At 65.3% G+C, this 57,671-nt stretch carries 40 protein-coding genes (2 of these 40 cut by a window edge); 21 read left to right on the top strand and 19 right to left on the bottom strand.

The annotated features are described in order from the left end of the window. The 3 genes from BUA26_RS02270 to BUA26_RS02280 all read right to left on the bottom strand — a co-directional run. A protein-coding gene (locus BUA26_RS02270; RefSeq protein ID WP_072757527.1) for a methylmalonyl-CoA mutase family protein crosses the window boundary here: on the bottom strand, positions 1-2,583 show its 5' portion. 987 nt of this gene lie to the left of the window's left edge; 2,583 of the gene's 3,570 nt are visible here — the first part of the coding sequence; its start codon is at positions 2,581-2,583; its stop codon lies off the left edge, out of view. A 260-nt stretch (positions 2,584-2,843) separates the two neighbouring features. Beyond that, positions 2,844-3,782: an alpha/beta hydrolase gene (locus BUA26_RS02275; RefSeq protein WP_083572942.1), complete on the bottom strand. Its 939-nt coding sequence runs from the start codon at positions 3,780-3,782 to the stop codon at positions 2,844-2,846. Between the two features lie 11 nt (positions 3,783-3,793). Then, positions 3,794-4,408: a TetR/AcrR family transcriptional regulator gene (locus tag BUA26_RS02280; protein ID WP_072757529.1), complete on the bottom strand. Its 615-nt coding sequence runs from the start codon at positions 4,406-4,408 to the stop codon at positions 3,794-3,796. A gap of 104 nt (positions 4,409-4,512) precedes the next feature. On the opposite strand from BUA26_RS02280, the gene BUA26_RS02285 reads away from it, so the two are divergent. The 3 genes from BUA26_RS02285 to BUA26_RS02295 all read left to right on the top strand — a co-directional run bounded on the left by BUA26_RS02285 (position 4,513) and on the right by BUA26_RS02295 (position 6,207). Continuing rightward, on the top strand, positions 4,513-5,310 hold the full coding sequence (locus tag BUA26_RS02285; RefSeq protein WP_072757530.1) for a M48 family metallopeptidase: 798 nt from the start codon (positions 4,513-4,515) through the stop codon (positions 5,308-5,310). 99 nt (positions 5,311-5,409) lie between these two features. Beyond that, a complete protein-coding gene (locus tag BUA26_RS02290) occupies positions 5,410-5,748 on the top strand; it encodes a YXWGXW repeat-containing protein (protein ID WP_072757531.1) in 339 nt (112 codons plus the stop codon). A gap of 99 nt (positions 5,749-5,847) precedes the next feature. Continuing rightward, positions 5,848-6,207 (top strand): YXWGXW repeat-containing protein, encoded by a 360-nt coding sequence (locus BUA26_RS02295; protein WP_072757532.1) that lies wholly within the window; start codon positions 5,848-5,850, stop codon positions 6,205-6,207. A 72-nt stretch (positions 6,208-6,279) separates the two neighbouring features. Here BUA26_RS02295 and BUA26_RS02300 read toward each other — a convergent pair whose 3' ends face one another. Further along, the gene (locus tag BUA26_RS02300) at positions 6,280-7,020 is read right to left on the bottom strand and encodes an AraC family transcriptional regulator (protein ID WP_072757533.1); all 741 of its coding nucleotides are present in this window, start codon (positions 7,018-7,020) and stop codon (positions 6,280-6,282) included. A 148-nt stretch (positions 7,021-7,168) separates the two neighbouring features. On the opposite strand from BUA26_RS02300, the gene BUA26_RS02305 reads away from it, so the two are divergent. From BUA26_RS02305 to BUA26_RS02365, 13 genes are all read left to right on the top strand, one after another. Next, a complete protein-coding gene (locus tag BUA26_RS02305; protein ID WP_072757534.1) occupies positions 7,169-8,110 on the top strand; it encodes a proline racemase family protein in 942 nt (313 codons plus the stop codon). A gap of 19 nt (positions 8,111-8,129) precedes the next feature. Continuing rightward, positions 8,130-9,236, top strand: a complete 1,107-nt coding sequence (locus BUA26_RS02310; RefSeq protein WP_072757535.1) for an NAD(P)/FAD-dependent oxidoreductase — start codon at positions 8,130-8,132, stop codon at positions 9,234-9,236. Beyond that, positions 9,233-9,478, top strand: coding sequence for a (2Fe-2S)-binding protein (locus tag BUA26_RS02315; protein WP_072757537.1), 246 nt, complete (start codon positions 9,233-9,235; stop codon positions 9,476-9,478). The genes BUA26_RS02310 and BUA26_RS02315 overlap by 4 nt, the downstream gene beginning before the upstream one ends. A 4-nt stretch (positions 9,479-9,482) precedes the next feature. Next, positions 9,483-10,778: an FAD-dependent oxidoreductase gene (locus BUA26_RS02320; RefSeq protein ID WP_072757539.1), complete on the top strand. Its 1,296-nt coding sequence runs from the start codon at positions 9,483-9,485 to the stop codon at positions 10,776-10,778. Further along, a complete protein-coding gene (locus BUA26_RS02325) occupies positions 10,775-11,680 on the top strand; it encodes a dihydrodipicolinate synthase family protein (RefSeq protein WP_072757541.1) in 906 nt (301 codons plus the stop codon). The genes BUA26_RS02320 and BUA26_RS02325 overlap by 4 nt, the downstream gene beginning before the upstream one ends. A gap of 3 nt (positions 11,681-11,683) precedes the next feature. Further along, positions 11,684-13,279, top strand: a complete 1,596-nt coding sequence (locus tag BUA26_RS02330) for an aldehyde dehydrogenase family protein (protein WP_072757544.1) — start codon at positions 11,684-11,686, stop codon at positions 13,277-13,279. Between the two features lie 11 nt (positions 13,280-13,290). Next, the gene (locus tag BUA26_RS02335; protein WP_072759946.1) at positions 13,291-14,511 is read left to right on the top strand and encodes a M24 family metallopeptidase; all 1,221 of its coding nucleotides are present in this window, start codon (positions 13,291-13,293) and stop codon (positions 14,509-14,511) included. Between the two features lie 71 nt (positions 14,512-14,582). After that, positions 14,583-16,307, top strand: a complete 1,725-nt coding sequence (locus BUA26_RS02340) for a DUF885 domain-containing protein (protein WP_255368230.1) — start codon at positions 14,583-14,585, stop codon at positions 16,305-16,307. Between the two features lie 300 nt (positions 16,308-16,607). Continuing rightward, entirely contained in the window at positions 16,608-18,179 is a 1,572-nt protein-coding gene (locus BUA26_RS02345; protein WP_072757547.1) for an APC family permease, read from the top strand. A gap of 265 nt (positions 18,180-18,444) precedes the next feature. Next, a complete protein-coding gene (locus tag BUA26_RS02350; protein WP_072757548.1) occupies positions 18,445-20,817 on the top strand; it encodes a twin-arginine translocation signal domain-containing protein in 2,373 nt (790 codons plus the stop codon). Between the two features lie 280 nt (positions 20,818-21,097). Next, positions 21,098-23,059 carry a glycoside hydrolase family 127 protein gene (locus BUA26_RS02355; protein WP_072757549.1) on the top strand — a complete coding sequence of 654 codons (1,962 nt, stop codon included), beginning with the start codon at positions 21,098-21,100 and terminating at the stop codon, positions 23,057-23,059. 355 nt (positions 23,060-23,414) lie between these two features. Beyond that, positions 23,415-26,237, top strand: a complete 2,823-nt coding sequence (locus BUA26_RS02360; RefSeq protein WP_072759947.1) for a TonB-dependent receptor domain-containing protein — start codon at positions 23,415-23,417, stop codon at positions 26,235-26,237. 320 nt (positions 26,238-26,557) lie between these two features. Beyond that, complete coding sequence (locus BUA26_RS02365) at positions 26,558-27,661, top strand: Glu/Leu/Phe/Val dehydrogenase dimerization domain-containing protein (RefSeq protein ID WP_072757550.1); 1,104 nt, start codon at positions 26,558-26,560, stop codon at positions 27,659-27,661. A gap of 325 nt (positions 27,662-27,986) precedes the next feature. Here BUA26_RS02365 and BUA26_RS02370 read toward each other — a convergent pair whose 3' ends face one another. From BUA26_RS02370 to BUA26_RS02395, 6 genes are all read right to left on the bottom strand, one after another. After that, positions 27,987-28,328 carry a hypothetical protein gene (locus tag BUA26_RS02370; protein ID WP_072757551.1) on the bottom strand — a complete coding sequence of 114 codons (342 nt, stop codon included), beginning with the start codon at positions 28,326-28,328 and terminating at the stop codon, positions 27,987-27,989. Between the two features lie 124 nt (positions 28,329-28,452). Then, positions 28,453-28,797, bottom strand: coding sequence for a copper-binding protein (locus tag BUA26_RS20825; RefSeq protein ID WP_072757552.1), 345 nt, complete (start codon positions 28,795-28,797; stop codon positions 28,453-28,455). A 3-nt stretch (positions 28,798-28,800) separates the two neighbouring features. Continuing rightward, on the bottom strand, positions 28,801-31,977 hold the full coding sequence (locus BUA26_RS02380) for an efflux RND transporter permease subunit (protein WP_072757553.1): 3,177 nt from the start codon (positions 31,975-31,977) through the stop codon (positions 28,801-28,803). Beyond that, a complete protein-coding gene (locus BUA26_RS02385) occupies positions 31,974-33,296 on the bottom strand; it encodes an efflux RND transporter periplasmic adaptor subunit (RefSeq protein ID WP_072757554.1) in 1,323 nt (440 codons plus the stop codon). The genes BUA26_RS02380 and BUA26_RS02385 overlap by 4 nt, the downstream gene beginning before the upstream one ends. Beyond that, positions 33,293-34,585: a TolC family protein gene (locus BUA26_RS02390; RefSeq protein WP_083572943.1), complete on the bottom strand. Its 1,293-nt coding sequence runs from the start codon at positions 34,583-34,585 to the stop codon at positions 33,293-33,295. The genes BUA26_RS02385 and BUA26_RS02390 overlap by 4 nt, the downstream gene beginning before the upstream one ends. 67 nt (positions 34,586-34,652) lie before the next feature. After that, the gene (locus BUA26_RS02395; RefSeq protein WP_143154152.1) at positions 34,653-35,069 is read right to left on the bottom strand and encodes a hypothetical protein; all 417 of its coding nucleotides are present in this window, start codon (positions 35,067-35,069) and stop codon (positions 34,653-34,655) included. Positions 35,070-35,390: 321 nt separating this feature from the next. Here BUA26_RS02395 and BUA26_RS02400 point away from each other — a divergent pair, with 321 nt between their 5' ends. Next, positions 35,391-36,332 (top strand): hypothetical protein, encoded by a 942-nt coding sequence (locus BUA26_RS02400; protein ID WP_143154153.1) that lies wholly within the window; start codon positions 35,391-35,393, stop codon positions 36,330-36,332. A gap of 222 nt (positions 36,333-36,554) precedes the next feature. Continuing rightward, on the top strand, positions 36,555-37,712 hold the full coding sequence (locus BUA26_RS02405; RefSeq protein WP_072757557.1) for an isovaleryl-CoA dehydrogenase: 1,158 nt from the start codon (positions 36,555-36,557) through the stop codon (positions 37,710-37,712). 5 nt (positions 37,713-37,717) lie between these two features. On the opposite strand, the gene BUA26_RS02410 is transcribed toward BUA26_RS02405, so the two are convergent. From BUA26_RS02410 to BUA26_RS02450, 9 genes are all read right to left on the bottom strand, one after another. Beyond that, positions 37,718-39,586, bottom strand: coding sequence for a beta-galactosidase (locus BUA26_RS02410; RefSeq protein ID WP_072757559.1), 1,869 nt, complete (start codon positions 39,584-39,586; stop codon positions 37,718-37,720). Positions 39,587-39,649: 63 nt separating this feature from the next. Then, positions 39,650-41,821, bottom strand: a complete 2,172-nt coding sequence (locus tag BUA26_RS02415; RefSeq protein WP_072759949.1) for an alpha-N-acetylglucosaminidase — start codon at positions 41,819-41,821, stop codon at positions 39,650-39,652. A 251-nt stretch (positions 41,822-42,072) separates the two neighbouring features. Beyond that, positions 42,073-43,764: an RICIN domain-containing protein gene (locus BUA26_RS02420; protein WP_083572848.1), complete on the bottom strand. Its 1,692-nt coding sequence runs from the start codon at positions 43,762-43,764 to the stop codon at positions 42,073-42,075. Positions 43,765-44,265: 501 nt separating this feature from the next. Beyond that, on the bottom strand, positions 44,266-45,999 hold the full coding sequence (locus tag BUA26_RS02425; protein ID WP_083572849.1) for an alpha-L-fucosidase: 1,734 nt from the start codon (positions 45,997-45,999) through the stop codon (positions 44,266-44,268). Between the two features lie 195 nt (positions 46,000-46,194). Continuing rightward, on the bottom strand, positions 46,195-48,258 hold the full coding sequence (locus BUA26_RS02430; RefSeq protein ID WP_178368525.1) for an alpha-galactosidase: 2,064 nt from the start codon (positions 48,256-48,258) through the stop codon (positions 46,195-46,197). A gap of 136 nt (positions 48,259-48,394) precedes the next feature. Next, a complete protein-coding gene (locus BUA26_RS02435; protein WP_178368526.1) occupies positions 48,395-51,451 on the bottom strand; it encodes a TonB-dependent receptor in 3,057 nt (1,018 codons plus the stop codon). A 188-nt stretch (positions 51,452-51,639) separates the two neighbouring features. Further along, positions 51,640-52,569: a 1-phosphofructokinase family hexose kinase gene (locus BUA26_RS02440; protein ID WP_072757563.1), complete on the bottom strand. Its 930-nt coding sequence runs from the start codon at positions 52,567-52,569 to the stop codon at positions 51,640-51,642. Further along, positions 52,566-53,489, bottom strand: coding sequence for a carbohydrate kinase family protein (locus BUA26_RS02445; protein ID WP_072757565.1), 924 nt, complete (start codon positions 53,487-53,489; stop codon positions 52,566-52,568). The genes BUA26_RS02440 and BUA26_RS02445 overlap by 4 nt, the downstream gene beginning before the upstream one ends. After that, entirely contained in the window at positions 53,486-54,622 is a 1,137-nt protein-coding gene (locus BUA26_RS02450; RefSeq protein WP_072757567.1) for an SIS domain-containing protein, read from the bottom strand. Before BUA26_RS02450 ends, BUA26_RS02445 begins: the two co-directional genes overlap by 4 nt. Before the next feature lie 120 nt (positions 54,623-54,742). Here BUA26_RS02450 and BUA26_RS02455 point away from each other — a divergent pair, with 120 nt between their 5' ends. The 3 genes in view from BUA26_RS02455 to BUA26_RS02465 are tightly spaced (at most 21 nt apart) and all read left to right on the top strand, a layout consistent with a single transcriptional unit that may run on beyond the window. Next, positions 54,743-55,660, top strand: coding sequence for a class I fructose-bisphosphate aldolase (locus BUA26_RS02455; protein WP_072757569.1), 918 nt, complete (start codon positions 54,743-54,745; stop codon positions 55,658-55,660). A 21-nt stretch (positions 55,661-55,681) separates the two neighbouring features. Beyond that, entirely contained in the window at positions 55,682-56,923 is a 1,242-nt protein-coding gene (locus tag BUA26_RS02460) for an amidohydrolase family protein (RefSeq protein WP_072757572.1), read from the top strand. Beyond that, positions 56,920-57,671, top strand: partial view of a DeoR/GlpR family DNA-binding transcription regulator gene (locus tag BUA26_RS02465; protein ID WP_072757574.1) — the 5' portion only. It continues 46 nt past the right edge of the window; the window shows 752 of its 798 coding nt (coding positions 1-752); it begins with the start codon at positions 56,920-56,922; the stop codon falls past the right edge of the window. Before BUA26_RS02460 ends, BUA26_RS02465 begins: the two co-directional genes overlap by 4 nt.

Genomic DNA, 57,671 nt, shown 5'->3' on the forward strand with positions numbered 1-57,671 from the left:
GTTGTCGACGAAGTACTGCTGGATGTCGCCCATCATGCGCAGCGCGAATTCGGTGCTGAAGATGCAGGTGTTTTGCGCCTGGTCTTCTTTGAAGATGTCGGCCTGCACGGTGCCGCGCACGTTCTGCAAGGTGTACTGCTTGATGCGCGCGTAGGTTTCCGCATCGACCAGCTCGTCGCCGGAGACGCCGAGCAAGCCCAAGCCCAGACCCTCGTTACCCTTGGGCAGCTCGCCGTGGTACTGCGGGCGCGGTACGTTCTGGTAGATCGCGGCGATCTTCTTTTCGGCGGCGGCCCAGCGGGCTTCATCTTCGCGCAGGTACTTTTCGACGTTCTGGTCGATCGCGGTGTTCATGAACATCGCCAGGATCATCGGCGCGGGGCCGTTGATGGTCATGGAGACGGAGGTGCTGGGCGCGCTGAGGTCGAAGCCGGAGTACAGCTTCTTCATGTCATCGAGCGTGGCGATGTTGACGCCGGAGTTGCCGATCTTGCCGTAGATGTCCGGCCGCGGCGCGGGGTCTTCGCCGTACAGCGTGACGGAGTCGAACGCGGTGGACAGGCGCGTGGCGGCGCCGCCCTGGCTGAGGTAATGGAAGCGGCGGTTGGTGCGCTCGGGCGTGCCCTCGCCGGCGAACATGCGAGTGGGATCCTCGCCGCTGCGGCGGTACGGATACACGCCGCCGGTATACGGGTAATGGCCCGGCAGGTTCTCGCGGCCCAGGAAGCTGACCAGCTCGCCCCAGTCCTTCGACTTCGGCGGCGCTACTTTCGGAATTTTCTGGTGGCTGAGCGAGTCGCGGTAGTTGTCGACGCGGATGACCTTGTCGCGCACCTTGTATTCGTTGACGTCGGCCGTGACCGACTTGTACAGCGCCGGCCACTCGCGCAACTGGTGGATGGCTTCGTGGCTGAGTTCTTTGAGGGCGGCGTTGTAGCGCTGGCGGAGGAGGAGCAAGGAGCGGTCGACGGTTTCTCCCCTCTCCCCTTGGGAGAGGGGTTGGGGGTGAGGGTTCGGGGCTTGCGTGGAGCTGCCTGCTCCGGACGAACCCTCACCCTCGGTCCCTCTCCCGGAGGGAGAGGGATGCAGGTCGGCGTTGCGGTACAGCTCCAGCGCACGCGGCAGCTGCGGATCGCCCAGCTCTTTCAGCGACTCGTAATAGTGCTGCGCCTTGCTGGCGAACTCGGCCTGGGTCTCGATGCTGCGATTGATGCTGCGGCCTTGCTCGGCGATTTCGGCGAGGTAGCGCACGCGGCTGCCGGGGATGAGCACGGTGGCGCGCGGCGACTTCAAGGTGGTGTCGAGCTGCGGCGACCACTTCTCCGTCGGCAGCTTGAGCTTGTCGCGCATCAGGCGGCACAGGTTCGAGAACATCCAGGTCACGCCCGGATCGTTGAACTGGCTGGCGATGGTGGGATACACCGGCACGTCTTCGCCTTTCAGGGCGAACGCAGTGCGGTTGCGCTTCCACTGCTTGCGCACGTCGCGCAACGCGTCTTCGGCGCCACGCTTGTCGAACTTGTTGAGCACCACGAGCTCGGCGTAGTCGATCATGTCGATCTTCTCGAGCTGGCTGGCGGCGCCGTATTCGCTGGTCATCACGTAGACCGGGAAGTCGACCAGGTCGACGATCTCCGAATCGCTCTGGCCGATGCCGGCGGTTTCGACGATGACGAGGTCGTACGGCTGGCTCTTCAGGAAATCGATGCAGTCGTGCAGCACGATGCTGGTGGCGGCGTGCTGGCGGCGCGTGGCCATCGAGCGCATGTAGACGCGATGGCTGCGCAGCGAATTCATGCGGATGCGGTCGCCCAGCAACGCGCCACCGGAGCGGCGGCGGGTGGGATCGACCGCGAGCACGGCGATGCGCATCTTGGGGAACGCGTGCAGGAAGCGCAGCAGCAGTTCGTCCACCACCGACGATTTGCCGGCGCCGCCGGTACCGGTGAGGCCGAGCACGGGCGTGTGCTTGCCGGCGAGCTTCCACTGCTTGCGCTGATGCTCGAGCTCGGCGTCGGTGAGCTTGCCTTCCTCGATCGCCGAGAGCATGTGGCCGATCGAGATCTCGTCGTCGATGTCGACCTTGGGCAACGCATGGGCCTCGGATTCCGCGCGCTTCGCGGCAGCGTTGCCGGCGCGATGCATCACGTCCTCGATCATCTCGGTGAGGCCGAGCTTCATGCCGTCGTTGGGGTGGTAGATGCGCTCGACGCCGTAGGCCTGCAGCTCCTTGATTTCTTCCGGCGTGATGGTGCCGCCGCCGCCGCCGAACACGCGGATGTGGCCGGCGCCGCGCTCGCGCAGCATGTCGACCATGTACTTGAAGTACTCGACGTGGCCGCCCTGGTAGGACGACAGCGCGATCGCGTCGGCGTCCTCCTGCAGCGCCGCACGCACCACGTCTTCCACCGAGCGGTTGTGGCCGAGATGGATCACCTCCGCACCTTGCGACTGGATGATGCGCCGCATGATGTTGATCGCCGCATCGTGGCCATCGAACAGGCTGGCGGCGGTAACGAAGCGCAGCGGCGTGGCTTCAGCCTGCGTGGCGCCGGCGGGGACGTGCTTGGCGGGGGAACTCATGGCAACTCCGACATCGTGTGCTTGAACTTCACGATTCTAGTTGATCGCCGGGGAGTGCGGAGTTTTGAGCCTTACCCTGCTAAAGAACTGCGCGCCCATGGCCTACCACCACGTCATCCCGGCGAAGGCCCACCACCCGTCATCCCGGCGAAGGCCGGGATCGCTCTTCCTTCGTCCTTCAGAAGCGATCCCGGCCTTCGCCGGGATGACGGCAATATTCCCTGAAGTTCCCAAGGAAGAAGGGAAACAGGAAGGAAAACCTACATGCAGAGCGACAGATTCGGGCTGCCGACTACTCGGGTGCCGACTTGCTCGCCGCGCAGGAAAGCCAGCGCCGCCTCGATCACTTCGGGGGCATCGAGCACGCGCCGATGGCCTAGCCCTTGCGTGGTGAACAGCCGTGCGCCAGGCCAGAACTGGGCGTAGCGTTCGCCCTCGCCCCATGGCACGTCCGCGTCGTCGAGGTCATGCACGATCAGTGCGGGCTGGCTGAGTGCGGGCAGATGACGGTGTACTTGCAACTGCTCGATGCTGACGCCGGTGCGGCGCAGCAGCCAGGCGTAGAACGGCTGGCGCAGGTATTCGCCCAGCCTTACGAAGCGGAAGAAGCGACCGGCCGCCGCGGCCATGTCGGCGGCGGGCGCGACCAGGATCAGCTTGCGGGCGCGCCAGTCCTCGTCCTGCGCCAGCGTCACTGCGGCGCCGCCGAGCGAGTGGCCGATCGCGAGTGCGGCGTCGCCGTAGTGCCGGCCTATCGCGCGTATCGTCGCGGTGAATTCCGGCAGCGTGCACAGCTTGCCGCTGCTGTGGCCGTGACCGGGCTGGTCGAACGTGACCACGGCGTAACCCAGCGCCCGCAACTTCGCCACCCACGGCAGGAAGCGCAGGCCGAAGCTGGACCAGCCGTGCGCCAGCAAGGCATAAGGTTGCGTCGAAGGATCGCCCCACACGTAGGTGGCGATGGTCTCGCCGTTCACCCGCAACTCGCCGCGCCGCATCTCGGCATCGCCCTGCACCGCCTGCGCGCGGCTGCGGCTGCTGGCGAACGGGGTGGCGAACAGGCGCGCAGCACGATTCACGGTGCGCGCGGGCGCCAGCCGGCCGCCCAGCGCGAAGCCGGCACGCACGCTGCCCAGCTTGAGGCGCGCGGCGAGTCCGGGGCCGGGGTGATTCATCGTGGTGGGGGATTTGGAGGACATGGGAGGTTTCCTCAGGGTTTCCAGCTGCGCCACAGGCGCTCGAAGGCCGCCGTGGTGAGGCGGCCGGCTTCGTCGAATCCGAACAGCCCGGCGTCGTGGTGCAGGCCGAGCATCAAGGCGTAGATCTCGAAAGCGAGCTGCTCGACGTCGGTATCGGCGTGCAGATGGCCTTCCTGCACGGCTTGCCCGATCGCCTTCTGCAGCTCGCCGCGCCAACCGGATTGCTGCTGCACCACGCCGTCGTGCAGCGCGCCGTCGCGGCCGTCGTATTCGCTGGCGGCGGACAGCAGCACGCAGCCGCTCTGATGCTCGCGGCCCCATTCGAACCAGTTCGCCACGATGGCGCGCAGGCGCGGCAGGCCGCGCGGATGTTTCAGCGCGGGCAGCAGCACCTTGGCCATGAACCGGCGCGAGCCGGCATCGAGCACGGCCAGCTGCAGTTCTTCGCGGGAGCCGAAATGGGCGAACACGCCGCTCTTGGACATGCCCACATCCGCCGCCAATGTGCCGATCGACAAGCCTTCCAGCCCGTCATGGCGCGCCAGCGCATAGGCGTGGTCGAGGATCAGGTCGCGGGTGGAAGCGCGCTTGCCGGAAGGGATGGCTGGGGCGATTTCTGTCGTCATGGTCGACAAAATAGCACGACCGTTCGTACATTTCATCACCCATCCTCAACGTGATTTCTTGCGGGTATGCTCACGTCCCGATCACCTCCGCGAGGACCGCACCCATGAACTATCGGCATCTGCTCGTATCGCTGGCCGCCACGCTGCTGGGCAGCTGTGTCACCTCACCCACCGGCCGATCGCAGTTGATGATGGTGCCGGACAGCCAGATGAACCAGATGGGCCTGACCGCGTTCAACGACATGCGTAAACAGGGCAAATTCGTCGACGCACCGCGCGAACGCGCCTACGCGACCTGCGTGGCCAACGCATTGATTGCGGTACTGCCTGCCCCGTGGAACACCCAGTCGTGGGAGGTGCAGATCATCGGCGACGACAGCGCCAATGCCTTCGCCCTGCCCGGCGGCCGCATCGGCGTGAACAAGGGCATGTTCAAGGTCGCCACCGATCAAGACCAGTTGGCGACGGTGCTGGGGCATGAGTTGTCGCACGTGGTGGCACGGCACGGCGCCGAGCGCGTGTCCGACAACATGGCCACCCAGGCGGCGGTGGCGGCAGGCACTATCTACGCCGGCAGCCGCGGCACCAATGCCGGCTATGCCGCTGCGGCGCTGGGCCTGGGTGCGGAAGTGGGCATCCTGCTGCCGTTCTCGCGCACGCAGGAAAGCGAGGCCGACACGCTGGGCCAGCGCTATATGGCGCAGGCCGGCTTCGATCCGCGCGCGGCCGTGACACTGTGGGACAAGATGGGCGCGCAAGGCGGCAGCAAGCCACCGGCATTCCTGTCCACTCATCCGTCTTCCGGCAATCGTGCGCAGGCGCTGAACCAGCAGGCGCAGCAGTTGCTGCCGGTGTATCAGCAAGCGCGCAGCCACGGCCGGGCGCCGGACTGCCGGCTGTAGACGGGTACCGAGGTAATCGCCGGCTGAACGGGCCGGCGCTCGTCGTCAACTGAGTGCGCGGTCCGTCGTTCTCCGTCCTGCATGCCGCGCCACGCGGCGATGAAGGAGAGCACCGTGAACCGATCACTCAAGCTGGCCCTGCTCGCAGGACTCGGCCTTAGCTTCTTCGCGGGCGCGACCTACGCGCCGCCCGCCGCCGCACAGGTGTCGGTTGGCGTAGGCATCCGGGTCGGACCGCCGCCGCCGCGCTTCGAACGCGTACCGCCGCCGCGTGTCGGCTACGTCTGGGCTCCGGGTTACTGGCGCTGGGATGGCCGTCGCCACGTGTGGGCGGGCGGCTACTGGGTGCGCGCCCGTCCCGGCTATCGCTATCGCCCGGCTTACTGGGTGCACGGCCATCGCGGCTGGCGTTTCCATGAGGGCTATTGGGGCCGCTGAACGCGGCGGCCCATGAGTGATCGACGGCTGCCGCAGCGGCTTTTGCTCCGAGTGACATCAACAACGCAACTTCCCCATCAACCCGATCCGGAATAGACCATGTCCATTCGTCTTGTTGCCCTCGCTTCCCTCGTCGCCGCGACCGCCCTGGCCAGCGGCTGTGTGGTGGAAGAACCCGTCCACCGCCAGCGCCCGGTCGTCGTCGAGCGCCCCGTGGTGGAGCGCGAATATGTGGAAGTGGTCGCACCACGGCCACCGCCGCCGGTCGTTGTGGAACAGGTAGAGCCCCGGCCCGGCTACATCTGGGCGCGCAGCTACTGGCGCTGGAACGGCCGCGACTACGTGATGGAGCGCGGCCACTGGGAGCCCGAACGGCGCGGTTATCACTACTCGCATCCGCATTGGGAACAGCGCGGCGATGGCTGGCACTGGCGCGCGGGCATCTGGATCGCCGGCTGAAACAGTCCTGGTCGATACGCAAGCAAACGCCCCGCCAGCCGGGGCGTTTGCTTGTGCGATGGTGCGCATGACTCACAAGGAAGTTGCCCCGGACTCTCTCTTCTCGGCCTGCGCGGCGACCATGGCCCGATAGTCGCGGGGCGTCATGCCCACCGTCGCCTTGAACTGGCGGGCAAACGCACTCTGATCGGCAAAGCCGCAGGCCAGGCCGATAGCCGCCACGCTGTCTTCGCCCCGCAGCAGCCGCATGGCGGCCTCGATGCGCAACTTGGTCAGCACCTGCTGCGGGGTGAGCTGGAACACGCGGCGGAAATGCCGCTCCAGCTGCGCCACCGAGAGATCGGCCAGATCGGCCAAGGTCTGCACGCGCACGCTGTCCGCGTAATGCTCCTGCAGATGGGCGATGACACGGCGCAGGCGCACATAGGTCGGATGACGGCCGTCGGGCTGACCCAGGTCGCGCGATATGCCGACGACGCCGCCGACTTTTCCGCGTATCTCCAGCGGCCGCTTGCAGGTCAGGCACCACCCGGGCGAGCGGTTGGAAAAGATGTGCACCTCGAGCTGGTTCTCGATCACCTCGCCCGCCAGTACCCGCTTATCCTGCGAAGCATAGGAACTGCTCAGCGCGGTCGGGAACAATTCCGTCACGCTGTGGCCGATCACTTCCTCGCGGCGCTTGAGCCCTAACCGGCGCACCAGGGTGAGATTGGCATGCGTATAGCGTCCGGCATGATCCTTCACGAAAAACACCACGTCCGGCAACGCATCGAACAACACTTGCAACTCGTCAGCTGAAATTTTCACGCCCATTTTTTCGTCTCCCACGCAGCCGCCTACGTCCACCATCGCCAGTGTCCGAACGGCCCTCACGCACGGAAACGCCATTGTGCTGAATTCCGCATCCGCCGGCAGCAAGCATCCCTAGACGCTTGGGCCGCCGCGAAGCGAACATGGATCCATGGATACCATAGACGTCATCGATTCGCATACTGGCGGCGAGCCAACCCGCGTCGTCATCGCCGGCTTCCCCGATCTGGGCGGCGGCACGCTGGCCGATCAACGCCGGCATTTCCGCGACCGCTACGACCGATGGCGCAGCGCGATCGCCTGCGAACCGCGGGGGTCGAGCACCGTGGTGGGCGCTTTGCTGCTGCCGCCGCAGCACGAGGGCTCCTGCGCCGGGGCCATCTACTTCAACAACGTCGGCTATCTCGGCATGTGCGGGCACGGCACCATCGGCGTGATCCGCACGCTGGCCTATCTGGGCCGGATCGCGCCCGGCAAGCACCGGCTGGATACGCCGGTGGGTACGGTCGGCACGGAACTGTTCGAGGACGGACGCATCGCCGTCGACAACGTGGAAAGTTATCGATATGCGGCAGATGTCCGCATCGACGTCCCCGGTTACGGCAACGTGCACGGCGACGTCGCCTGGGGCGGCAACTGGTTCTTCATCACCAAGGACACGCCGCTGCCGCTGGAGATACGCCGGCAGCGCGAACTCACCCAGTACACCGAGGCGATCCGCCGCGCGCTGGAGGCGGCCGGCATCACCGGCGCCGACGGCGGCGAGATCGACCATATCGAAATCAACGCCGCCTCGCCCACGCCGGGCATGGATGGGCGCAACTTCGTGCTGTGTCCCGGGCTGGCCTATGACCGCTCGCCCTGCGGCACGGGCACCAGCGCCAAGCTGGCCTGTCTTGCTGCCGACGGCAAGCTTGCCGTGGGCGAGACGTGGCGACAGGAAAGCATCCTCGGCAGCGTGTTCGAAGGCTCTTACACGCCCGGAACACGCGGCGTGCTGCCGCGCATTACGGGCACGGCCCATGTGGTGGCCCAGGCCACCTTGCTGATCGACGAAGCCGATCCGTTCACCTGGGGCAGCGGCGCGGAATGAGCCGGGAGCCCGCCAGGTCATGAATGCTGGCAGCTACGACTTGATCGTGGTCGGCGCCGGCATCGTCGGCGCGAGCTGTGCCGACGCGGCCGCGGCCGAAGGGCTGCGCGTGGCGATCGTGGAGCCCGGCCCGATCGGCGGCGGCGCCACGGCCGCCGCGATGGGGCACCTGGTGGCGATGGACGACGATCCGGCCGAACTGGCGCTGGCCCGCTACTCGCTGCGCCAGTGGGAAGGCTTTGCCGACCTGCCCGAAGCCGAATTCAGCCGCTGCGGCACCTTGTGGGTGGCGCGTGGCGAGACCGAGGGCGCCGCCATCGCCACGCGGATGGCCCGCCTGGCCGCCGGCGGTGTCGAGGCGCATGCGATCGATGCGCAGAACCTGTACGAACTGGAGCCTGCGCTGGCGCCCGGCATGTACGGCGGCATGCTGGTGCCGCACGAAGCGGTGGTCTATCCGCCCCGGGTGGCACGTTATCTGGTGCAGCGTGCGCAGACGCGCCACGCGCGGCTGTACGCCGGCCGGTCCGTGCAGCGGCTGACACATGGCGGCGTGATGCTGGATGACGGCACGCCACTCCACGGGCCGACACTGCTCGCCACCGGCTGCGCGCTGCCCGAGTTATTGCCGCAATTGCCGCTGCGGCCACGCCGGGGACATCTGGTCATCACCGATCGCTATCCCGGCCTGCTGCGCCATCAACTGCTGGAACTGGGTTATGCCGACAGCGCCCACGGCGACGCCGACAGCAGCGTCGCGTTCAATGTGCAGCCGCGGCCGACCGGACAGATCCTGATCGGCTCCTCGCGCGAATTCGGCGCCACCGATACGGCCGTGTCGCCGGCGATGGTGCAGCGCATGCTCGAGCGCGCCTTCAGTTTCATGCCGGTCCTGCGCGGCCTGCAGGCGCTGCGCATCTGGACCGGTTTCCGCCCGACCACACCCGACGGCCTGCCTTATCTCGGCGCCGTGCCGGGGCGGACCGACGTGTGGGTCGCCGCCGGCCACGAAGGGCTGGGTGTCACCACGGCACTGGGTAGCGCGCAACTGCTGCTGGATCTGCTGCTGGGCCGCACACCCGCGATCGACCCGGCACCGTATGCGCCGGCAAGGATGTCCGCATGAGCACCCCGATCCGCGTCACGGTGAACGGCCAGCCGGTCGAGGTACCGGCCGGCAGCAGCGTGGCAGCTGCGGTGGCGCGGGTCGCTGCGCATTCGCGCCGGTCGGTGCGCGGCGAGCCGCGTGCTCCGTTGTGCGGCATGGGCGTGTGTTTCGAATGCCGCGTGCAGGTCGATGGCGTCGCCCACGTGCGCTCGTGCATGACGCCGGTCAGCGAAGGCATGCAGGTGCGAACCGATGACTGAGCCGATGACCGAGCATTACGACGTGCTGGTCGTAGGCGCCGGGCCGGCCGGGCTGGCGGCGGCACAGGCGGCCGCCATGCACGGCGCGCGGGTCGGCCTGCTCGACGCCCAGGCGCAAGCGGGTGGCCAGGTATGGCGGCACGACGTGCGGCGCGCGGCACCTCGCGCGGCACGCCGGGCGTTCGCGTCGCTGGAAAACGTAGACGTTCTCGCCCGGCACAGCGTGGTCGCCGCGGCATCGCACAGCTTGCTGGTCGAAACACCGGATGGCGCCAGACAACTCCGCTACGGCTCGCTGGTGCTGGCCACCGGCGCACGCGAACTGCTGCTGCCGTTTCCCGGCTGGACCCTGCCCGGCGTCACCGGTGCCGGCGGCTTGCAGGCGCTGACCAAGCAAGGCTGGCCGATCGCGGACAAGCGTGTGGTGGTCGCCGGCAGCGGCCCGCTGCTGCTCGCCGCCGCCGCGACCTTGCGTGCGCATGGCACGCATGTGCTCGGCATCTACGAACAGGCGCCGGCGTCCGCGGTCCATGCCTTCGCGTGGCGGCTGCGGCACTGGCCGGCGCGCGCCGTGCAGGCGGTCGGCCTGCGCGCGCGGCTGGCCGGCGTGCCTTATCGCTGCGGCACGTTCGTACGCGCCGCCCATGGCGAACCGGCACTGAGCTCCATCGAGGTGGAAGGTCCGCACGGCGTGCGGCGGATCGAATGCGATCAGCTCGCGATCGGCTATGGACTGGTACCGAATGTCGAACTGGCCGGCCTGCTCGGCTGCGAACTCGAGCATGCCGGCGCGCATCCCCACGTGCGCGTCGACTCGCTGCTGCGCACCAGCGTCCCTGGTGTCCATGCCGCCGGTGAGCTTTGCGGCATCGGCGGCCTTGCCGCTGCGCGCATCGAGGGCAGCATCGCCGGCCACGCCGCCGCCGGCGCCTACGGCAACGCCGCGGCCTTGCTGCCGCAACGCACTCGTGAGCGCCGCTTCGCCGCGTTGCTGTCGCAGCACTTCGCGCTGGCCCCGCGTCTGCATGCACTGGCGACGCCACAGACCCTGATCTGCCGCTGCGAGGACGTGACGCTCGCGGCGCTCGACGGCTTCAGCAACGCCCGCGACGCCAGGCTGGCGACGCGCTGCGGCATGGGCGCCTGCCAGGGCCGCATCTGCGGCAGCGCGCTGGCCGAGCTCGGCCGCTTCCCGCGCAGCGGCAGCCGCCCACCCCTGTTCCCCGCACGGCTGGCCACGCTGGCCGTGGCCGAAGCGGAATCTTTTCTTCCTAACGACTATCGAGGCAACCGAACATGAGCAACTCATCTCTCTGGCATGGCGTCATTCCCGCCATCACTACGCCGTTCACCGCCGATGACCAGGTCGACCACGCCTTTCTCGCCAGCCACGCGAACCAACTGATCGACGCCGGCTGCCGAGGCATCGTGCCGCTGGGTTCGCTGGGCGAAGCGGCCACGCTGAGTTTCGAGGAGAAGCTGGCGATCCTGCGCACGCTGGTGCACGCGCTGAAGGGTCGCGCGCCGGTGATCCCCGGCATCGCCGCGCTGTCCACCGACGAGGCCGTGCGCCTGGCGCGCGAAGCGAAGACCATCGGCTGCGGCGGCTTGATGGTGCTGCCGCCGTATGTGTATTCCACCGACTGGCGCGAAATGGGCGCGCATGTGCGCGCAGTGATCGCCGCCACCGACTTGCCGTGCATGCTCTACAACAATCCGGTGGCCTACAAGACCGATTTCTCGCCGGCGCAGATCGCCGAACTCGCCCACGAATTCCCGCAGGTGCAGGCGGTGAAGGAATCCTCCGGCGATGTGCGCCGCTTCGCCGGCATCCGTGCGCTGCTGGGCGATCGCGTGCAGTTGCTGGTCGGCATGGACGACGCCATCGTCGAAGGCGTGAGCATGGGCGCGGTGGGCTGGATCGCCGGCCTGGTCAATGCGTATCCGAAGGAATCGGTGAAGCTGTTCGAGCTGGCCCGCGACGGCGGCCCGAAGGCAGCCGAGTCGCTGTACGCCTGGTTTCTGCCGCTGCTGCGGCTGGACACGGTGCCGACCTTCGTGCAGCTGATCAAGCTGGTGCAGGCGAAGGTCGGGATGGGCAGCGAGCAGGTGCGTGCACCGCGCCTGCCGGTGGCCGGCGCCGAGCGCGAGGCCGCGCTCAAGGTGATCGACCACGCCATCGCCACCCGCCCGGAGCTTTGAGCCATGGCCGCGCTCGAACCCCTGCTCATCGACGGCAGCTGGCGTGCACCGAAAGATGCGCAGGGGAGTTTCCAGGCTGAGGATCCGACTCGCGCCACGCCGATCGGGCCGCATTTTCCGATCAGCGGGCCGGACGATATCGAGGCAGCCTTGCGTGCTGCCGCGGCCGTCGCCGCCGAGCTGGCCGCCGCTCCTGCCGAGCGCATCGCCGATTTTCTCGATGCCTACGCCGACGCCATCGACGCCGACGCCGACACCTTGGTGGCGCTGGCACACGCAGAGACCGCCCTGCCCGCCGAGCCGCGGCTGCGCACGGTGGAACTGCCGCGGACCAGCGGCCAGTTGCGCCAGGCGGCCAAAGCCGTGCGCAGCTACGGCTGGACCGCGCCCACCATCGATACCCGGCTCGGCCTGCGCGCGCATCGTGCTCCGCTGGCCAAGCCGGTGATGGTGTTCGGTCCGAACAATTTTCCGTTCGCCTTCAACGCGATCGCCGGCAGCGATTTCGCTTCCGCGATCGCCGCGCGCAATCCGGTCATCGCCAAGGCGCACCCGTCGCATCCGGCCACCAGCCAGCGGCTGGCGCAACTGGCGCACGGCGCGCTGGGCAAGGCCGGCCTGCCGGCCGCTGCCGTGCAACTGCTTTATCACTTCGACAATGCGCTGGGCCTGAAGCTGGCCGGCGACACGCGGCTGGGTGCGATCGGTTTCACCGGCAGCCGTGCCGGCGGCCTCGCGTTGAAGGCTGCCGCGGACAAGGCCGGCGTGCCGATCTACGTCGAGATGTCCAGCGTCAATCCGGTGTTCCTGCTGCCCGGCGCACTGGCCGAACGCGGCGACGCGCTGGCGCAGGAGTTCTTTGCCTCCTGCACGATGGGCAGCGGCCAGTTCTGCACCAACCCCGGCATCGCGATCGTGCCCGAAGGGATGCACGGCGATGCCTTCGTCGTTGCGGCGATGGAGCATTTCGCGGGCGCTACGCCGAAGGTGCTGTTCTCGCGCGGCGTGCAGGACAGCCTGGTACGCGCGGTCACTGTCTTGCGCGATGCGGGCGCCAAGGTTCTCGCCGGCGGCGCGGTGGGCGACGGCGAAGGTTATCGCCATCAGCCCACCTTGCTCACCGTCGACGCCGGGGCCTTCCTCGCCCGGCCCGATGCGCTGCAGACCGAGGCGTTCGGTCCGACCAGCCTGCTGGTGCGGGTCGCCGATGCCGACGACATGGCCCGCGTGGCGGGCGCTTTCGAGGGCAACCTCACCGGCACGCTGTACCGCGCCGCCGACGGCAGCGACGATGCGGCGTGGTCGTCGGTGGCCGCCGTGCTGCGCACCAAGGTGGGCCGGCTGATCGCCAACAAGATGCCGACCGGCGTGGCGGTGAGCCCGGCCATGAACCACGGCGGCCCCTACCCGAGCACCGGCCACCCCGGCTTTACCGCGGTCGGCATGCCTGCAGCGATTCATCGCTTTACTGCCCTGCACAGCTACGACGGCGTGCCCGAGGCGCTGCTGCCGGTCGAATTGCGCGATCGCAATCCCGGCGGCGTGCAGCGGCTGGTCGACGATCGCTGGAGCGAAGGCGACATCGGCGGCAGTCCATGAGCAAGGCGCCCATGAACCACGCTTCGTCGCCGCATGCCCAGATCGGTGGCCTCAGCCTCGCCCAGGCACAGGCCGCGCTGAAACCGTGGACGCAACGTGCCGCGCCGATCGGCGGCGCGGAATACCAGCAGCGCCTGGAACACGCGCGTCGGCTGATGCGCGCGCGCGGCGACGAGGCCTTGCTGATCACCGCGGGCAGTTCGCTGCGCTATTTCACCGGCATTTCCTGGGGCGCCAGCGAGCGCCTGGTCGCGATGCTGCTGACCTTGCGCGGCGATCCGGTCGTGCTGTGCCCCGCCTTCGAGGAGGGCTCGCTGGCCCATGAATTGAAGATCCCGGTGCAGGCTTGGTTCTGGGAAGAACACGAGAATCCGCACGCGCTGGTCGCGGATCTGCTGCGCGAGCACGGCATCCGCCGGATGGCGCTGGATCCGGCCGCACCGTTCCTGGTGCATGAGCGGCTGCGCACGGCGGCGGAGCATTGCAGCATCGTCGACGCCAGCGCCATCGTCGACGGCTGCCGCATGTGCAAGTCGCCGGCCGAACTGGCCTTGATGCAGCAAGCCACCGCGATGACCTTGCACGCGCAGCAGCTGGCCGCCGGCCTGCTGCACGAAGGCATCGCCACCGGCGAGGTGAAGCGTTTCATCGACCAGGCGCATCGCGCGCTGGGCGCGGACGGCGGCTCGACCTTCTGCATCGTGCAGTTCGGCCACGCCACCGCCTACCCGCACGGGATTCCCGGCGAGCAGGCCCTGCAGCCAAACGAGCTGGTGCTGATCGACACCGGCTGCAGCGTCGGCGGCTATCAGTCGGACATCACCCGCAGCTATATCTTCGGCACACCGAGCGCGGATCAGGCACGCATCTGGGCACTGGAACGCGCCGCGCAGCAAGCCGCCTTCGACGCGGTGCGTCCAGGCGTGCACTGCGCCGAGGTGGATGCGGCGGCCCGCCGCGTACTCGAGGCCGGCGGACTGGGGCCGGACTACCGCCTGCCCGGCCTGCCGCACCGCACCGGTCACGGCTGCGGCTTGAGCATCCATGAAACGCCTTATCTGGTGCGCGGCGACGAGACGCCGCTGGCGCCCGGCATGTGCTGCAGCGATGAGCCGATGATCGTGGTGCCCGGGCGTTTCGGCATTCGTCTCGAAGACCACTTCCACGTTACCGAAGATGGCGCGGCGTGGTTCACGCAGCCGTCGCCCGCCATCGACCAGCCCTTCGCCTAGTTGCCGTATTGCCATGCTGCCGGAGTAGCGCCATGCACAAGTTGATCGTCAGCCTGAGTTGCGCCGTATGCATGGCCGCCGCCTCGCTGCACGTGTCTGCGACGGAGCATGCCGCCGCAAGCTTCCGCAACGTCTACACGCAGGAATGGACGTGGCGTCAGGCGCAGTTCCGCGGCGAAGACGACGAGGATCATCCGGCGGGCGAGCCGGCCGACCATTTCCCCAAGGTCGACGCCGCTACGCAGTCGATGCGCGAGCGCTACTGGACCGGCGTGCTGAAGCAGCTCGACGCGATTCCGCCAAGCCAGCTGCACGGCGACGATCCGGTCAACTATGCGGTCTACCGATATCAGATCGAAACCCTGCTGGCCGACCAGCATTTCCGCACCTGGGAAATGCCGTTCAACAGCGACACGGCGTTCTGGAGCAACCCCGGTTTCACCGCACGGCGGCCGCTGAGAAACGCCGAAGGCTATCGCCGCTACATCGCCCAGCTCAACGACATCCCGCGCTATTTCGCCGAAGAGATCGTCAACATGCGCGCCGGCCTCGCCCGCGGTTTCAGCGTGCCGCGGGTGACCTTGACCGGCCGCGATCAATCGATCGCCGACGTGGCCGACGCGAAGGGCGACGACAACCTGTTCTACACGCCGTTCAAGCAGATGTCGGACAGCATTCCCGCCGCCGAACAGGCCGCGTTGCGCGCCGAAGGCAGACGGGCGATCCAGCAGTCGGTAATCCCCGCCTACGCCGGGCTGCTCGACTTCATGCGCAACGTCTACATGAAGCAGGCGCGTACCACGCTGGCCGCTGAAGCCATGCCGGACGGCAAGGCGTTCTACCAGTCGCAGATCCGCCAGTTCACCACGCTGGACATGAGCCCCGACGCGATCCACGCGCTGGGGCTGAAGGAAGTGGCGAAGATCCACGCGGAGATGGAACAGGCCATCCGCGACAGCGGCTTCAAGGGCAGCTTCGCCGAGTTCCTGCACTACCTGCGCACTGACCCGAAGTTCTATCCGAAGAGCGCCGACGAACTGCTCAAGGATGCGTCGTGGATCGCCAAGCGGGTGGACGGCAAGATCGGCAACTACATCGGCCGCCTGCCGCGCCAGCGCTTCGCGATCGAACCGGTGCCGGCGGATCTCGCGCCGTTCTACACCGGCGGCCGCGGCGGCCCCGGCATCTATCTGGTCAACACGTATGACCTGCCCTCGCGTCCGCTGTATTCGCTGACCGCGCTGACCTTGCACGAATCCTCGCCCGGCCACGCGCTGCAGATGCCGCTGGCGGCCGAGCATGAAGGCTTGCCGGATTTTCGCCGCTACACCTACATCTCCGCCTACGGCGAAGGCTGGGCGCTCTATTCGGAGCGGCTAGGCGTGGAGATGGGCTTGTACGACACGCCGTACGACCGCTTCGGCTACCTGAGCTACCAGATGTGGCGCGCGTGCCGGCTGGTCGTGGATACCGGTATCCATCACCTGGGCTGGACGCGCGAACAGGCGCAGGCCTTCATGCGCGACAACACCGCGCTGAGCGAGCACGAAATCGACACCGAGGTGGATCGCTACATCGCGTGGCCGGCGCAGGCGCTGTCCTACTACCTCGGCGAAATGGCGATCGTGGATGCACGCGCCAAGGCGGAAAAAGCGCTGGGGCCGAAGTTCGATCTGCGCGCCTTCCACGACGCCGTGCTGTCGCTGGGCTCGGTGCCGCTGCCGGTGCTGCAGCAGCGCATCGACCGATTCATCGCGGAGGGCGGCAAGTCGCCTTACGCGGGCTCATCGAAATGATCGACACGCAACATCACGCCCGAATAGGAGTCACGAATAACCCGTCATTCCTGCGCAAGCAGGACAAGCGCAAAGCACGCAGAACGCCCGAAGGGCGGCCCCGAAGGGGCGAGCGAAGCGAGTCACCCAGTGACTTTCAGACCCTTGCCTTGAAAAGCAAAGGCACTGGGTCCCAGCTTGCGCTGGGATGACGAGCGATTTGAGGTTCCCGAGTACGAATCCATGCGGAAAAGCCCACGCCTTCGATTTATGAGCTTTTCCACAACCAGGCAACATCACGCATCAGCCGGATGATTCCTTATGGCCCGTCAGGGAAAGTTCCACAAACAGCTCAGCCTGGTCGATCTCACGTTCATCGGACTGGGCGCCATCTTCGGTTCGGGCTGGCTGTTTTCGGCCAGCCAGGTGTCCGCCATCGCCGGGCCCGCGGGCATCCTGTCCTGGCTGATCGGGGGCGCCGCGGTGCTGCTGCTCGGCCTGGTCTACTGTGAGCTGGGTGCCGCCCTGCCACGGGCCGGCGGCGTGGTCCGCTACCCGGAATTTTCCCACGGGAACCTGTTGGGCTACCTGATGGGCTTCATCACGCTGATCGCGTTCTCCAGCCTGATCGCGATCGAAACCGTCGCCTCGCGGCAATACGCTTCGGCCTGGTGGCCCGCGTTGACCAAGGCCGGCTCCAGCGACCCGACCCTGCTCGGTTGGCTGGCCCAGCTGGTGCTGCTGATCTTTTTCTTCCTGCTCAACTATTTCAGCGTCAAGACGTTCGCCAAGGCGAACAACGTCATCAGCATTTTCAAGTTCGTCGTACCGCTGCTGGTCATCATCGTGCTGCTGGCGCATTTCCAGCCGCAGAACATGCAGCTGCACGGCTTCGCACCGTTCGGCTTCGCCGGCGTGGAAGGCGCGGTATCCGCCGGCGGCATCATCTTCGCCTACCTGGGACTGACCCCGATCATTTCGGTAGCCAGCGAGGTACGCCATCCCCAGCGCACCATTCCCATCGCGCTGATCCTGTCGGTGGCGTTGTCGACCGTCATCTATCTGCTGCTGCAGATCGCGTTTCTCGGCAGCATCCCCGCCGACATGCTGGCCGGCGGATGGAGCGGCATCGGCCCGAAATTCTCGCTGCCGTACCACGACATCGCCCTGGCGCTGGGACTCGGCTGGCTGGCTGTGCTGGTGGTGTCCGACGCGGTGATTTCGCCCAGCGGCACCGGCAACATCTACATGAACGCCACGCCGCGAGTCGTCTACGGCTGGGCCCGCAACGGCAGTTTCTTCAAGATGTTCACGAAGATCGACGACACCTCGGGCATACCACGCTCCGCGCTGTGGCTGACCTTGGGGCTGTCGGTGTTCTGGACCCTGCCCTTTCCCTCGTGGAGCGCCATGATCCGGGTCGTCTCGGCCGCGCTGGTGCTCAGCTATGCGGTCGCTCCGATCACGGTCGCCGCCTTGCGGCGCAGCGCACCCGAGCTGCCCCGGCCGTTCTATGTGCGCGGCTTCGCCTTGCTCGGTCCGCTGTCCTTCATCGTGGCGGCGCTGATCGTCTACTGGTCCGACTGGGAAACCGTGTCGTGGCTGCTGGGGCTGCAGATCGTCATGTTCTTCGTCTACATCCTGTGCAAGATGGCCTCGCCCACCGGTCGCGCGAAACTTGCCCAGGAGGTGTATTCCTCGCTGTGGCTGATCGCCTTCTATGCGCTGCTCATGGTCGTCTCCTGGCTGGGGACGTTCGGCGGCATAGGCCTCATCGCGCACCCGTGGGATACCTTGCTGGTCGCCGCCATCGCCCTGGCCATTTATTACTGGGGCGCCCATACCGGCCTGCCGTCTTCCCTGCTGGAGCTGGGAACGGAGGAGGAGGATTAGGAGTACCCCGATCCATTCGACGCCGGCGCCCTTGGCCGTCTGGACGTCCATATGCGGACAGACATGATCGCCTGTGCACGAATCCGCATGGTGATCGCGCGATCGATACAAGACCGCGAAAAGGAGGCATGCGAACCTGAGTCCAGGCCCGCATACGGAAAGCTCCTCCCCCTCTCTGCTGTCCACACGGCGCGTATGCGGGCCACCTTCTTCACCTGCGGCGAGCCGCCGCCGCGGCCACCACTGCCCGGGGTAGCTGACACCAATGGACCGACGCCGATTTCTGCAAGGCCTTGCCGCCACCGGCGCCGCCGCCGGCCTGGCCGGGCTTTCGCCGCTGGATGCCGCCACCACCGCTGCTTCCACCCCGCGCAACACCGGCGCGCTGCCGCCTCCGACGCGCCTGCCGGTGTCAGCGATATCGATCGCCGGCCACACGCGCCTGGGCGCCTTCGGGTTCGACGACGGCGACTGGAGCGTCCACGAAGACTTGCGCGACCACGACGGCGCGATCACCTTGCAAGGCCCGCACGGCGGCTGCGTGCTGGGCAAGCGCACCGAGGCCTGCGACGCTGCCGGCCAGCCGCCTTATCTGGGCATGACGCTGGCCCAGGTCGCCCTGGCCGACGCCGACCTGCTGGCCGACCGCCTGCTGCGCCACGGCGAGCCGGACGAGCTGGCGGTGCGTGACGCGGCGCCGCCGGTGGCCTCCAAGCTCGATCCGGAGAACTACTACGGCCGGTTGCCGTGGACCACTTTTGTCGGCACCCGCCAATGCGCTGATACCGCGGCGGTGTACACCTCCGGCAGCACGCGTACGTATCACTCCGACCAGGTATTCGCCGACCTGCACGATCCCAAGCGGGTGGCGCGCCGCCGCGAAGGCCTGCTCGGCGGCTGGTTGCCCGCGGTGCACAAGGTGGTGCCGATCGAGCCGGGGCGCTGGTACGACGTGCTGGTGTTCGCCGACGTCGACGCCACCGACCGTTTCGTGGTGCAGACCTGGCACCGTACCGCCCTGGTCGAGCATGGCCGGTTCAGCAAAGTCGTCTACGGGCACAGCTACCCCAGCTATCCGCCGCGCCGGGCGGCGCCGGATGCCGCCGCGTTCTATCGCGCGCTGCTGCGCTTCCACGACTACTGGCAGCGCGAACTGGCCGACGCCAGCCAGGCCATGCTGCCTGCAGCGGGCTGGAGCGACATGGCCCGCTACGCCTTCGCCCGCGAGCTGGTGGTGCGCCCCGGCGGCACTTATCCCAAGTACGGCGCGGTGGATCGCGACTATTACGGCAACGAGTACGACGGCTTCCAGGACACATTCACCAGCTCGTTGTACGCGAACATGGAATGGGGCCGCTTCGCGCAGGCCGCTGCGGTTTTGGACGGCTATTTCACCGACTTCGTGCAGCCCGACGGCATGATCAACATGCGCGGCGCCGAGACCGGACAGTTCGGCCTGACCTTGTCGCTGCTGGCGCGCTACCTGCACTACACCGGCGATCGCGCGCTGCTGATCAAGCACCGCGACAAGATCGAGGCGACCGCGCAGATCCTGCTGGAGCTGCACGAAGAAAGCCTGCGCCTGCCGCCCGAGCATCCGGGCCACGGCCTGATTCATGGCTGGAACGAGTCCGATGCCTGCCTGTTTCCCGACCCCAAGCTGTGGTGGAAGCCGTACTACGCCAACAGCGCCCTGGCCTCGCGCGGGTTGAGCGATATCGCCGCCGTGTGGCCGCAGATCGCATCATCCGGCGGCAGCGGTGCGGCCGGCCATTGGCAGCAGCGGGCCGATACCTTGCGTCAGCAAACCGTACGCAGCCTACGCGCCTACGTGCGCCACGATCTCAAGCCGCCTTACGTGGGGCCGCTGCCTGGCGCGAAGCTGACCTTCCGCGAATCGCTGGCGCAGGAAAAACCCAGTGAGCAGCAATGGCCGCATCGCGCCTATGCCGAACTGCTCCAAGCCGACGTATTGCCCGACGACCTGGCTCATCTGGTGATCGACTGCATGCGCGGCCACGGCGCCACCAGCATCGGCGTGGTGGCGAACATCGGGCCGCCGGACGACAAGAGCCGCGACATCCTCGGCTTCATTTCCTACGGCTACGCGCAGCAGTTGCTGCGGCTGAACCGCATCGACGAATACCTGCTGTTCCTCTACGCCCATCGCCATCACGCGCATACGCCGGGCAGCTGGACCGCCGGCGAGGTCGCGGACATCAGCGGCGGCATGCCGTTGTTCTGCATGCCGGCGCAGCTGACCATTCCGTTGCTGCTGCGCTGGATGCTGGTGTTCGAGGACAGCGCCGGCCAGAGCCTGTACCTCGGCCGCGCCGTGCCGCGCGCGTGGCTGGCCAGCGGCGAACCAGTGGGCATCATCGCTGCGCCAACCCGCTGGGGTCGCGCCGGTTTCCAGTTGCAGGCAGCGAAGGACGGCACGATACGCGGATCGGTCAACCTGCCCGATCGCGATGCACCCGCCGCCGTCTGGCTCAGCCTGCGCCTACCCGCCGGCAAGCAGTTGATCGAAGCGACATTGGACGGCCATCCGATCACCGCCGATGATCGCCGCGACGATGCCGTGCGCCTGCGCGGCGCACCGGGCCAGTCCATCGAGGTACATGCACGCTACGCCTGATGGCGGCATCGCGTTCGCCAAGATACCGCTCGCGGCCACGCCGCCGATGAGCTGGAACAGCTGAATATGCGGGCAGCGCCCGCATAGCCGCATGTACTACTGCCAGCGGCCATATGCCGCTGGCAGACTATGCAAGATTCCGCACATCAATTCGGCAAATGAGACAAGACGGGCCGCTTATGTGACGGCACGATGAAAGCGTGCACTTGGGAGGGTTGCACGCAATCAAGGCCACGGACTTTCTTGTTCGTGGCGATGTCCGGAATCCGGGGAAGTTGGCATGCCGTACGACACAGCCTGGCGCAGGCGATTTCTCAAAGGCGCGGCGACCACACTGGCATCAGCCGTGCTGGCACCCAGGGCATTTGCCTTCGCTCCCGATGTGGCCGCGCCAGCGGCAGCTCCCGCCGCGGCGCCCGGTGCGGGATCCCGCGAACAGCCGGTCCGCCGCATGCAGTCCTTCGCGCTGAATCAGGTGCGCTTGCTGGACAGCGACTTCGCCACTGCCGCCGCCACCAATTTGCGCTACCTGCACAGCTTGCCGGTGGAGCGGCTGGCACACAGTTTCCGCATGCAAGCCGGCATTGCATCGACAGCTGCGCCGCTAGGCGGCTGGGAAAAACCCGACTGCGAACTGCGCGGCCACTTCAGCGGCGGCCACTATCTGTCGGCAGCCGCACTGGCCCATGCCAGCCTGGGCGACGAGCTGCTCAAGCAACGCGGCGACCAGCTGGTCGCCGCGCTGGCCGCCTGCCAGCAACCGAACGGCTACCTCAGCGCGTTCCCGGAAAGTTTTTTCGACCGCCTCAGCAGCGGGCAGAAAGTGTGGGCGCCGTTCTACACCATCCACAAGATCTTCGCCGGCATGCTCGACATGCACATGCATGCCGGCAATACGCAGGCGCTGCAGGTCGCCACCGGCATCGGCAACTGGACCGTGCGCTGGCTCAACGGTTTCTCCGACAACGAGATCGCGCACATCCTGAAGACCGAGTACGGCGGCATGAACGATGCGCTGTACGAGCTGTATGCGATCACCGGCAACGAGCGCTACCGCGACGCGGCCCACCGTTTCGACCAGGCTTCGCTATTCGATCCGCTGACCGCGCACCGCGACGAGCTGCAGGGACTGCACAGCAATACGCAGATACCCAAGGTCATCGGCGCCGCGCGCCGCTACGAACTTACCGGCGAACCGCGCTACCGGCGCATCGCCGAGTTCTTCTGGGAAACGGTCACCCAGAATCGCACCTACGCCACCGGCGGCTCCAGCAACGACGAGTTCTGGAAGACCGGGCCGGGCGACCTCAAAGGCCAGCTCGGCCTGTACAGCGCCGAATGCTGCGTGGCCTACAACCTGCTCAAGCTGACCCGCCACGTCTATGCGTGGAGCGGCGACCCGCGCGCCTTCGATTATTACGAACGCACGCTCTACAACGCGCGTCTGGGCACCCAGGACAGCGACGGCATGAAACTCTACTACTACCCGCTGCAACCGGGTGCGGCGAAGTTCTACAACTCGCCGACGGATTCGTTCTGGTGCTGCACCGGCACCGGCGCCGAGGAATTCGCCCGCTTCAACGACAGCATCTACTTCCACGACGAACAGGATCTCTACGTCAACCTGTTCATCCCTTCCGAACTGAACTGGCCGCAGCAGAAGCTGACCCTGCGCCAGGAAACCACCTTCCCGCGCGAACCGCGTACCCGATTCAGCCTGGCGCTTGAAACGCCCGCACGCTTCGGCCTGAACCTGCGAATACCTGCATGGATCGGAGCCGGCGCACGCATACGCCTCAATGGCGACGTGCTCGATGTGTTCGCCTCGCCCGGCAGCTACCTCACCTTGCAACGCGAATGGCATGACGGCGACCGTCTCGAACTGGAGCTGCCGATGCACTTGCACAGCGAGGCGCTGCCCGGCGACGACAGTCAGCGCGCCGTGCTGTACGGACCGCTGGTGCTGGCCGCGCGGCTGGGCAGCCAGGGCCTGACCCATGCCATGCAGTACTGCGGCTACGACGCCAGCCCGAAACCGGAACCCAAGCCGCAGCCGACACCACAGGTGATGGCAGAGCAGGCGCAGGACACCTCATGGCTGCGCGTGGTTTCCGCGCGCGAGCTTCGCTTCGAAGCTGTCACTCGCGACGGCAACGTCGCGGTGGCGCCGCTGAACCGGGTGCATGGCGAGCGCTACGCCGTGTACTGGCAAACCGAACAAGGCGCGTCCAGCAGCGGCTGAACGCGCGCACTGCCGCTTGCCGCTGCGAGGGGCAGTCATCGAGGCAGGTCCGGGCAAACGCTTGCCGGCCACCTGCCAACCGGCGACCGAAACAAGCTGGGCTTCTGCCCGGCACGGCCGGTCGCTGCCCACGAAAAGCTCCACCCCCAACGGATCGGACTCATCGCCCGGACGCGGTTCGCCAGTTCCACCCGCCACACCCCGATCACGCCGCCAAGCCACGCGAGGAATCTCTATGCTCACGACGTACACCAGCAAGCCCATCGACCTGTCCTGTCGCCCCCATTCCGCCCACACCCAGCGCGTGCTCACGCAGCGCCTGCTCAGCCGCACGGTGAAGCTCGCCCTCGCCGCCATGTTGTTCGGTACCGCACAGGTACACGCGCAGGACAACAGTGCCGCCGCCAATGCCGATGCACCGGCTGCCGACGCGACGGCTCCGGCAAAGAGCAAGACCCTCGATGCCGTCGTCGTTACCGGCTCGCGCATCCGGCGTGTGGACGTAGAGACGGCCAATCCGGTGGTGACTCTCGACCGCGCCCAGATCACCGCCACCGGCAAGGCCACCCTGGGCGACCTGGTGCAGGACCTGCCTTCCATCGCCGGCAGCGCCACCAACGCCAGCACCAACAACGGCGGCGGCACCGGCGCGGCGACCATTTCGCTGCGCGGCCTGGGCGACAAGCGCACGCTGATCCTGGTCAACGGCGTGCGCCTGGCCTACAACGACGTCAACAGCATTCCCGCCAACATGATCGACCGTATCGAGGTGCTCAGCGACGGTGCCTCGGCGATCTACGGTTCCGACGCCATCGGCGGCGTGGTCAACTTCATCCTGCGCGACCGCTACGACGGCGTGCAGTTCACCACCGACTTCGGCGAGAGCCGGCACAGCGACGGCTTTCGCCGCAGCTTCACGCTGACGGCCGGCCACACCGGCGAGAAAGGCAGCATCGTCGCAGGCGTGGCCCATCACACCATCGATCCCGTGCAAGCCGCCAATCGCGACTTCTCCAGGGACGCGCTGAACCTGTCCGACGGCCAGGTCGTGCGCAGCGGCTCCTCGGCCAATCCGGCCGGTGCGATCACCTTGCCCGGCTCGCTGGCCGCCCAACTGGGCTGCACTTCGCGCGTGTCGCTCAACAAGGGCGTCAGCGGCGCCACCTCGCTCGACGACTACCACTGCTATTCGCGCGCCGATACCTACAACTATCAACGCGACAACATTCTGCAGACGCCGCAGGAGCGCAACAGTTTCTTCGTGCTCGGCAAGTACAAGCTGGCCGATCACATCGAGGCCTACGCCAACCTCTACTACACCAAGACACACTCGGACTCCGAGATAGCGCCGATCCCAATTTTCGCCAACGGCGACAACTTCCTGGTTTCCGCCAACAACTACTACAACCCGTTCGGGGTCAACTTCGGCACGGACCGCACCACCGGCGACAACTACGGCTCGTACAACACCCGCATCACCACGCTAGGCCGTCGGCGCTACGTCTACAACACGTACAACACCCAGTTCAATCCGGGCCTGCGCGGCAGCTTCGGCGACAGTTCCTGGCAGTGGGACGCGGACGTCAACTACGGCAAGGTGCGGCAGAAGTCGATCAACTACGGTTTCCTCGACTACGCCAAGCTGGAGCAGGGACTGGGGCCGTCGTTCCTGAGCGGCAACGGCACGGTGACCTGCGGCACGGCGGCCAACCCGATCGCCGGCTGCACGCCGATCAATCTCTTCAACGTCAGCGACCCGGCCACCATCGCCGCGCTCAAGGCGGTCCAGGTCAACCCGGTCGCCACCACCGACTACACGGTGAAGCAGTTCGAGGCCAACGCCAACGGTGAGCTGTTCACCCTGCCCGCGGGCACAGTCAATCTGGCCGCCGGCGTGTCCTATCGCAAGGAAAGCACCTCGACGCGCACCGACCCCAATGCCGTGGCCGACCTGGACGGCCTGTGCGGCGTGGTGGAGTTCTGCACCACGGTGCTGTCGGGCAGCTTCAACGTGAAAGAGGCTTACGCCGAAACGCTGGTCCCGCTGCTGGCCGACAAACCGTTCGTCCATTCGCTGAACCTCACCGTCGGCACGCGCTTCTCCGACTACAGCACCGCCGGCACCACCACCAACAGCAAGGTCGCGCTGGAATGGCGGCCGCTGGAAAACCTGCTGCTGCGCGGCACCGTGTCGCAAGTGTTCCGCGCGCCGAACATCAGCGAGCTGTATGCCGGCATCGGCGGCGACTCGCCCACGGTCAACGATCCGTGCAACTTCTACACCGGCGGTCATGGCGCAGCCTGCGCCAACGTGCCCACCGACGGCAGCTACCAGCAGTCCAATCCGCAGATCGGCGCCAAGACCTCCGGTGCGGTCGCCGCCGGCTACCAGCTGAAACCGGAAAAAGGCAAGTCGTTCGATTTCGGCCTGGTGTACGACCCGCAGTGGCTTAACGGCCTGTCGCTGAGCGCCGACGTGTGGCGCATCAACCTCAACGACACGATCACCTCGATTTCGGCGCAGACCGTGCTCAACCAGTGCTACGGCAATGGCGCCAGTCCGTTCTGCAGCTTCATCCACCGCCTCAACACCGGCGAGATCAACTATGTGGCCGAGCCCACGGTGAACCTGGGCGCGCTGTCGACCAAGGGCGTGGACAGCAGCATCGCCTACCGCTTCGACGAGAGCCGCTTCGGCCGCTTCAATGTCAGCCTCAACAACACCTACATCGCCCGTTACGACATCAACCCGGTACCCGGCGATCCCACGTCGGTCACCATCCACAACGCCGGCAAGTACACCTACGCCTACGGCGACTTCCCGCGCTGGCGCAGCCTGGCCATGTTGAACTGGAGCCGCGGTCCGTGGAGCGCCAGCTGGCGCCTGCGCTACATCGGCCGCACCCAGATCGGCAGCGCCGACGAACGCCAGCAGCTGTCGGCCGATACGGACCAGTCGGCGGTGGTGCGCAAGATCGGCGCCTACACGTACAACAGCGTGCAGGTCGGCTACAACTTCGAGAAATGGCACACCCGGCTGGATCTGGGCATCGACAACATCGCCGACAAGCAGCCGCCGCTGTTCTATCAGAACAACGTGACCAACTCGAACACCGACGTGGCTACCTACGACGTGATGGGCCGCTACTACTGGGCGCGCGCCACGGTAACGTTCTGAAGCCATGGGATGGGAGACGGCCGGCCGGCAGGCCGGCCGTCGGGAAACTGGCCGGTGGCCTGGCCCGGCCGATGCACGGGCACACCCGGCTTCCGCGGGATTTGCAGGCCATTGTGGGCCTTTATCGAGCACCTCCAGACAGAGCCCGCCACAGCGGCGATTGCTGCGTCGCAGTGCGGCTGTCTTGTGCGAGGTACTAGACTACGCCGTCCGATCGTCGCCCCGACCCTGCCTCGGGGCGACGATTTTTTAGGTTTTTCAGTGCCTTGGCCGGATCACCCCCCACTGACCGGCATCCTTCCCACGGAGTCAAGCGTTCCATGATTTTCGAAACCATTGCCAACACGGGTCACGAAGAAGTCGTCTTCTGCCACAACAAGGACGCCGGTCTGAAGGCCATCATCGCCATCCACAACACGGTGCTGGGCCCCGCGCTCGGCGGTCTGCGCATGTGGCCGTACAAGACCGAGCAAGAGGCAGTGAACGACGTGTTGCGCCTGTCGCGCGGCATGACGTTCAAGAACGCCGTGGCCGGCCTGAACCTGGGCGGCGGCAAGGCGGTGATCATCGGCGATCCGAGCAAGGACAAGTCCGAGGCGCTGTTCCGCGCGTTCGGCCGCTTCGTCAACTCACTCAACGGCCGCTACATCACGGCCGAGGACGTCGGCATCGACGTCAACGACATGGAATACGTGTTCCGTGAAACCGAGTACGTCACCGGCGTGCACCAGGTGCATGGCGGTTCGGGCGATCCGTCGCCGTTCACTGCGTTCGGTTCGCTGCAAGGCCTGATGGCTTCGCTGCAGGCGAAGTACGGCAACGAGGACGTGGGCAAGTACAGCTACGCCGTGCAGGGTTGCGGCCACGTCGGCGGCGAGTTCATCAAGCTGCTGCGCGAACAGGGCGCCAAGGTGTTCGTCACCGACATCAACAAGGAAGCCGTGCAGCGCTGCGTCGACGAGCTGGGTTGCGAAGCGGTGGGCCTGGACGAGATCTACGACGTCGACGCCGACGTGTACTCGCCGTGCGCACTGGGCGGCACCGTCAACGAGCAGACCATCGACCGCATCAAGGCGAAGATCATCTGCGGCCCGGCCAACAACCAGCTGGCCACCGACGAGATCGGCGACGAGCTGCAGCGTCGCGGCGTGCTGTATGCACCCGACTACGCGGTCAACGCCGGCGGCGTGATGAATGTGTCGCTGGAAATCGACGGCTACAACCGCGAGCGCGCGATGCGCATGATGCGCACGATCTATTACAACCTCGGCCGCATCTTCGAGATCTCCAAGAACGAGAACATCCCGACCTACAAGGCCGCCGACCGCCTGGCCGAAGAGCGCATCAGCGCGATCGGCAAGATCAAGCTGGCGCACATGGGCAACAACGGCACCCGCTTCCAGGGCCGCATGCGCGGTCAGTAAGCAACACACCGCTTGCGCAGAAGCAGCCGCCGGTTGATGAGCTAGCCGTTTTGACCAGCTGTTGATTTTCCAGGTTGTTACACCAAGCCCCTGATCGAACATCAGGGGCTTTTTTGTGCCGAAAGCTGGCTACGATGAGGGCGGAAGCCAGCGCCAGAGAAAAGCCCGGCGAACCATTTTTGAGCCGTGCGGGCGGAATGACCGATGGCTGGCGAGGCAGGACGACGGTGAAGCACATCGGCTGGATGTTGTCGCCACGCCTTGGCCGCTCCGCCATGGGCCGTCGCGAAGCATGCAGTCCTGGCGACCTCGCCGTCGCGTCCGTTCAAGGCGCGCGCTGCACGTGATCGGTCCGCTGCGCCTTGCCCTGGCTCAGCTCGGCACGCACGCAATGTGCGTCCATGACCGACGTTACCGTGGCACGCCCCGCAACCGCGAATTGTTGGCGGGGCTGCCCCTTGTTGGGAACCACAAAAGATGCCCGCATGACCTGCAGTCGCGCACCGACTGCCGGCAGCGGCGCAGCACGATAACAGACGTCCAAACGCTGGCCGTCCACATGGCTAACCCACCCGTCAGTGTAAGTATCGGCGGCATGCGCGACGCGGCCAATGGTGAGGCCCGCGAGCAGCAGCGGAATGCCGAGATAAGCCGCAAACAATTTCATGATCGTTCTCCAAAAATGACAACCGCAACAATCGCCACGACGCGCACCACAACGTGTGTGGCGGCACCGCCTTCGCAAACACCGGCTGCCCTCGACAGTTGGGGCCGGCCGGCGATCGTTCCCCTCAACGTGCCGGACGGATCGCTGTCAGCGTGCTGGCCATGCCGGCCGGATGCAGGGTGAATGTCACCTTGTCGCCTACCTTGGCGACCTTGAGAAGATCCGGCGAAGCCACCTTGAACGGCATCGTCATTGCCGGCCAGCCAATCGCAGCGATGGCTTCATGTTGAAGGGTGATGGTGCCCTTGCCGGTGTCGATCGCCTTGACCACACCCATGCCCTGCGCGTCAGCGGGTTTGGCATCGTGCTGCATGCCGGGCATGTTGGGGTCCATCTGCTGGGCGGCAACGAAAGCGGGCGCAGCCAGCATCGTGCAAGCCCATGCGAAGGTGATGAGGTGCTTCTTCATGCTTCAGTTTCCTTGTGGGTTGGAGTGATAAGCGATGCTCGTCCGATCGGCCCGACGCAATCGGTGCAGGACCAACAGACGGAACGCGGCGGGAATGACCAGCATGGACAGCAGCGGTGCCGTCAGCATGCCGCCGATCATCGGCGCGGCGATGCGCTGCATGACCTCCGAGCCGGCACCGTGGCCGAGCAGGATCGGAAACAGGCCGGCGAGAATCACTGCGACTGTCATCGCCTTGGGCCGCACGCGTTGTACGGCACCTTCGCGGATGGCCGTATCAAGCTCTTCGATGCCGGCGTGCGGATTCAAAGCGAGTTGGCGATCCCATGCCTGGCGCAGATACAACAGCATCACCACGCCGAACTCGGCGGCGACGCCGGCCAGCGCGATGAAGCCGATGATCGTGGCCACCGACACCGCGTGACCGAGCAGCCAGATCAGCCACAGGCCGCCGACCAGCGCCAGCGGCACGCTGGCCATGATCAGCACGGCCTCGCTCACGCGCCGGAACACGGCGTAGATCAGAAGAAAAATGATCACCAGCGCGATCGGCACCACCAGCCTGAGTCGTTGCATGGCACTGGCCAGATACTCGAACTGGCCCGACCAGGCCACGGTGGTGCCCGGCGGCAACGTGATCTGCTGCGCCACTGCATGTTGCAGATTGGCGACCACCGTGCCCAGATCGCTGCCAGACGTATCGACGTAGACATACGTGGCCAACTGGCCGTCCTCGCTTTTCAGCATGGACGGTCCTGCCTCAACGGTAATGTCGGCAATCTGGCCGAGCGTGACCTGTGCCCCGCTGGCGGCGACGATCGGTAACTGCCGCAGCGCTGCGATGGAATCGCGCTCGGCACGCGGGTAGCGCACCACGATGGGATAGCGTTCGCGTCCCTCGACGGTCTGCCCGATCGGATCGCCGCCCACGACGGTGGCGATCAATTGCTGCACGCGTTGCTGGGTCAGCCCGTAGCGCGCAGCAGCGTCACGGCGGATAGCCACATCCACATAGCGGCCGCTGATCGGACGCTCGGCGATCGCCGAACCGACACCCGGCACGGTCTTCGCCACGGTTTCGATGCGATCGGCCACGGCCTGCATGGTGGCCAGATCGGTGCCCAGCACCTTGATGCCGACCGGGCTCTTGATGCCGGTGGACAGCATGTCGATGCGGTTGCGGATCGGTGGCACGAACAGGTTGGTCAGTCCCGGCACGTGTACGGCCCGGTCCAGTTCCGCCTTGATCTTCGCCATCGTCATGCCGGGACGCCACTGATCCTTTGGCTTGAAGGTGATGGTGGTCTCGAACATCTCCAGCGGCGCCGGATCGGTGGCTGTTTCGGCGCGCCCCGCCTTGCCGAATACATGCGCGACCTCCGGCACGGTCTTGATCATGCGATCGGTAAGCTGCAACAACTGCGACGCCTTGCCTGCCGACAGGCCCGGCAGCGCCGTTGGCATGTACAACAGCGTGCCCTCATCCATGGCGGGCATGAACTCGCTACCGAGTCGGCTGAGCGGAACGAGGACGGTGAGCAGCAACAAGCCGCCCAGCAGCAACACCATCTTCGGATGGCGCAGCACCATTTCGAGCATCGGCCGATAACCACGCATCAAGCCGCGATTGAGCGGGTTGTCGCGCTCGGCACGGATGCGGCCACGCACCAGGTAACCCATCAGCACCGGCACCAGCGTTACCGCGAGGCCCGCCGCTGCCGCCATCGCGTAGGTCTTGGTGAAAGCCAGCGGCTTGAACAGCTTGCCCTCCTGCCCTTGCAGCGCAAACACCGGTACGAACGACAGCGCGATGATCAACAGGCTCACGAACAGCGCCGGCCCCACTTCGGCGGCGGACTCGGCGATCAGCGACCACCGTTCGGCGCCCTGCGGCTCACGTCCGTCATTTGCTTCACGCCAATGTTCCAGATGCTTGTGGGTGTTCTCGATCATCACGATCGCCGCATCGACCATCGCGCCAATGGCGATCGCGATGCCGCCCAGCGACATCAGGTTCGCCGACACACCTTGCAGGTCCATCACGATGAAAGCCGCCAGCACGCCCAGCGGCAGCGTGACCACCGCCACCAGCGCCGAACGCAGATGGCCCAGGAACAGCACGCAGACCAGCGCAACGACAAGGAACTCCTCCAGCAGCTTGCCCCAGACGTTCGCCACCGCCGCATCGATCAGCTGCGACCGGTCGTAGGTCGGCACGATCTCGACGCCGGGTGGCAGGCTGCGCTTGAGCTCGGTCAGCTTGGCTTTTACCGCGGCAATGGCGGCCTTGGCGTTCTTGCCGGTGCGCAGCACGATCACTCCGCCGGCGACTTCACCCTCACCGTCCAGCTCGGTGACGCCGCGACGAAACGTGGGGCCGCGCCGTACCGTCGCCACGTCGCGCAGCAACACCGGCACACCGCCGGCATTGGCGGTGACCGGCACGTTTTCGAAGCCCTCGCGGCTTTTCAGATAGCCCTCGCTGCGCACCATCAGCTCCGCCTCGCCCTGCTCGATCACCGAACCGCCGTTGGCGCCGTTGGCGGAGCGGATCGCTTCGACAAGCTGCTCCACGGTGATGCCGCGTGCCGCCAGCGCCTGGCTGTCGGGCACGATCTGCCACGCGCGCTCCATGCCGCCGATGCTGGCTACCTCGGCGACGTCCGGCACGGTCTTCAACTGAAAACGCAGGAACCAGTCCTGCAAGGCGCGCAGCTGGCCGATATCGTGCTGGCCGGTGCGATCGACCAGTGCATATTCGTAAACCCAGCCCAACCCCGTCGCATCCGGACCAAGTGATGGCGTGACATCGGCGGGCAGACTGCCGCGCACCTGGCTGAGATACTCCAGCACGCGAGAGCGCGCCCAATACAGATCGGTGCTGTCGTCGAACAGCACGTAGACGTAGGAGTCGCCGAAGAACGAATAGCCGCGAACGACCTTGGCGCCGGGTACCGACAACATCGTGGTCGCCAGCGGATAGGTGACCTGATCCTCGACAACCTGTGGCGACTGGCCCGGGTAGCTGGTGCGGATGATGACCTGGGTGTCGGACAGATCCGGCAATGCATCGATCGGCGTGTGCAGCGCGGCGAATACGCCAACCAGCGCGAGGGCCAGCGCCGCCAGCAACACGAATACGCGATACGCGATCGCGGCACGGATCAGGGCGCCGATCATCGCCCGTCTCCCATGGGCATACCAGGCATCGGCGCACTGGTGGCCGGTGCCGGCTGAACCGGGTGATCGTTCAGCCGTTCCAACGCACCGGACAGGCTCGCCTCCGAATCGATCAGGAACTGGCCGGAGGTCACGACCTTTTCGCCGCCCGTGAGGCCCTCGCGTATTTCGGTGTAGCCGCTGGCCGAACGCCCGGTACGCACGGCGACGGTCCGAAAGTGCCCGCCATCCTCAGCGACGATCACCCGCGTCTGGCTGCCTGTGGCGATCAGCGCGTCATCCGGCACTACTGCTACGGCTTCGCCTTGCGCCGGGTTGAGCTGCACGGTGGCGAACATGCCCGGGCTCAAGGAACCATCGGGATTGTCGAGCACGATACGGGCACGCTGCGTGCGAGTCGTCGGGTCGATGTCCGGCAACAGCGTTTCCACCGTGCCTTGGAACAACCGGCCCGGTAGTGCATCGACTGCAACGGTGACTGGTGTGCCGCCTCGCACCGTGCCGGCTGCCGCTTGCGGCAGCGCCGCCTCGATCCACACGGTGGACAGGCCGTTCAAGGTCATCAACGTCTGGCCTGCGCTGACTCGCTGGCCTTCACGCACGTCCAGTGTCGTGACGATGCCGGCCTGCGGCGCATGCAAGGTGATCGCGGCATCCGAGCCATGACGCGACGACTGAATATCTGCAGGCGTCAGGCCCAATACCTGCAGGCGTTCGCGCGACGCAGCGCGCAAGTCTTTCGCGTCGGCCGACTGTACTTGCTGAAGCGCGCGGTATTCCGCCAGCGCGCTGTTCCATTGCGGAGCCAGCAGTTCGACCAAGGGCGCGCCGGCAGCGACGGCCGTGTACGGCGCACGCACATCGAGCCTGGCAATGACGGCGTCGACTCGCGCGCTGACGGTCATGGCGTGCCGCAGATCCCACGTGATCGTGCCTGGAACCCGGATCGCGGAAGCCAGCACACGGCGTTCCACCACAGCGGTGCGCACGCCCAGATTCTGCACGGTGGCCGGGTCGATCCGGACGATATCCCTGGCGGCGCCCTCGCCGACCGGCCGTTCATCAGCCGGCCTCTCATCAGCATATTTGGGCACCATCTGCATACCCATCGGCGACAGGCCCGGCTTGTCGAAGTGCTGCTGAGGCGCCATCGTGTCGTACCAGTACAGAACTTTTTTGCTGCCGCTTTCCGGCGCGGATGTTGCGTTATGGGTCGGCGATGGCGTCGCCGGCGAATGGCCGCGGCCACCGAGATAGCCGATCAACAGCAGCGCCATCGCCAGCACCGCTGCGGCGAACATCATCAGTGCGCGCTTCATGGCGTCGTCTCCGAAGTGGGCAACAAATAGGCCAGTGCCGCCCAGGCACGGCCGTACTCCGCTTGCATGCGGACGTAGTCGGTGTGGTGGGCAATCTCATCGCGACGGGCCTCCAGCAAGGGCTGGATGTCGCCGCCGCCCCGATACGCGGCGAGCGCCAGGGCCACGCGGTCGTTGGCCAAGGGAAGCAACTCATCGCGGTGCCGGCGCACTTGCTCGCCGAGTGATTGCCATTGCGCCCAGGCGGACTGGATCGCCTCGATCTGCTGGCGGCGTGCGTCATCGTGCTCGGCGTGAACGGCATCCAGGTCGGCCGCACGGGCGGAAATGCCCCGATCCTGTCGGTTGCGGGTGAACAGCGGCAGGCTTACACCGACCTGCAACGACACCATGTCGGATAAGCCGCGCACACGGGAGCCATAGTTCATGCCGACGCTCCATTCCGGATGCTTGTCGGCGCGTGCGGCGGCGAGAGCCGCCTCGGCGGCCCGCTCGCGAGCCGGCCATTCCAGCAGATTGCCCTGGTGATCGAGGCTGGCCAGCAAGAACGCTTCGTCATGCGGCAGCACGGCAAAGTCCGGCGCATCCACCAAGGGTTGATCGGTCGGGGAGCCCAGCCAGCGCGCAAGGCCCGCGCGGGCCTGAGCTTCGCGTGCATTCGCCTCATCGAGGCGGTTTTCCAGGTCAAGGGCCGCCATGCGAACGGCCAGCACTTCTGCCGCAGTGCCGGTGCCACCCCGCAATCGCGCTTTCGCCACAGCCACGTCTTGCGCCCATGCCTGCCGCATGGACTGCAACATCATCGCTTCGTGGCGTGCACCCCACGCGGTGATCCAGGCATCGGCCACCTGCTGTTGAATCGACAAGGCGGTCGAAACTTCCGACGACGCGGCCAAATCCGCATTGGCGCTGCCCATGGCTCGTCCGGCCTGGCGCTTGCTGCGTGAAGGCAGCACCTGACTGATCCCGACGGTGCGCATCGTCATGCTGTCGCCGCCAGCCGTAAATGCCCCCGGCCCCTGCACGGCCAGCTTGTCGACACCGACAGTAAGCTGCGGATCGGGCAACGCACCTGCACGGGCAGCTTCCTGCCGAGCCGATTCCGACTGGGCGCGGCGCGCCTCCAGCACCGGTGCGCGCTCGACCGCCTGCCGTATGGCCACATCGAGCGTCAGTACGGCGGGTTCACGCCCCCATACGGGTGAAACGAAAAGCAGCGCGGCAGCCCACGGCAACCAGCACGCATATCGCGCCGAACGGGCGCGAACACCAAAGAGACGGGAAAACATGTTGAGCTCCAATCGAAAACCAGCACAGCCGTGCGCGCACGGCCGATGGACGGCTAACGATCGGGGGCTAAATCAACAGGGAACAGAACCGCAACGTGGGCGGTGGATCGGGACGATGCAGCGCCGTGTTCGGCAACGCGACCCGATCAGCTGAGTGCGCGAGCGTTCCCAGCAACACGGGTGATACGGAGGCGAGCAGAAGCGGAGGAACCGTCGGCAGGCTCGCATCATGCGCCGACACGGCATTGCCGGAACAGTGTTCGGCACACCGCGGGTCCGTACTTACGTGATGCACGGCCGCCAACTTCGCTTTAGAGCCCATGCCCATCGCCGCACAATCGCCCGTCATGGCGACGTCGGTTGCGGCCGAGGGCAACGTGCAGGCATAGGCCGCCATGGCCAGTTGTTGGAACAGCAGACAAAACAGCACGATCCCCGTCCATAGGACACGGCGGCGACGGCTGATGTGAAAGCGTCTGCGCATGGCAAGGCCATCTTAGCGCAGCTGGAGGTAGGTCCAGTCAAGTGGGCAGAGGCTCAGTATTGACCAATGTCCCCGAGTGAGCAGCGTACTGAGCAAACCGGTCGTCCGTGACGGGGTTTGAAGCATTGGTTGGTTCGGACTCTTGCGCACGAATGGTCCCATCAGTGGTAGCCGTGGATCTGGAGCGTGGAATGATGCATACGCGATCGGTGAGCCATCGTGCTACCCCACTTGCTTGATAACGGTGCGAAATGCGGCAGGATATGAAACCGATGGTGCAAGTCCCATGTTTCCGACGCCTGGAATGATGGTCGCCATTCTATGAAAGCAACTCGATCTAGCTTCCTGCTCCTGGCCACCGTCGCTGCAGTGTCGGCGACATGGGTGTATTGGCACCCGACCGAAGCCGATTCGCAAAGCGAAAGCAAACCTGTCGCCTCCGCATCGTCGGGCGTGTCGCCCGAACGGCCGGCTGTCACGCGGCCAGAGGTGGCGCCACCGCATGGGGACGGGACCGGTACAACGCTCGATCAACGAGCCGATGTTGCGCGGATTTCCGCACGCTTCGAACAAAGTCGGCGGTGTTATTTCGCCCAGGCCGAGGCCGATACCATGAAGTCCGTCATCCGGTCTTGCAAAGATCTCGCGCGACTCCCCTACGCCCAAGCACAGTTTGCCAGCTGCTCGGCAGACCTCGACAAGAACGAATCGACTCTGCAAGAACTGAAGCACGATCTGGATGGTTGTACCGGTGACGAATCAACGGCCAGGCACTACTACGAGGCGACGAAAGCGGCAGCATTGCGGGGCAATGCCGATGCGCAGGCCTGCTACGTGCAATCCATATTCCAAAGCAATGGAACAGGTCTTGCGTATTCCCCGCAAGATGTCGACGACTATCGCCGCGACACGCCGCGCTATATTTCCGACGGGCTGGCCCGGGGAGACTGGCGGATCGTCAGCCTGCTCGCCAGAGGTGGACACGACGATGGCTTAAGTCTGTTGCCTCTGGTCACCAAGGACGATGCCTATATCCAGTACGTGATGAATCGGCTCCTGCAACTGGGGGCGGAAGGGACGTACGCCCAGTATCTGGGGCGGTCCATTCAAATGGACTTTTTGTCGCCCGGCATCACCACTCCGCCGCCCCTGACTCAGCAGCAAGTTGCTACAGGGATCGCGGAGGCGCAGTCCCTCTATCGAAAGTCCTTCGACCGGAAGCCCTTGCTCGACAGAGCCCCCATTGCCTGTCCGGGAGGCTGACCCGTGCCGATCTGGCTGACCAGGCATCGTTGGACACGAAATAAATCAAAACGACGAGAAAACGCCGCTCCGATACCGCAATGGCGTTCAGCCAGGGGTGCTCTTGAATCAACAGCTAGTCGGAACAGCCAGACGGGCGGCTTTTTGCTGATCCTGGGCATCGGCCGGCATTGCTCCCGCACGTAGGCTAAAATCGGCACTCTGCACCCCCAGGAGTTCGTGATGCGCCCGTTTCCGCTCGGTGAAGATATCGACCTGCTGCGCAAGTCCGTGCATGCGTTTGCGGAAAAGGAAATCGCGCCGCGCGCCGACCGCATCGACCGCGACAACCTGTTTCCCGCTGACCTGTGGCGCAAGTTCGGCGAGATGGGCTTGCTCGGCGTCACCGTGCCGGAGGAATACGGCGGCAGCGGCCTGGGTTTCCTGGCGCACATGGTGGCGATGGAGGAAATCTCGCGCGCATCCGGCTCGGTTGGCCTGTCCTACGGCGCGCACTCCAACCTGTGCCTCAACAACATCTATCACAACGGCAATGAGGCGCAGCGGCAGAAGTACCTGCCGAAATTGTGCAGCGGCGAACACGTCGGTGCGCTGGCGATGAGCGAACCCGGCGCCGGCTCCGACGTGGTCGGCTCGATGAGCTGCAAGGCCGAGCTGCGCGGCGATGTGTGGGTCGCAAACGGCACCAAGATGTGGATCACCAACGGCCCGGATGCCGACGTGCTGCTGGTCTACATGCGCACGGCACCGCGCACCGCCGGCAGCCGCTGCATGACCGCCTTCATCATCGAAAAAGGCATGAAGGGCTTCAGCACCGCGCAGAAGCTGGACAAGCTCGGCATGCGCGGCTCCAACACCTGCGAGCTGGTGTTCGAGGACTGCGAGATCCCGGCCGAAAATATCGTCGGCGAAGTCAACGAAGGCGTGCGCGTGCTGATGAACGGGCTGGACACCGAACGGCTGGTGTTGTCCGGCGGCCCGATCGGCCTGATGCAGGCCGCGCTGGACATCACCATGCCGTACGTGCGCGAGCGCAAGCAGTTCAACGCGCCGATCGGTACGTTCGAGATCATGCAGGCGAAAGTCGCCGACATGTACACCGCGCTGCAGAGCTCGCGCGGCTTCGCCTACATGGTGGCGCAGCAGTTCGACAACGGCGTGAAGTCGCGCATCGACCCGGCGGCGTGCCTGCTGAATGCCTCGGTCAACGCGGTGAAGGTGGCGCTGGAGGCGATCCAGTCGCTAGGCGGCAACGGCTACATCAACGAATTCCCCGCCGGCCGCCTGCTGCGCGATGCGAAGCTTTACGAGATCGGCGCCGGCACGAACGAGATCCGCCGCATGCTGATCGGCCGCGAGCTGTTTCACGGCAAGGCTTGATGCGCTTACGCATGCAGTGACGTCACACCCTCGATCGGTGCGGCAACGGTCTGGTGCATGTCGAAGACCAGCAGCTCGTTGTCGCCGCGCCGCAGCCATGAGGCAGGACAGTACAGCCGTTGCTGCGGACCGAGGTTCCAGTAACGGCCAAGCAGGTGGCCGTTGATCCACAGATAGCCCTTGGTCCACCGCGCCATGTCGATATAGCTGTCGCCGAGCTGGTCGAGGCGGATCGTGGCCTTGAAGAAAATGCCTGCACGCGACGGTGCGCTCACTACCGGCTTCAGCTGGCGGATGAAGCCGTCATCCAGCGGCAGGCTGCAGACATCCCAGTGTTCCAGCACGTTTTCGTCGAGGCGAATGCTGCCCACGATCCCCTTGCGATCGGCCATGGCCTGGCCGAAGCCGACGTGACCGAAGCTGTCTACCAGGATATCGACCAACGCGGATTTCCCCTTTCCGCGCGGGAGATCGACCCGGCTGCCTTTTCGCAGCCGCGGATTCTCTACGCGCGACACCGCATCGACATAGAGGCCGTCGCTGAACACGGTGGCGTAGTCACGCGCGCCGTCTATCGTCAGCGCGCCACCTTCGCCATGGATCTTCCTGCGGTACAGCACCAGGCCGTGATCCTGCGCGAACAGCAGCTCGTTGGCTTGCGGCGCGCGCACCGGCGTCGCTTGCGGCAGGTTGTCCCATAGCGAGGCGTGCGCCACCGGCGTCACCGGCGCAAAACGGATCACCGGCGGCGTGGCCGGCACTTCCGGCAAGGGGCGCTGCGCGTGTGCAGCGAACAGCTTGCGGAAGGCGTGATAGTCGGGCGTGGCTGCACCGCGCTCGTCGATCGGCGCGCCATAGTCGTAGCTGGTGATCACCGGCTCGAAATGCGAGTAGTCGTCCTTCGCGTTGGCACCGGCGCCGAAGCCGAAGTTGGTGCCGCCATGCACGACATAGAGGTTGAACGAACGCCCCTGCTCCAGCAGCTGGCGCAAGGTGCCGGCGTAATCGCCGCGCGCGAAGTCCTTGTCGCCCCAGTGCGTTAGCCAGCCCGGATAACCTTCGCCTATCCATACCGGTGCTTCGCCGGCGATCTTCTGCGCGGCCTCGAAATCCGTGTCGCCGTCCAGCCCCAGCACGGCGCCAGGCAGATACGTCTGCTGTTTCTGGATCTGTCCCAGTCCGTCGGAGATCGAGAACGGTCCCTCGATGCCGCGCTCCTGCCACATCGACCGCAGCAGCTTGAGATAGTCCAGGTCATGCCCGAACGAGGCGTATTCGTTCTCGACCTGCACCATCAGGATCGGGCCGCCTCGACCAACCATCAGCGGCGCGATATGCGGCGCGACCGCATCCAGGTAGCGCCGTACCGCGGCCATGTAGTCGGGGTCGCCCTTGTCCCGCACGCGGACGTCGGGATGGCGCAGCAGATACGGCGGCAGCCCGCCGAAATCCCATTCGCCGCAGACGTACGGACCAGGCCGCAGGTATACCCACATGCCCTCTTCCTGGCACAGCTTGATGAAGCGGACGAAGTCGCGATTGCCGCTCTTCAGGTCGAATATGCCGGGCGCGGATTCCAGTGCGTTCCACATCAGATAAATCGCGATGGTGTTGAGGCCCATCGCCTTCGCCATGCGGATGCGATGGCGCCAGTATTCGGCGGGAATCCGGATCGGATGCATCTCGCCGCTGCGGATCTGGAACGGACGGCCATCGAGCAGGAAGTGCTGCGAGGAAAGTTCGAGCCGGTGCGACTGGCCGTCCGGCATCCGCTCGACCGGCATGCCCGATGCGGCAGTGCCCGCCACGAGGCGCGAACTGAGCGCGGCCAGCGGAGTCAGGACAGTCAGGCGCAGAAAATCTCGTCGCTGCATGGGGGTTCCTTGGGGCAAAACTCGTGAGCTTGTTATCGTGGGCTTGTGTGTGCAGCTAAATGTTCAATGCCGATCCGAGGCCATGGTCGCATCGTTGCAGCTGCCGAGCCGTTTGGCGACTTCGCCAGCGAGTCGCCAGGCATCGCCTTGCGCCGTGGTGGGCAGGGTTTCGTGCGAGTGCGACCATGCTTGCTCCATCGCGAACCAATCGATCGGTTGCGGCATGGCGTTCGTGCTCAACGCCTCTTCCAGCGAAGCAAAATAGCGCTGCCAGCGCGGCGCATACAGTCCGCTCACCAGGCCGGACAATTCGCGGTTGGCATAATCGTGCAGGCCGCCGCGATCGGCACCGGAGCGATTGCCCCAATGCGTGACGATGGCGCGCTGGTCGTACTCCTGTTGCGCCGCTTCGGTGGTGCCGGTTCGCGCATGCGCCAGCCAGTTTCCAAGCAGGAAATGCGGATCGCTGGCCAGCAGCCGGTCCAGCATCGCCATGTCGTCCAGCCATTGCTTGGCAAGCGCATGGAAGTGCGCCACGTCCTTCGCCTCATAAGCGGCCTTGATCTGCGGCAGCAGCACGCGCGCCCGGTTGCTCAAGGCCTGCCGCGTCACGTCGACCAGATCGTAGCGGTACGCACTGCTGTCGCGCCCCGCGGGCGCCACCTGCAGCAGCTCGCACACGGCCATCTCGAAGTGCGCGGCGTCGTAGCGCATCGCTGCGGGCGACCAATGGGCTGCGGTGCCCACATCCAGGCTCGGTCGTGCATTGAACAAGCTGTCCTGTGGTTCGGACCATTCGCCAGCCGGCATCGCGTAGGCGGTGTGCGCGAGGATGCGCCACGCGGCGGTCGCATGCGGGTCGATACCGCCGTAGCGGTACGTCGCGTAATCGGCGAACCATGCCGCCGCATCGATCGGCTGCGGCTGCCACGCCAATGCAGTGAACAGCGCGAACGCGGCCGGGTCGGCTCCGCTGCCCTCGGGCATCCAGGCGATGCCGCGCAAGGCGCTGCCGGGCTTGCCGCGCCACGACGCAAAGCGGGCCAGCCACACGCCGGCGTTCGCGCCTAGCGTGGTATGCCCGCCGAAGTTGTTGATGCTGCCGAAGGCGTAAGGCGCACCATGCCAGTCCTTTTCGCGATCGATACCGTCGTAGCGGTCGGAAAGCCCGTCGACGACCAGCAGCTTGCGATGATCCAGCGCATCGACCACCGCGATCTGCGGATTGTGCTGCCAGCCCAGCATCACCCAGCGCGCATCCGGGTGCGCCGTCTGCAGCGCGGCCATCACCCGCTTCGCGGCGGCAGCCACCGGCACGTTGCCGGCCCGGCCGCCCTCGTGCAGCAGATCCATCTTGTACATCGAGGTATCGCCGAACAGTGCTCGCTGATGCCGGTAGAACGCGGCGGAAATCTTCGCGTACAGCGGTTCGCGCGGATCGAGCCAGTCCGGCCGGGTGAAGCCCACCCACTCGCCCTGCGGCACCACGTTCACGGCGGGATGTTTCGCCCCGAACTGCGGCGGCACGGTGCCGAAGTAGCCGGGAAACACCGGCGTCATACCCAGCTCGCGCAGACGCGCGACGATTTTCTGCGCCAAGGCGGTGCGGCGCGCGAACTGCGCGGGCGACACCGGACCACCAGATGTCGACAGGTTCTGCGCCGACATGTTCTGCAGCAGCCACCACGGCTGGTGCGCAGCGGCGGGAATCCACGCGCGGATCTGCGCGTCGTCGTAGCCGAAATCGCGGAACGTGCGCCGGTACACTTCCTCCGTGCCGATCGGCATGAACACTTCGTTGACGCCATGCAGCGCCAGCAGGTCGAGCTTGTGTTCCCAGCCGGGCCAGTCGAGATAGGCATCGGAATAGCCGTCATCGACATCGTTGAGCGCGAAGCGGTCCGGCACCTCGGCATCGCGGCGGATCGGCGATGCCGGTGCCGGCAAGGAGATCGGCAGATGCGCCAGGCTATCGCCCGGCCAGCCGATGCTTATCCGCGCCACTTGTTGCAGATAAGTCTCCACGCCGGTCAACAACACGGCGGGCGAAGTGCCGGCCACCACGATATGGCCTGCCGTGCCATGGATCTCGAAGCGATCGCCGCCCTGCCCGTGGTCCAGCGCCAGCAGCTCGAACTGCGCCTGCTGTCGCGGCAACAGGCGCTGCAGCGCGGCGCGCGCCGGAGCGATGTCGAACGCCGGCTTCGCCGCAGCCGCGAAGGCCGGCACGATCATGGCGCAGACCAGCCACCCGCACACGGCTGCTAACCGCTTCGAAAAATGTCTGTGCTGCATGGTGGCATCCCCTGCTCGTTCGAAAAACTGGCGGCCAGTGACGCGACGGTCCATCGAAAAAGTTCCGCTTCTGGCATCAGTTAACAGGCGAGGGGGACTGCCGTCAACGCGGACCTGCTTGCCATGATCAACAGTTGAAGCACCGTGTGCAGCCGGTCAGACCGACCGGCTGCACACGGTGACACGCACCTTCAGTTCGCTTGCGTCATCGTCCACTGCTGATTGGTGGTGCCGTAGCATGGGTACTGGATGAGCAGCGTGCCTTTGGTGAGCGAAGAACTCGTCACATCGAGGCACTGGCCGCTGTTCTGGTCGACCAGCTCGTAACCGCTGCCCTGCGGCTTGAGCTGCCATTTCTGCTCGGCTCCGCCGGTGCAAGTCGCCTGAACCACCGGCGCGCGCATGGCTGTCGAGGCATTCTCGACCGCCATGCACAGCCCGCTCGTCACGTTCTTGGCGGTCCATGAGCCATCGGCATTCTTCGCAAACATCCATTTCTGGTTGTTGTAGCCGGTTTGCGGCCACTGGATCAGCTGCGTATTGCTGGTGGTCGAACTTGCGGGGTCATCCACGACCAGGCCCGAGTTGACGCTTTTCACCCAGTACGTCACGCCGGCAGGCGCACTGACGGTGAGGTTGATGGGACTATTGTGCGTGAGCGAGCCGGCGGTGCCGGTCACGGTAACCGTTGCACTGCCGATCGCGGCCGTGGGTCCCGCGGACAGCGTCAGCGTGGAGGTGCCCGGGGGCATCAGCGACGTCGGAGAAAATGTAGCCGTCACCCCACTCGGAAGTCCGGAGACGGACAGATTGACCGACGAATTGAAGCCGTTGAGGCCGGAGACAGTGATCGTGTCGGTGGCTTGCGAGGCCTGGCTCAGACCGACCGACGTCGGTGATGTGGTGATGCCGAAGTCGGGCACGCTCGTGCTCCAGACGTCGGTGATCGGGGTGGCGGCGGAGGCATTGCCGAGCGCGGCCAGGCCATACATGTCCTCCAGTGTCCGCAGCACGCTGTAATGATTGATCGACTCCGCATAAGCACCGGGCTTGATGTTCGCGCCGGCGAACAGCGTGAGGATCCGGTTGCCCGTGGTGGTGTCGTCGTCCTCGTCCCAGGTCAGGATCAGCAGGCTGTTGTGAGTCTTGGCCCAGTTGACGTAGTTGTTGATATGAGAGCTCAACCAGCTGTCGCCGATCGATACGGAGCAGTCGTGCATGTCGTTACACAGGTTCGGAATCACGAACGACAGCGTCGGCAATTGAGTGAAGTCGGTCGGGAACGAGGTGTAGGGCAGATTCGTCGACGGCGAAAGATTGCTGAAGTCCACCCACGGGTTGTGCCGGCGGACATATCCCGATGTTCCGTACCCGCAGCCGGTGTATCCGATCGACGGCATGGTCTCCGAGTAGCCGGCAAAGGTGTAGCCGGCAGCAATCAGCTGGTGGCCGAGATTGTCCGTGCCGAAGGTGTGCGGACAGGTGTCGTCGGTGATGCCTTGGGTGGATCCGGAAAACAAGGCCAGGTAATTCGGTTGGCTCGGATGCGTCACTGCATAGGACTGGGTGAAGTTCACGCCACTGGAAAGGAGCGAATTGATATAAGGCGCGTCGGTGGTATTGCCGACGATGCTGCTGATGCTTTTGTTCTCCATGACGACGATCACGACGTGGTCGTAACGGGGAATCACGCCACTGGTCGCTGCCGTAGCGGAAAGGGAACGAAATTGCCCCGTGTTATCCGATGTGGTGGTCCGGGTCTGCGAGGACAAATTCACGTCGGTGGACGACGCACCGAATGCGTGAGCGTTGCCTACGGCGCTGATGGCAACGGCAGCGAGTAATACGCAGAGATGAGCCCATGTTGGGCGACGTACTTTCATGATGATGACGATCCTTTTTCGCTAATGGAGGAATGGGGGCGCACCGACCTGCACGCTGCAAGCACGCGTCGATCCGCCCCGCTTGGATGCATCAGCGGGGAGCGTGCTTGATGGGAATGTGTCGTGCCGCGCGAACAAGCCTGATATCGCGGGCGTATGGCGCATCAGATACGAAGGAGACATGCACATCGTGCGCATGTTGGAGCAGCGTCCGAACTGGACTGCCGCTCCCATCGCGATAACGCCTACCGAGCATCCACGACTAATCAATAACACGATCCGCATGCATCGATGTGTGACGCAATCGATTGCTTGCCGATGTCGTGCGATTGTCTTGCCGACGAGTGCAGCGAATGCGGAAGTCGCACCTCGCGCACAACAACGCAGACGAGCGAACCGGCAGTTGCAGGCCAGCGCTCAAACACGCCATGAGCGCCGGATTTCAACGGTGTTTCGATCTGGCAGGACTTCGTCTACACGGCCTTCGCAATGCAACGGCCATCAAGGCGAACTGCTGTCGGGCACGATGTCGACGGCATCGATCGTCACCGGCAGGTGATCGCCCTTGTGGAAGGGCTCGACCGGAGTCAGCTCCACCTGCATGGCATAGGGTTGGGCGCGCAGGTCGCGCTGCACGCGGAGGCTGGCGCCGGCATCGTGGTCCGTGGCTAGCGGCAGCGTCTGCCGCTTTCCATCCACGCGTACATCCAATCTGGTCGGCGATGTCGCACCGTGATAGTGAACGGTGAGCCGGTAATGCCCCGCCCCGATGGCGGTGTACCAGCGCAACTTGTAGACCGTCGAGGGATCCTCGTAACCGTAGCCGTTGTAATTCAGGAAATGCTGCGCGTGCTTCACCTCGAGATGCACCGCGCCGTTGGCATCCGGCGACACGGCATCGGGCCGCACATGCAGCGCACCGTCGAACGGCAGCGCCACGACCGGCATGTAGCCGGCATGATCCAGCCTTGCGATCCGGACCGCGGCGCCTTGCGCATCCAGCGTCACCGTGCCTGCCTTGGCGCCGGTGTCGGCAAGCAGTCGTGCCGGACCGAAGCGCGTGTCGACCACGCCTGGCAGGCGCAACACGCCGTCCGTCGGCGGCTTTTCCACGAATAGATAGAGCGTGTGCGCACCGAGCGTGGCATAACCGAAGTCGAGCTTCTTGAACGGCGAGGCTTGCGTGGCGTAGATCGCTTCGCCGCGCGGTCTGAGCCAATCGCCGATGCCGCGCAGCACGTCCGCCTCGTACGGCACCACCGAGCCGTCGCCCTCCGGACCGATGTTGAGCAGATAGTTGCCGCCCGCGCTGGCTACACGTACCAACCGCGCGATGTTCTCGCGGATCTTTCCGGACAGGTCGTCGCGCTGCTGCCACGAACGATAGCCCCAGGTCTGCGGAAAGATCGACGCGGGAGACTGCCACGGCTCCTCCATCGCCACGTCGGGCTCCTGGTTGTCGCCCATCACGGTGAAATCGCCTTGATAATTCCACACGCGGCCGGACACCATCGTCTGCGGCTGCAGATCGTGCACCGCGCGGGTGAAGCGTGCGCTCTGCGCCGGTGTGGGCTTGCCCATGTCGAACCAGATCTCGGCAATCGGACCGTAATGGCCAAGCAGCTCCTTGATCTGCGCCACGTTGAAGTCGGCCTGGGCCGGCGTGATCGGATTGGAGTTGGTGTCCAGGTATTGGCCGTGCATCCAGTGCCAGTCGATGGTGGAGTAGTACACGCCGAACGGCATGTGCGCGCGCGCGCAGGCGTCGGCCAACTCCTTCACCACGTCGCGCTTGTAAGGTGTGGCGTCGACGATGTTGTAGCGGTTCTGCTTGGTATGGAACATCGCGAAGCCGTCGTGGTGCTTGGCGGTGAGCACGATGAACTTCATGCCTGCCGCCTTCGCCAGCGCCACGATGGCGTCGGGGTCCCACTTCTGCGGATCGAAGCGTTTTGCCAGCGCTTCATATTGTTCCGCCGGCACCGGCGCATGCGACTGGATCTGCTCGCTGTAGCCGTAGCCAATCTGTTTCCCGTCCCATACACCACCCGGCACCGAAAACAATCCGAAGTGGATGAACATGCCGAACCGGCGCGCCTGCCAGGCCCCGACCGTAGCCACGTCGGGCCGTGGTCCGGCGAGCGGCAGCGGCTGACCGGACGGTGCCATGCCGTTCGCCTGCACTGCGCCGGCGAACGCGGCGAGAGCCAGCAGGCACCCTTTCTTCATGTTCATCGACTCTCGCTTGCCCACGTTCGCATCGCTCCCGTTGTCTGGATAAAAACCTTGCGAGCCTTCGTCACCTCTTCACATCCATCCCCATGCAGGCCTCGCAGGCAGACAACGGTATCTCCTCATCCGGCTTTCAAACAACACGATTCATTTGCACGCATGCCGCGCTGCCACGCGTCGGGTTTGATCAGCCTTGGTTCAATGCTCCGTGAGTGGTGTCAGCTCCAGCGTCAGCACTTCGAATGGCGCGAGCTGCAGCGTGCTGGCGTGGTCGGCGTCCAGTTGCTGCGGCAACGTGCTGCCGCCGGTCTTCCACACATCGCGCACGCTGAAGCGGCGCGCGGCGCCTGGCGGCAATTCAAGCTGGCGTTGCAGGTCGAGCACCGCGGTCTGTACCCGCTCCCCCGGATTGCGTAGCGTGACGATAGCCTTGCCCGGCGTCCATGCGGCCCATCCATATGCGTCGAGCCGGCCGGGATTGCCGCCGATCCAGTGCGTATCGCGCAGCACATCGGCATTCGCACGCGACCATTTGGCGGCATCGGCCAGTGCATCCCAGTCCTTGCTGCTCAGCAGTGAGGGCGTGATGTACATCTCCTGCAGCTGCGTGCCGGTGCCGAAGTACGAGCGCACTTCGTTGGCAAAGTCGTGGCCCGGATCGGTATTGAGCCGCGGATTCTGCTGCGCATAGATGATGCCGTGGAGCATCAGCGAGTTGATTGGAAACAGCGGCCCTTGCAACACGATGTTCTGGTAGGTCTGCTGGTCGCGGTAAGTGATCCACCGCTCGCGCATCGTGCCCACGCCGGTGTACCAGTCGTCCTCGCCGCTGCGCCAGATCGTGTCCGCATAGCGCAGCCAAAACGGCGAGGCCCAAGTGCCGGTGGTGAGGTTGATGAAGGTGTTCGGCTTGTCCTTGCGGATGTCCTGGATCAGCTGGATCGCTGCGGCGAAATCGCTGTCGAAGCGGCTGCCTGGAAACACGCTGCTGACATTACCGGTGCCGTCGAACTTGAACTGATTGATGCCGTTCTCGTCGATCAGCTTCATCACCACGTCGTGGAAGCGCTGGTAGTACTTCGGGCCGGACAGTTCGAAGCCGCCCTCGTTGGTCTCGTAACCTTGCGCCTTGCCGCCCGCGATGCGTTCCTGCTGCGGCTTGCTGTAGCCGCCCCACGGCGACAGCCACACGCCCGGCGCTGCACCGTACTTGGCGGCAGCCTCGCGCAACGGCACGAAGCCGTGCGGAAAATCCTTGCTGAAGTTCCAGGTGCCCGAACGATCGTCCCAGCCGTCGTCGAACAGGTAGGAGTCCAGCTGTACGCCGCGCTTGACGTGCAGCTCCTCGCCGATGGTGTTGATGCGATCCAGCGCCTCCGCCTCGGTGTAGGGATTGAAGAAGCCGATGTCGTACCACGAGTTGTAGTGCAGGAAGGATCGATAGGTATGCGCGCGTTCGCGTTCGACGTAACTGGCGAAATCGCGGCGCAGCTGGCCATCGCGCACCACGCCGACCACCGCCGAGTAATCCACCGTCTTACCCTTCTCCAGCGGCAGCGTACGCGACAGCGTGAGCTTCGCTTCGTGGTGGTATACCGTGCTGTCGGAAAGCGGGTTCTCGAAACCGAGGTAGACATCGTCGACCACCACGGGCGAACCGTTCGCCGTGCCCACTACCTCGGCATCGCCCACCTGCGATTGCAGCAGCGATACCTTGGCGATCTTCTCGTCCTGCTTCAGCGCGCTGATGCTCACTTCCTCGCGCAGATAGGACGAACCGTCGCGCTGCACGAGCTTCCAATCCACGCGGAAGCGGCCCTCCGCATCGCCGAAGCTGGCCTCGACCGCGTTGCCTGGCAGGCGCCCGGCCAGCCGCGAGGCCTTGGCATCCACCGGCAGCTTCACCGCACGCGGTTTCGATCGCAGATTCATGTCCGAAGCCTTGAGCATGCTGCCATCGGCCAGCACTAGTGCGAACGGCGCGTGCACGGCAAGCGTGCGGCCGTGCACGCGGTCGGTCACCGTCATGTCGACGAGATGCTGCCCGTCGAGCTTCCAGTGCGCCTCGATCGCAGCGTTGCCGAAGCTATCCGCACCCTGCTTGTCGACGAACGCCGCCGTGCCGGGATCGAGTACCAGCTCGCCGGTGGCGACGCTGTCCTCGGCATGCGCCGAGCCGAGGCCCGCCAACACGGCCATCAGGCAGGAAGCCAGCAGGTTCACGCGCGACGAACGAAGGGAATGGAGATGCGATGCTGGCATGACGACCTCTCGTGATGATTTGACTGGGCCGACGGAAGCATCGCGTGGATGCCCCGTCGGCGTGACTCGAAAGCGCCGCCCGGCATGGCCGGACGGCGGGATTGCCGCAAGGCGGCATGGATCGCCGCCACCCTTGTCAGTAGTCGTAGGTGACGCCGATCCGCACGTAACGTGGCGGCTGCAGCACCAACGGCGTGCCGTAGAGCGGATTCGGCGTACCCGCGCTGTTCCCGTTGTAATCGGGCGACAGGTTGAGCGGTGCCTGGCCGTTGAATACGTTGAACACGTCCACGCTGAAACCGAGCTTGTGGTCGGCAAACGCCGGGCGGTAGTGGATGCCCAGGTCAAGCTGCTTCATCCATGGCAGGCGTCCGGTTGCCCCCGGCGGCGACGGCTGGCCGTTGCACCAGTGGTAGTTGGAGCCGTAACCGTCCGGATCGGTCTGGCCTGGCCCGTAGTAGCCCAGACAGTACTTCGGTCCACCCGACGTCAGGTTGAGGTTGGCCGAAAGCAGCAGCTCGGGCGTTACCGCGTAGTAGCCGTAGGCCTTGATCACATTCGTGTGATCGTTGCCTTGCGGGCCATTGGCGTAAGCCATCAGTTCCGGGAAATCCCAGTCCTCGTTCTGCGTGCCGCCGATGGCCCTGATGTCGGACTGGCCTTGGCCTTCGCTGTTGCCGTAGCTGCGCGAGAAGGCATAGCTGACCTTGCCGTACCACTTGCCGTCGAACGGATGCTCGAGGAAGGTCTCCAGCGCGTAATAGCGGCGCACCGCACGCGGGAACTGCATGTCGGCGTTGGACAGCGTCACGCTGTGGAAGGTGCCGCTCGGATCCTGCACTGCGAAGGTGTTGGCCTGGCCCGGGTTGATGTAGTAGCAGGTGGCGGTGTTGACGTCGGTGATGCCTTCCGAAGCCGACTTGTCTACCACCGCCTGGACGTCGCACCAATCGTCGATCACGTGCCGCAGCATGCGCCGGGTGAGCTTGGCGCCATAGACCCAGTTCGGGCCGGCGGTCTTGCTGAAGCCGAGCATGAACTCGTCCTGATCCATGGCCTTGAGGCTGGTCGCTGTCATGGTGCGCGGATCGGGCGTCTGGCCGTAAGCACCGTTCGGCGACACCGGCGGCGACATCTGTGTCAGGCCGGTTGGCGTGCCGTCCGCCGCGATACCACTGTACGTGTAGAACTGCGAGGTGGCCACGTAACCGTTGGCGGGATCACCCGGGGCGATCGGCGAGCCCAGGTAGTAGCGCCCGGCATTGCCGAACACCTTGAACGAGCTGTCGCCGAACACGTCCCAACTGAAGCCCAGGCGCGGCGCCCACTGCGGCTTGGTCTGGCGCATATAGGCGCTGGCGCTGGCGTTGGTGTTGGTGAAGCCGTCATCGCGCAGGCCGATGGAGAACAGCAGGCGGTCGTTGAACTGCCACTGGTCCTCGATGTACTCGGCGCGCTCGCTGGAGAACAGGTTGCCGCCCTGGTTGAAGATGTACTTGTAGGCGTAGTAACCACTCGCCCCGTTCGGGTAACTGGCCGGAGCTCCCACACCGAGGCTGGGAAACAGCGGCTGATTCGCGGGCGTCACATAACCATAAATCCATTGGTAGCCCGGCCCGGAGGTCAACTCCTCCTGATTCCTGGCCGCCGTGCGCAGGTTGTCGATGCCGGCTGTGATCGTGTGGTTGCCCAGGGAATACGTCAGCGCGACGCGCAGGTTGGTGGACACGAAATTCATGCCCGGGTTGGTGATCTGGTTGACGTTCTGATTGTTGGTGATCGGCGTTCCGCCGTTCAATGCCGGATTCTGGTCCGTATAGTTGCCGATGTACGTCAGGCTCGGATCATAGGCGGGGGACTGGCTGTAGCTGCGCGTCTTCATGCTGCCGTACAAGGCGGTCAGGGTCAGCTTGTCCGTGATGTAGCTGGTGAACTTTGCCGACCACATGTCGCCGCCATGCTTGGTGTTGTTGGCGTAGGACTTGAAGTCCGAATCGCTGAGGGTGTTGTAGTCGTACTTGTAGACGGAGCCGCTCCCCTCGCTCTTCTCCGACGCGCCGGTCAGCTCGAGCAAGTTGCTGTCGTTGATGTTCCAGTTGACCTTGGCATACCACTTGGGCTGCGTGTTCTTGTAGTGCGAGTCGGTGCCGGAAGAAACGCTGTTGACCGTGTTTCCTTCCGTGTGGGTCATTTCCGCCGAGGCGAAGAGGAACAGGCGATCCTTGATCAGCGGGCCGCCCACGTACAGGTCGTAAACGGACGACCAGCTGCTGTTCTGGTTCCTCGGGTCGTACAGCCTGCCGGCCACGGGCGACGGCGGCAGACCGTTCGCGTAGTAGGTGCTGTTCTGGCTGGCGAGCGTCGACGACGGCTGGTAGAGATACTGCCCACCGAAATGCCAGTCGTTGGTGCCGCTCTTGCCGATCATGTTGAGCACGCCACCATCGCTGCGCCCGTACTGCGCGCTGTAGCCACCGGTGTAGACCTCCTCTTGCTCGATGGAGCCATACGGCAAGGTGATGCCGCCCTGGGAGAGGTTCGGATCGGTCGTGTTGAATCCATTGAGGTAGTAAGCGTTCTCCGTCGACGACGAACCGCCGAAGCTGATCAGCGGCTGGCCCGTCGTGCTCTTCGCGCCGCCTGCACCGAGATTGGTCGCCGGAGCCAGCAGCGCAGCCGCTTCCGCGGAATGCGCCAGCGGCAGCTTGGCCAGCTGGTCAGCCGTGAGAACCGTGCGCGAGTCCACCGAGCTGACGTCGATAGGCGGCAGCGCGTTGGCCGAAACGTTCACGCTCGATAGTTGCTTCGCATTCTCCGCGCCCGATGCAGCGCCACCCTCACCACTGAACGAAATCTCCGCAGCTATGCCCACTTGCAGCACCACGTTGTCACGCGTCTGCACGACCTTCCCGTCCTGCATCAAGGTGACCGAATACGTGCCGATCGGAAGCTGGGGCGCGCTATATCGTCCCTGGCTATCCACATTGATGGTACGTGCAAGACCGGAGCTGTTGCGGATAGCGACGGTTTCACCCGCCTGTACCGGAGCACGGCCAAAAATGGTGCTGGTAGTCGACTGTGCTTGTGCGGTGTTCGCGCCAAGCGCGACCAGCAATCCCATGGCGAGCATGGTTCGCCTGAAACCCTGAGCCTTGCCTTCAAAGGCAAAACCATCTTTCTTTTCAATACGCATTGAAATGCCCCTCACGTAGTTCGTTATCGCCCTGCGCAGAAATGACCTCTCCCCTCTGCTACAGGCGGTTGTGGTTACCCGTGGAAACGCCTCCTGCCCACGAACTTGTTCGCCTCTTCATCAAATTTCGAGCGCAAGCGTCTCCGCCGGACCGGTTGGTGGTCCGGTTTGACTCCCTGCTTTTTCAGTCAACCCAGGCGGTGCACTCGAACCTGAGAGCGCAACGCCTCCACCGCTCGCCGTTCGACGAAACCGGTTTCCTGACCTTGCGCATTGGCTGCCCCGCAGGCCACACCCAAGCGCAAGGTTTCTTCCAAATTCATGTTTCGCGTCATGCCCACCGTCATGCCGGCCAGCAGGCAGTCACCAGAGCCCACCGTGTTGCGTATCTGCGCGAGTTCGATCGCGGCATGCCACACACCGTTCGCGTCGGCGGCGACCGCACCCAGCGCGCCCATCGTCACTACCGGCATGGCGACGCCACGGGTACGCAGTTCGTGAACGGCGTCCACTGCTGCAGCGAGATCGCCTATCGGACGTCCGAGCAGTTCGCTGATCTCATCGCGATTGGGTTTGACCAGAAAAGGCTGAGCCTGCACGGCGTGCTGCAGCAGCTCGCCGCCGGCGTCGACCAGACAACGTTTGCCGGCATCGCGCACGTACGTAGCCAGCTCGGCATAAGTGGTCGGCGGAAAACCGCGCGGCAGGCTGCCGGACAACACGACCAGGTCGCTGTCATCGACGCCGCGACGGAATGCCCGCAGCAAGGCCTCCTGCTGCGCGCTGTCCAGCAGCGGCCCCTGTCCGAGAATCTCGGTGATGTGGCCGCTCGCGTCCTGCAACGCGATGCAGGTGCGCAGGTTGTCGGCGATCTCGATGCCGTGGAACAGCACGCCGCGCTCGCACATCTGCCGGCCGATCATGTTGCGATGGGCCGCGTCCACCAGGCCGACCAGCTGCACCCGCTCGCCCAGCGCGGCGATGGTCTGCGCCACGTGCAATCCCTTGCCGCCGGGATACGCCTGCTCGTCGAGCGCGCGACTGACTTCGCCGGGTCGCAGCGTGTCCAGCCGAATGAAACGGTCGATCGCCGTGTTGAAGCCGATGACCGTAATCACCGGGTAGCAGCCAGCAAAGTCTGTACTTCCGACGCGCTGGCCTGCCCTGCCGTGCCGCCGATGCTTCGAGTGGAAAGACTGCCGCAGGCACTGCCCCAACGCAGACAGTCGAATAACGGCAAGCCGCGCAGCCACGCATGCAGGAAACCGGCGTCGAACGAATCGCCGGCGCCGGTGCTGTCGATCGGGTCGACGGCAAAAGCGGGCACCTGGAGCAGGTGCCCCTGCTCCAAGCTGGCGCAGCCACGCTGCCCGCGCTTCACGACGGTTTGCGTATGCCCGTTGTCGAGCGCGTGCAGACCGGCAAGCACCTCGTCGTGTCCGGTGATGGCCGCCAGCTCCAGCTCGTTGGGCAGGAACAGGTCGACTTCGGTCAGCGTATCGAGCAGGTCGGTAGCCCATGCCTGCTGCGGATCGAAGCCGGGATCGAGCGAGGTGCTCAGGCCGGCGCCGCGTGCCCGTGCGAACAGCTGGCGACAGTCGGGCCGCAGCGCACGCTGCAGGTAGTACGAGGAGACATGCAGGTGATCGGCGCCAGCCAGCAGTGCGTCGCTCACCTCGTCCGCACGCAGCGTGTCTATCGCGCCGGGGAAAGTCACCAGTGCCCGATCCTGCGGTGTCGACAGCGAGACAGTGGCGCCTGTCCGCAGCGTGGCGTCAGGGCGCACCGAAGCGATATCGATACCGGCGGCACGCAACGCATCGAGGCAATAATCACCCCAGCTGTCCGCACCGAGCTTGCCGTGGAACGCAACGGGGTTGCCCAGACGGGCCAGCCCCATGGCGCAGATCATCGAGGAGCTTCCCGGCGCCATGATGAAGTCTTCGGCTAGCACCTCGCGGCCTGGCGACGGCAACGCCTGGCAATTCTTGAAGACCAGGTCGACGTTGATTTCGCCGATGAAGAGGACGCGCTTCATGCCTCCCCCGAATGCATGGGGAAGTGTTCCACCACGCGCGTGAGCACGCCTTGCGAAGGCGTGTCGGGCTGGCCGCCCAGGACCAGACAACGGAAGAACGCGAGCAGTTGCCCCACCGCCACGTCCGCCAGCAGCGGCAGGGCGTCGTCCATCGCGTCCAGACCTGCCAGCTCCACGGCCACGTCGTTCGGACCCAGCACCTCGGCGGGAATGCCTTCGCCCACCAGCACGCGGGTCAGGCCCAACTGCTTGCGCGACAGCTCGCGCAGCAAATCGAGCTCGTAGGCGCGCACCGCCGGATCTGGCGACAGGAAGCCGACCACCAGGGTCTTGTCGTCGAGACTGGACATCGGGCCATGGCGCAGGCCGAGATAGGTCTCCGCCACCGTGACCACGGCGCCGCCAGTCATTTCCAGCATCTTCAACGCACACTCGTGGGCTGCGCCCAGCGCGCCGCCGCTGCCGAGATAGACGACGTTGCTGAACTCGCTGCCGGCTATCGCAGCGAGCGCATCGGCCTGCTCATCGAAAACCTGCCGGACGTTGCGTGCCAGCCGCTCCACCGGGGCGATGGCATCGCCTCCCTCGCGCTCAACCAGACCGAATCCGGCCAGCAACAGATTGGTGAAGCTGCTGGTCATCACCAGGCTGCGGTCATTGGTGCGCTCATCCAGGACCAGCACGGTGACCCGCGAATCGTCGCGATAACGCGTGGCGAGCTTGCCGGCGGCATTGCAGGTGATCACCAGATGGCGGTAGTCGGGAGCATCGGCCAGCAGGCGATCCACCACGCCGCAGCTTTCCGGGCTGTCGCCCGAGCGTGCCAGCGAAATCAGCAAACCGGCACCGGGCGGTAGCACACTGCGCCAATGCGTGAGCAAGCTGCCGGCGGCGATCGCCTGCGCCGGAATGCCCAGGCCGAGTTGCAGGCTGGGCGCCAGGCACTCGCCGATATACATCGAGCTGCCGGAGCCGGTCAGCACGATATGGCTCGGTCGTGGTACGAGCGCTGCCTGCAGTTGCTCGCGCAGTTGTGGCTGGCTCAACAGGTCGGCGGTGCCCAGCCAGGTCGTCGGCTGTTGCAGGATCTCGCGCAAGGTATCGGCGTAGCCTCGTGCCCGTTGCTCCGCCAACGACGCAGAGCATAGCGGCTCCAGCGTTATCGAATCTTTCGTTTGCTTGTTTAATTTTGACATTTTGCCAAATACAATCGAATGTGAAAGTATGTATCCATTGAACCGAGAGTATTCGAAATGAAACAAAACTTACAAGAGGTTTCGAACACCGGCAGCCAACTCTCCCGGCTCGCCTTGTCGCACGGCAAGCGTACGCGTCTGTGGAGGCTGCTCTATGGCCACGGCCCGCGCAACGGCAGCTTGCTGGTGCTGCCGCTGGATCAGGGGCTGGAACATGGCCCCACCGACTTCTTTCCCCATCCGCCGGCGGTCGATCCGAGCTATCAGTTCGAGCTGGCCGTGGCCGGGGGCTTTTCGGCCATCGCGCTGGGCATCGGCCTGGCCGAGAAGTACATGACCGAATACTGCGGACGGGTGCCGCTGATCCTCAAGCTCAACGGCAAGACCAACATCGCCAGCGACGCCGAAGCCACCTCGCCGCTGTTCGCCTCGGTCGAAGATGCGGTGCGCCTCGGCGCCGATGCAGTCGGCTACACCATGTATGTCGGTTCGCCGCGCCAGCACGACGAGTTCCGTCAGTTCGAGAAAGTGCGCCAGGATTGCGAGCGCTTCGGCATGCCGCTGGTGATGTGGGCGTATCCACGTGGCAGCGCCGTCAATGCCAAGGGCGGCACCAATACCTTGTATGCGCAGGATTACGCTGCACGCGTCGCACTGGAGCTGGGTGCCGACATCGTCAAGCTGCACGAGCCGAACGACAGCGTGGTCAATGTGCCGGCCCCCTACGACAAGCTGCAGGAAGATGCCGGTGCGCGTTGCGCGCGCGTGGTGCGTTCGGCCGGCCGCACGATGGTGCTGTTCTCCGGCGGCGAGAAGAACGACGACGACGAGGCAGTGCTGCGCAAGGTCGAGTTCTACATGCAGTCCGGCGCCAACGGCGTGATGTTCGGCCGCAACATGTGGCTGCGTCCGTTCGATCAGGCCGTGACGCTGACCCGTGCGGTGCATGACATCATGGCGAAATATCCGCGCTGAACAGGTGAGGCAGGCCGTTCGATGAGTCACAGCTCCTCCAAGTCAACGCAGCAGCTGATGCAGGCCGGCTGCCTCTGCTGCGCGCCGCCCAGCGGAGCCGGCACGGTTCGTGTCGAGAGCAGCAAAAATCCGCTGCAGACCCAGCCGGACACCGGCAAGAGCGACCTGCGGCTGAAGGACTTCCGTCCGCGCAGCATGCTGCACGTGCCACAGACACGCATCGAACGTCCGCGTTTTCCGGTGATCGATGTGCACACGCACTTGACCTGGTCCAGCAACGTGCGCAGCGGCATCTCGGTAGGCGAAGAGGTCACCTTGTTCGCTCAGCCCGAGGACTTGCTGCCGGTCATGGATCGCAAAGGCGTGCGCACGCTGGTGAACCTCACCGGCGGCGTCGGTGCCGGCCTGGAGCAGAGCATCCGCAGCTTCGACCAGGCTGCGCCGGGACGCTTCCTCACCCTCACCGAACCATCCTACGAACACTTCCCCGAACCGAACTACGCGCAGCTGCAAGGCGATGCGATCGCGCACGCCAAACGTGTCGGCGCGCGTGGATTGAAGCTGTTGAAGACGCTGGGCCTGTATCTGCGCGAGCGGATCGACGAAGGTCCGCTGGTGGCCGTGGACGACCACCGCTTCGATCCGATGTGGGAGGCCTGTGCGGCAAACAGCATGCCGGTGTTCCTGCACGTTTCAGATCCGGAAGCGTTCTTCCTGCCTACTGATGAAACCAACGAGCGCTATGAGGAACTGGCCAACCATCCGGACTGGTCGTTCTACGGCCCGGAGTTTCCCAGCAATGCGGAACTGCTCGCCGCGCGCGACCGCCTGATCGCGCGCCATCCGAAGACCACCTTCGCGCTGCTGCACGTGGGCAACAACGCGGAGAATCTGGCTGCTGTCGCCGCGTGCCTGGACCGTTACCCGAACACGGTGATCGACATCAGCGCACGCATCGGCGAGCTGGGCCGCCAGCCGCGCATCGCGCAGCGCTTCTTCGACCGCTACCAGGATCGGATCCTGTTCGGCACCGATGCGGTGCCCTCGCCATATGGCGACGACGTGCCGCAGCAATTGTTCGGCGACGAGCTCTACGAGATCTACTATCGCTTTCTGGAAACCGAGGACGAATACTTCGATTACGCGCCGTCGCCGACGCCGCCACAGGGGCGCTGGTCGATCTATGGGCTCGGTTTGTCGGACGAAGTGCTGCGCAAGGTTTACCATGACAACGCCGCCCGACTTCTGAATATCGACCCATGAGCGAAACCCCGACCGTCTCCCGCCGCCTGCTCGTCGAAGAACGCCGCCGCCTGATCGTCGATCTGGTCGAACAGCAGGGCCGCGCCACCGTGGAAGAACTGGCGACCCGCTTCGGCACCTCGACCGTCACCATCCGCGCCGACCTCGACGCGCTCGCCCGCAGCTCGGCGATCGCCCGCTCCCACGGCGGTGCGTTGCCGGTTGCGCCGGCAACCAACGACACGCCGCTCAACATCAAGGAAACCCGCTGGCACGCGCAGAAGCTGCGCATCGGCCACGCCGCCGCGAAGATGATCCAGGACGGCGAGACCATCATTCTCGATTCCGGCTCGACCACGGTGGAGATCGCCCGACAGATCCGCCAGATGAAATTCGAATCGCTGACGGTGATCACCAACGCGCTCAACATCGCGCTGGAGCTATCCGGCCTGCCGCATATCCGCGTGATGATGCTGGGCGGCCTGTTGCGCGATACCTCCTATTCGCTGGTCGGTCCCGACGCGGAACAGGCGCTGTCCAAGCTTTCTGCCGACAAACTCTTTCTCGGCGTGGACGGCCTCGACCCGGTGGTCGGCGTCACCACGCCCGACCCGCTCGAAGCCTCGCTCAACGCCCTGATGATCCGCGTCTCGCGCGAGACCATTGCCGTGTTCGACGCCAGCAAGCTGGGCCAGCGCAGCCTGTCCGTCATCACCACGGTGCAGCACCTGCATCGCGCCATCACCGACAGCAGTGCCGAAGCGAAGGC

Source organism: Rhodanobacter sp. OK091 (assembly GCF_900142825.1).
In the GTDB taxonomy this organism is placed as follows: Bacteria; Pseudomonadota; Gammaproteobacteria; order Xanthomonadales; family Rhodanobacteraceae; genus Rhodanobacter.

Bases quoted from the DNA above. Each gene is read 5' to 3' on its own strand.
- BUA26_RS02275 (WP_083572942.1), bottom strand. From the start codon at position 3,782: ATGTCCTCCAAATCCCCCACCACGATGAATCACCCCGGCCCCGGACTC.
- BUA26_RS02280 (WP_072757529.1), bottom strand. From the start codon at position 4,408: ATGACGACAGAAATCGCCCCAGCCATCCCTTCCGGCAAGCGCGCTTCC.
- BUA26_RS02285 (WP_072757530.1), top strand. From the start codon at position 4,513: ATGAACTATCGGCATCTGCTCGTATCGCTGGCCGCCACGCTGCTGGGC.
- BUA26_RS02290 (WP_072757531.1), top strand. From the start codon at position 5,410: ATGAAGGAGAGCACCGTGAACCGATCACTCAAGCTGGCCCTGCTCGCA.
- BUA26_RS02295 (WP_072757532.1), top strand. From the start codon at position 5,848: ATGTCCATTCGTCTTGTTGCCCTCGCTTCCCTCGTCGCCGCGACCGCC.
- BUA26_RS02300 (WP_072757533.1), bottom strand. From the start codon at position 7,020: ATGGGCGTGAAAATTTCAGCTGACGAGTTGCAAGTGTTGTTCGATGCG.
- BUA26_RS02305 (WP_072757534.1), top strand. From the start codon at position 7,169: ATGGATACCATAGACGTCATCGATTCGCATACTGGCGGCGAGCCAACC.
- BUA26_RS02310 (WP_072757535.1), top strand. From the start codon at position 8,130: ATGAATGCTGGCAGCTACGACTTGATCGTGGTCGGCGCCGGCATCGTC.
- BUA26_RS02315 (WP_072757537.1), top strand. From the start codon at position 9,233: ATGAGCACCCCGATCCGCGTCACGGTGAACGGCCAGCCGGTCGAGGTA.
- BUA26_RS02320 (WP_072757539.1), top strand. From the start codon at position 9,483: ATGACCGAGCATTACGACGTGCTGGTCGTAGGCGCCGGGCCGGCCGGG.
- BUA26_RS02325 (WP_072757541.1), top strand. From the start codon at position 10,775: ATGAGCAACTCATCTCTCTGGCATGGCGTCATTCCCGCCATCACTACG.
- BUA26_RS02330 (WP_072757544.1), top strand. From the start codon at position 11,684: ATGGCCGCGCTCGAACCCCTGCTCATCGACGGCAGCTGGCGTGCACCG.
- BUA26_RS02335 (WP_072759946.1), top strand. From the start codon at position 13,291: ATGAACCACGCTTCGTCGCCGCATGCCCAGATCGGTGGCCTCAGCCTC.
- BUA26_RS02340 (WP_255368230.1), top strand. From the start codon at position 14,583: ATGGCCGCCGCCTCGCTGCACGTGTCTGCGACGGAGCATGCCGCCGCA.
- BUA26_RS02345 (WP_072757547.1), top strand. From the start codon at position 16,608: ATGGCCCGTCAGGGAAAGTTCCACAAACAGCTCAGCCTGGTCGATCTC.
- BUA26_RS02350 (WP_072757548.1), top strand. From the start codon at position 18,445: ATGGACCGACGCCGATTTCTGCAAGGCCTTGCCGCCACCGGCGCCGCC.
- BUA26_RS02355 (WP_072757549.1), top strand. From the start codon at position 21,098: ATGCCGTACGACACAGCCTGGCGCAGGCGATTTCTCAAAGGCGCGGCG.
- BUA26_RS02360 (WP_072759947.1), top strand. From the start codon at position 23,415: ATGTTGTTCGGTACCGCACAGGTACACGCGCAGGACAACAGTGCCGCC.
- BUA26_RS02365 (WP_072757550.1), top strand. From the start codon at position 26,558: ATGATTTTCGAAACCATTGCCAACACGGGTCACGAAGAAGTCGTCTTC.
- BUA26_RS02370 (WP_072757551.1), bottom strand. From the start codon at position 28,328: ATGAAATTGTTTGCGGCTTATCTCGGCATTCCGCTGCTGCTCGCGGGC.
- BUA26_RS20825 (WP_072757552.1), bottom strand. From the start codon at position 28,797: ATGAAGAAGCACCTCATCACCTTCGCATGGGCTTGCACGATGCTGGCT.
- BUA26_RS02380 (WP_072757553.1), bottom strand. From the start codon at position 31,977: ATGATCGGCGCCCTGATCCGTGCCGCGATCGCGTATCGCGTATTCGTG.
- BUA26_RS02385 (WP_072757554.1), bottom strand. From the start codon at position 33,296: ATGAAGCGCGCACTGATGATGTTCGCCGCAGCGGTGCTGGCGATGGCG.
- BUA26_RS02390 (WP_083572943.1), bottom strand. From the start codon at position 34,585: ATGTTTTCCCGTCTCTTTGGTGTTCGCGCCCGTTCGGCGCGATATGCG.
- BUA26_RS02395 (WP_143154152.1), bottom strand. From the start codon at position 35,069: ATGCGCAGACGCTTTCACATCAGCCGTCGCCGCCGTGTCCTATGGACG.
- BUA26_RS02400 (WP_143154153.1), top strand. From the start codon at position 35,391: ATGAAAGCAACTCGATCTAGCTTCCTGCTCCTGGCCACCGTCGCTGCA.
- BUA26_RS02405 (WP_072757557.1), top strand. From the start codon at position 36,555: ATGCGCCCGTTTCCGCTCGGTGAAGATATCGACCTGCTGCGCAAGTCC.
- BUA26_RS02410 (WP_072757559.1), bottom strand. From the start codon at position 39,586: ATGCAGCGACGAGATTTTCTGCGCCTGACTGTCCTGACTCCGCTGGCC.
- BUA26_RS02415 (WP_072759949.1), bottom strand. From the start codon at position 41,821: ATGATCGTGCCGGCCTTCGCGGCTGCGGCGAAGCCGGCGTTCGACATC.
- BUA26_RS02420 (WP_083572848.1), bottom strand. From the start codon at position 43,764: ATGAAAGTACGTCGCCCAACATGGGCTCATCTCTGCGTATTACTCGCT.
- BUA26_RS02425 (WP_083572849.1), bottom strand. From the start codon at position 45,999: ATGAACATGAAGAAAGGGTGCCTGCTGGCTCTCGCCGCGTTCGCCGGC.
- BUA26_RS02430 (WP_178368525.1), bottom strand. From the start codon at position 48,258: ATGCCAGCATCGCATCTCCATTCCCTTCGTTCGTCGCGCGTGAACCTG.
- BUA26_RS02435 (WP_178368526.1), bottom strand. From the start codon at position 51,451: ATGCGTATTGAAAAGAAAGATGGTTTTGCCTTTGAAGGCAAGGCTCAG.
- BUA26_RS02445 (WP_072757565.1), bottom strand. From the start codon at position 53,489: ATGAAGCGCGTCCTCTTCATCGGCGAAATCAACGTCGACCTGGTCTTC.
- BUA26_RS02455 (WP_072757569.1), top strand. From the start codon at position 54,743: ATGAAACAAAACTTACAAGAGGTTTCGAACACCGGCAGCCAACTCTCC.
- BUA26_RS02460 (WP_072757572.1), top strand. From the start codon at position 55,682: ATGAGTCACAGCTCCTCCAAGTCAACGCAGCAGCTGATGCAGGCCGGC.